This is a genomic window from Aeromonas sp. FDAARGOS 1411 (genome assembly GCF_019047125.1).
Taxonomy (GTDB): Bacteria; Pseudomonadota; Gammaproteobacteria; order Enterobacterales; family Aeromonadaceae; genus Aeromonas; species Aeromonas veronii.
Window position 1 is genome coordinate 3,475,001 of the sequence record NZ_CP077214.1, and the last position, 47,500, is coordinate 3,522,500.

At 60.4% G+C, this 47,500-nt stretch carries 46 protein-coding genes, 1 tRNA gene and 2 rRNA genes (2 of these 49 cut by a window edge); 20 read left to right on the forward strand and 29 right to left on the reverse strand.

Features of this window, described 5'->3' with window-relative positions; translation table 11 throughout:
* Positions 1–2,379, reverse strand: the 5' portion of a protein-coding gene (gene polA / locus I6L41_RS15685; protein ID WP_216959915.1) for a DNA polymerase I. The gene continues 387 nt to the left of window position 1, outside the view; the window shows 2,379 of its 2,766 coding nt (coding positions 1–2,379); its start codon is at positions 2,377–2,379; the stop codon falls past the left edge of the window.
* 400 nt (positions 2,380–2,779) lie between these two features.
* Here polA and elbB point away from each other — a divergent pair, with 400 nt between their 5' ends.
* Complete coding sequence (gene elbB, locus I6L41_RS15690) at positions 2,780–3,430, forward strand: isoprenoid biosynthesis glyoxalase ElbB (RefSeq protein ID WP_216959917.1); 651 nt, start codon at positions 2,780–2,782, stop codon at positions 3,428–3,430.
* A 72-nt stretch (positions 3,431–3,502) separates the two neighbouring features.
* On the opposite strand, the gene I6L41_RS15695 is transcribed toward elbB, so the two are convergent.
* The 4 genes from I6L41_RS15695 to I6L41_RS15710 form a co-directional block, all read right to left on the reverse strand.
* Positions 3,503–3,712 (reverse strand): cell division protein ZapB, encoded by a 210-nt coding sequence (locus I6L41_RS15695; RefSeq protein ID WP_005339554.1) that lies wholly within the window; start codon positions 3,710–3,712, stop codon positions 3,503–3,505.
* A gap of 246 nt (positions 3,713–3,958) precedes the next feature.
* Complete coding sequence (locus I6L41_RS15700; RefSeq protein WP_216959920.1) at positions 3,959–5,239, reverse strand: hypothetical protein; 1,281 nt, start codon at positions 5,237–5,239, stop codon at positions 3,959–3,961.
* A 20-nt stretch (positions 5,240–5,259) separates the two neighbouring features.
* Entirely contained in the window at positions 5,260–6,039 is a 780-nt protein-coding gene (gene cysE, locus I6L41_RS15705; protein WP_005339552.1) for a serine O-acetyltransferase, read from the reverse strand.
* Between the two features lie 8 nt (positions 6,040–6,047).
* Positions 6,048–6,959, reverse strand: coding sequence for a cation diffusion facilitator family transporter (locus tag I6L41_RS15710; protein WP_005339551.1), 912 nt, complete (start codon positions 6,957–6,959; stop codon positions 6,048–6,050).
* Between the two features lie 85 nt (positions 6,960–7,044).
* On the opposite strand from I6L41_RS15710, the gene I6L41_RS15715 reads away from it, so the two are divergent.
* From I6L41_RS15715 to trmL, 3 genes are all read left to right on the forward strand, one after another.
* Positions 7,045–7,740 carry a response regulator gene (locus I6L41_RS15715; protein ID WP_005339549.1) on the forward strand — a complete coding sequence of 232 codons (696 nt, stop codon included), beginning with the start codon at positions 7,045–7,047 and terminating at the stop codon, positions 7,738–7,740.
* Positions 7,722–9,092: an ATP-binding protein gene (locus tag I6L41_RS15720; protein WP_005356054.1), complete on the forward strand. Its 1,371-nt coding sequence runs from the start codon at positions 7,722–7,724 to the stop codon at positions 9,090–9,092. Before I6L41_RS15715 ends, I6L41_RS15720 begins: the two co-directional genes overlap by 19 nt.
* 74 nt (positions 9,093–9,166) lie before the next feature.
* The gene (trmL, locus tag I6L41_RS15725) at positions 9,167–9,631 is read left to right on the forward strand and encodes a tRNA (uridine(34)/cytosine(34)/5-carboxymethylaminomethyluridine(34)-2'-O)-methyltransferase TrmL (RefSeq protein ID WP_064339004.1); all 465 of its coding nucleotides are present in this window, start codon (positions 9,167–9,169) and stop codon (positions 9,629–9,631) included.
* A gap of 13 nt (positions 9,632–9,644) precedes the next feature.
* Here the strand turns inward: trmL and I6L41_RS15730 are convergent, their stop codons facing one another.
* The 4 genes from I6L41_RS15730 to lexA form a co-directional block, all read right to left on the reverse strand.
* The gene (locus tag I6L41_RS15730; RefSeq protein ID WP_254203428.1) at positions 9,645–10,934 is read right to left on the reverse strand and encodes an MATE family efflux transporter; all 1,290 of its coding nucleotides are present in this window, start codon (positions 10,932–10,934) and stop codon (positions 9,645–9,647) included.
* A gap of 74 nt (positions 10,935–11,008) precedes the next feature.
* Entirely contained in the window at positions 11,009–11,635 is a 627-nt protein-coding gene (locus tag I6L41_RS15735) for an SCO family protein (RefSeq protein ID WP_005357419.1), read from the reverse strand.
* Between the two features lie 209 nt (positions 11,636–11,844).
* A complete protein-coding gene (locus I6L41_RS15740; RefSeq protein WP_019446524.1) occupies positions 11,845–12,060 on the reverse strand; it encodes a hypothetical protein in 216 nt (71 codons plus the stop codon).
* A 484-nt stretch (positions 12,061–12,544) separates the two neighbouring features.
* Entirely contained in the window at positions 12,545–13,168 is a 624-nt protein-coding gene (lexA, locus tag I6L41_RS15745; protein WP_005339540.1) for a transcriptional repressor LexA, read from the reverse strand.
* A gap of 204 nt (positions 13,169–13,372) precedes the next feature.
* Here lexA and plsB point away from each other — a divergent pair, with 204 nt between their 5' ends.
* A complete protein-coding gene (plsB, locus tag I6L41_RS15750; protein ID WP_019446525.1) occupies positions 13,373–15,796 on the forward strand; it encodes a glycerol-3-phosphate 1-O-acyltransferase PlsB in 2,424 nt (807 codons plus the stop codon).
* Between the two features lie 69 nt (positions 15,797–15,865).
* Here the strand turns inward: plsB and ubiA are convergent, their stop codons facing one another.
* Positions 15,866–16,735 (reverse strand): 4-hydroxybenzoate octaprenyltransferase, encoded by an 870-nt coding sequence (ubiA, locus tag I6L41_RS15755; protein WP_005356031.1) that lies wholly within the window; start codon positions 16,733–16,735, stop codon positions 15,866–15,868.
* Positions 16,732–17,268 (reverse strand): chorismate lyase, encoded by a 537-nt coding sequence (locus I6L41_RS15760; protein WP_005339534.1) that lies wholly within the window; start codon positions 17,266–17,268, stop codon positions 16,732–16,734. The genes ubiA and I6L41_RS15760 overlap by 4 nt, the downstream gene beginning before the upstream one ends.
* A gap of 145 nt (positions 17,269–17,413) precedes the next feature.
* On the opposite strand from I6L41_RS15760, the gene I6L41_RS15765 reads away from it, so the two are divergent.
* Both I6L41_RS15765 and I6L41_RS15770 read left to right on the forward strand, forming a co-directional pair.
* Positions 17,414–17,848 (forward strand): flagellar basal body-associated protein FliL, encoded by a 435-nt coding sequence (locus tag I6L41_RS15765; protein WP_005339527.1) that lies wholly within the window; start codon positions 17,414–17,416, stop codon positions 17,846–17,848.
* 112 nt (positions 17,849–17,960) lie between these two features.
* On the forward strand, positions 17,961–18,125 hold the full coding sequence (locus I6L41_RS15770) for a hypothetical protein (RefSeq protein WP_005339525.1): 165 nt from the start codon (positions 17,961–17,963) through the stop codon (positions 18,123–18,125).
* 20 nt (positions 18,126–18,145) lie between these two features.
* Here I6L41_RS15770 and I6L41_RS15775 read toward each other — a convergent pair whose 3' ends face one another.
* The 4 genes from I6L41_RS15775 to I6L41_RS15785 all read right to left on the reverse strand — a co-directional run bounded on the left by I6L41_RS15775 (position 18,146) and on the right by I6L41_RS15785 (position 20,850).
* A complete protein-coding gene (locus I6L41_RS15775) occupies positions 18,146–18,478 on the reverse strand; it encodes a DUF2799 domain-containing protein (RefSeq protein WP_040069401.1) in 333 nt (110 codons plus the stop codon).
* A 137-nt stretch (positions 18,479–18,615) separates the two neighbouring features.
* On the reverse strand, positions 18,616–18,741 hold the full coding sequence (locus tag I6L41_RS20845; protein WP_005339521.1) for a hypothetical protein: 126 nt from the start codon (positions 18,739–18,741) through the stop codon (positions 18,616–18,618).
* A 74-nt stretch (positions 18,742–18,815) separates the two neighbouring features.
* Entirely contained in the window at positions 18,816–19,796 is a 981-nt protein-coding gene (locus I6L41_RS15780; RefSeq protein ID WP_216959927.1) for an MDR family oxidoreductase, read from the reverse strand.
* Between the two features lie 34 nt (positions 19,797–19,830).
* Positions 19,831–20,850, reverse strand: coding sequence for a LacI family DNA-binding transcriptional regulator (locus I6L41_RS15785; RefSeq protein ID WP_216959930.1), 1,020 nt, complete (start codon positions 20,848–20,850; stop codon positions 19,831–19,833).
* A 251-nt stretch (positions 20,851–21,101) separates the two neighbouring features.
* On the opposite strand from I6L41_RS15785, the gene I6L41_RS15790 reads away from it, so the two are divergent.
* The 3 genes from I6L41_RS15790 to I6L41_RS15800 are packed head-to-tail and all read left to right on the forward strand — an operon-like array spanning position 21,102 to position 23,179.
* Positions 21,102–21,545, forward strand: a complete 444-nt coding sequence (locus tag I6L41_RS15790; protein ID WP_216959933.1) for a PTS sugar transporter subunit IIA — start codon at positions 21,102–21,104, stop codon at positions 21,543–21,545.
* A gap of 35 nt (positions 21,546–21,580) precedes the next feature.
* On the forward strand, positions 21,581–21,868 hold the full coding sequence (locus I6L41_RS15795; RefSeq protein ID WP_005356014.1) for a PTS sugar transporter subunit IIB: 288 nt from the start codon (positions 21,581–21,583) through the stop codon (positions 21,866–21,868).
* Between the two features lie 51 nt (positions 21,869–21,919).
* Positions 21,920–23,179, forward strand: coding sequence for a PTS ascorbate transporter subunit IIC (locus I6L41_RS15800; protein ID WP_005357405.1), 1,260 nt, complete (start codon positions 21,920–21,922; stop codon positions 23,177–23,179).
* Positions 23,180–23,277: 98 nt separating this feature from the next.
* On the opposite strand, the gene waaA is transcribed toward I6L41_RS15800, so the two are convergent.
* Positions 23,278–24,543, reverse strand: coding sequence for a lipid IV(A) 3-deoxy-D-manno-octulosonic acid transferase (waaA, locus tag I6L41_RS15805; RefSeq protein WP_216959936.1), 1,266 nt, complete (start codon positions 24,541–24,543; stop codon positions 23,278–23,280).
* A gap of 1 nt (position 24,544) precedes the next feature.
* Complete coding sequence (gene waaF / locus I6L41_RS15810; RefSeq protein WP_064335094.1) at positions 24,545–25,579, reverse strand: lipopolysaccharide heptosyltransferase II; 1,035 nt, start codon at positions 25,577–25,579, stop codon at positions 24,545–24,547.
* Positions 25,580–25,787: 208 nt separating this feature from the next.
* On the opposite strand from waaF, the gene I6L41_RS15815 reads away from it, so the two are divergent.
* The gene (locus I6L41_RS15815) at positions 25,788–26,564 is read left to right on the forward strand and encodes a glycosyltransferase family 2 protein (protein WP_031227896.1); all 777 of its coding nucleotides are present in this window, start codon (positions 25,788–25,790) and stop codon (positions 26,562–26,564) included.
* A gap of 51 nt (positions 26,565–26,615) precedes the next feature.
* Here I6L41_RS15815 and I6L41_RS15820 read toward each other — a convergent pair whose 3' ends face one another.
* Positions 26,616–27,653 (reverse strand): glycosyltransferase family 9 protein, encoded by a 1,038-nt coding sequence (locus tag I6L41_RS15820; protein ID WP_216959939.1) that lies wholly within the window; start codon positions 27,651–27,653, stop codon positions 26,616–26,618.
* Positions 27,654–27,787: 134 nt separating this feature from the next.
* On the opposite strand from I6L41_RS15820, the gene coaD reads away from it, so the two are divergent.
* A complete protein-coding gene (coaD, locus tag I6L41_RS15825) occupies positions 27,788–28,273 on the forward strand; it encodes a pantetheine-phosphate adenylyltransferase (protein WP_058059077.1) in 486 nt (161 codons plus the stop codon).
* Positions 28,274–28,365: 92 nt separating this feature from the next.
* Here the strand turns inward: coaD and I6L41_RS15830 are convergent, their stop codons facing one another.
* The 6 genes from I6L41_RS15830 to radC all read right to left on the reverse strand — a co-directional run bounded on the left by I6L41_RS15830 (position 28,366) and on the right by radC (position 32,028).
* Positions 28,366–29,301 (reverse strand): VirK/YbjX family protein, encoded by a 936-nt coding sequence (locus tag I6L41_RS15830; protein ID WP_080771402.1) that lies wholly within the window; start codon positions 29,299–29,301, stop codon positions 28,366–28,368.
* A 114-nt stretch (positions 29,302–29,415) separates the two neighbouring features.
* Positions 29,416–30,228, reverse strand: a complete 813-nt coding sequence (gene mutM, locus I6L41_RS15835) for a bifunctional DNA-formamidopyrimidine glycosylase/DNA-(apurinic or apyrimidinic site) lyase (protein WP_216959943.1) — start codon at positions 30,226–30,228, stop codon at positions 29,416–29,418.
* Positions 30,229–30,252: 24 nt separating this feature from the next.
* Positions 30,253–30,708 (reverse strand): hypothetical protein, encoded by a 456-nt coding sequence (locus I6L41_RS15840; RefSeq protein WP_150997296.1) that lies wholly within the window; start codon positions 30,706–30,708, stop codon positions 30,253–30,255.
* A 93-nt stretch (positions 30,709–30,801) separates the two neighbouring features.
* Complete coding sequence (gene rpmG / locus I6L41_RS15845) at positions 30,802–30,969, reverse strand: 50S ribosomal protein L33 (protein WP_005307500.1); 168 nt, start codon at positions 30,967–30,969, stop codon at positions 30,802–30,804.
* Positions 30,970–30,980: 11 nt separating this feature from the next.
* Positions 30,981–31,217, reverse strand: coding sequence for a 50S ribosomal protein L28 (gene rpmB, locus I6L41_RS15850; protein ID WP_005307492.1), 237 nt, complete (start codon positions 31,215–31,217; stop codon positions 30,981–30,983).
* 136 nt (positions 31,218–31,353) lie between these two features.
* The gene (radC, locus tag I6L41_RS15855) at positions 31,354–32,028 is read right to left on the reverse strand and encodes a DNA repair protein RadC (RefSeq protein WP_204385296.1); all 675 of its coding nucleotides are present in this window, start codon (positions 32,026–32,028) and stop codon (positions 31,354–31,356) included.
* A 147-nt stretch (positions 32,029–32,175) separates the two neighbouring features.
* Between radC and coaBC the strand changes: the two genes are divergently transcribed.
* From coaBC to pgi, 5 genes are all read left to right on the forward strand, one after another.
* Positions 32,176–33,378, forward strand: coding sequence for a bifunctional phosphopantothenoylcysteine decarboxylase/phosphopantothenate--cysteine ligase CoaBC (coaBC, locus tag I6L41_RS15860; protein WP_204384749.1), 1,203 nt, complete (start codon positions 32,176–32,178; stop codon positions 33,376–33,378).
* A gap of 80 nt (positions 33,379–33,458) precedes the next feature.
* Positions 33,459–33,917, forward strand: a complete 459-nt coding sequence (gene dut / locus I6L41_RS15865) for a dUTP diphosphatase (protein ID WP_005339498.1) — start codon at positions 33,459–33,461, stop codon at positions 33,915–33,917.
* Between the two features lie 68 nt (positions 33,918–33,985).
* Entirely contained in the window at positions 33,986–34,582 is a 597-nt protein-coding gene (gene slmA / locus I6L41_RS15870) for a nucleoid occlusion factor SlmA (RefSeq protein ID WP_005339495.1), read from the forward strand.
* A 165-nt stretch (positions 34,583–34,747) separates the two neighbouring features.
* Positions 34,748–35,584: a mechanosensitive ion channel domain-containing protein gene (locus I6L41_RS15875; protein WP_216954722.1), complete on the forward strand. Its 837-nt coding sequence runs from the start codon at positions 34,748–34,750 to the stop codon at positions 35,582–35,584.
* Positions 35,585–35,932: 348 nt separating this feature from the next.
* Complete coding sequence (gene pgi, locus I6L41_RS15880; RefSeq protein WP_216959948.1) at positions 35,933–37,582, forward strand: glucose-6-phosphate isomerase; 1,650 nt, start codon at positions 35,933–35,935, stop codon at positions 37,580–37,582.
* A 252-nt stretch (positions 37,583–37,834) separates the two neighbouring features.
* Here pgi and ilvC read toward each other — a convergent pair whose 3' ends face one another.
* Entirely contained in the window at positions 37,835–39,316 is a 1,482-nt protein-coding gene (gene ilvC, locus I6L41_RS15885) for a ketol-acid reductoisomerase (RefSeq protein ID WP_216959951.1), read from the reverse strand.
* 221 nt (positions 39,317–39,537) lie between these two features.
* On the opposite strand from ilvC, the gene ilvY reads away from it, so the two are divergent.
* Positions 39,538–40,431: an HTH-type transcriptional activator IlvY gene (ilvY, locus tag I6L41_RS15890; RefSeq protein ID WP_139474481.1), complete on the forward strand. Its 894-nt coding sequence runs from the start codon at positions 39,538–39,540 to the stop codon at positions 40,429–40,431.
* Here the strand turns inward: ilvY and I6L41_RS15895 are convergent.
* Positions 40,420–41,280 carry a transporter substrate-binding domain-containing protein gene (locus I6L41_RS15895; protein WP_216959955.1) on the reverse strand — a complete coding sequence of 287 codons (861 nt, stop codon included), beginning with the start codon at positions 41,278–41,280 and terminating at the stop codon, positions 40,420–40,422. The genes ilvY and I6L41_RS15895 overlap by 12 nt on opposite strands.
* Positions 41,281–41,472: 192 nt before the next feature.
* Between I6L41_RS15895 and I6L41_RS15900 the strand changes: the two genes are divergently transcribed.
* Positions 41,473–41,664, forward strand: a complete 192-nt coding sequence (locus tag I6L41_RS15900; protein ID WP_005339486.1) for a hypothetical protein — start codon at positions 41,473–41,475, stop codon at positions 41,662–41,664.
* 73 nt (positions 41,665–41,737) lie between these two features.
* Positions 41,738–44,320 (forward strand): bifunctional acetate--CoA ligase family protein/GNAT family N-acetyltransferase, encoded by a 2,583-nt coding sequence (locus I6L41_RS15905; protein WP_216959959.1) that lies wholly within the window; start codon positions 41,738–41,740, stop codon positions 44,318–44,320.
* Positions 44,321–44,586: 266 nt separating this feature from the next.
* Here the strand turns inward: I6L41_RS15905 and I6L41_RS15910 are convergent.
* From I6L41_RS15910 to I6L41_RS15920, 3 genes are all read right to left on the reverse strand, one after another.
* Positions 44,587–44,663 (reverse strand) — tRNA-Asp (locus tag I6L41_RS15910).
* 97 nt (positions 44,664–44,760) lie between these two features.
* Positions 44,761–44,875 (reverse strand): 5S ribosomal RNA (gene rrf / locus I6L41_RS15915).
* Between the two features lie 81 nt (positions 44,876–44,956).
* Positions 44,957–47,500, reverse strand: a 23S ribosomal RNA gene (locus I6L41_RS15920) (it continues 346 nt past the right edge of the window).

Sequence of the window (47,500 nt, forward strand, 5' to 3'; positions counted from 1 at the left end):
ATACTCCAGCACGCCCGGGTAGCGTTCGAAGTAGAGATCCATGTACTTCTGCGCTTCGGCACGACCGATCCCCAGCTGCTTGGCCAGACCGAAGGCACTCATGCCGTAGATAAGGCCGAAGTTGATCGCCTTGGCGCTGCGGCGCATGTCGGTGGTGACAGCATCGAGCGCCACGCCGAACACCTCGGCGGCAGTCGCCTTGTGGATGTCCTTGCCCTCGGCAAAGGCGGTCAGCAGCCCCTTGTCACCGGAAAGGTGCGCCATGATGCGCAGCTCGATCTGGGAGTAGTCCGCCGCCACCAGCTTGTAACCGGCGCTCGGAATAAAGGCCTGACGGATCCGGCGCCCCTGCTCGTTGCGCACCGGGATGTTCTGCAGGTTGGGATCAGATGATGACAAACGGCCCGTAGCCGCTACCGCCTGATGATAGGAGGTGTGCACCCGCCCGGTCCGGGGCTTGATCATCAGCGGCAACTTGTCGGTGTAAGTGGACTTGAGCTTGGCCAGACCGCGATGTTCCATCAGCAGTTGCGGCAGCTCGTAGGTCTCCGCCAGCTCGGCCAGCACCTCTTCTGCGGTGGACGGCGCCCCCTTGGGGGTCTTTTTGATGATCGGCAGCCCCAGCTTGGTGAAGAGGATCTCCCCCAGCTGCTTGGGCGAGGAGAGGTTGAACTCCTGCCCGGCCAGCTCATGGGCCTGCTTCTCCAACTCCGCCAACCGCAGCTCGATCTCCTGGCTCTGCTGGTGCAGCAGCTTGGGATCGATGGTGGTGCCGAGCAACTCCATCCGCGCCAATACCGGCAGCAGGGGCAGTTCGATCTCGCTGAATACCTTGGCAAGGCCCGGCACGGCCTCCAACTGACCCCACAGGGTCTGATGCAAGCGCAAAGTGATATCGGCATCTTCCGCCGCATAGGGAGCGGCCTGCTCCAGCTCGATCTGGTTGAAGGTGAGCTGTTTCACTCCTTTGCCCGCAATATCTTCAAAGGAGGTGGTCTCGACCCCGAGGTAACGCTTGGCCAGCGAATCCATGTCGTGGCGGCTGGCGGTGGAGTTGAGCACGTAGGACTCGAGCATGGTGTCGTAGGCAATGCCCTGCAGGTCGATATCATGGTTAAGCAGCACGTTGCGATCGTACTTGAGATTCTGCCCCACCTTGAGACGGGTCGGATCTTCCAGCAGCGGCTTGAGCTTGCCCAACACCACGGCCTCGCTCAGCTGTACCGGTGCCCCGAGATAGTCGTGGCCAAACGGCACATAAGCAGCCTTGCCCGGTTCGACGGCGAAGGAGACCCCGACGATCCGCGCCTCCATATAGTCGAGACTGGTGGTTTCGGTATCGAAGGCAAACAGCGGTGCCGCTTTTAGCTGTTCCAGCCAGCCGTCAAACTCGGCTTCGTCCAGAATGCAGCGGTAGTCGGTTTCGATGGCGGCAACCGGAGCGGCGCTCTCATCGCCAGCCTCGCCCTGTCCGGAGCTCTCGCTGCCCTCTTCACCACCGGATTCCAGCTCCCTGATCAGGTTGCGCAGCTCGTATTCGCGATAGACCGCCAGCAGGGACTCCTTGTCGACCGGCTTGAGCAACAGCTCTTCCAGACTCTGCTCCAGCTCGACATCGGTCTTGATGGTCGCCAGTCGATAGGAGAGACGAACCTGCTCCTCCTGCTCGCGGAACTTGTCGGCGAACGCCTTGGAGCCTCGGAAACCGAGCGCGGCAACCTTGTCCAGATTGGCGGCAATCTCGTCGATACTGCCAATCCCCTGCAGCAGGGCCAGTGCGGTCTTTTCACCGACGCCGGTCATGCCGGGAATGTTGTCGACCTTGTCACCCATCAGGGCCAGATAGTCGATGATGAGCTCGGGCGGTACGCCAAACTTCTCGATCACCCCTTCCCGATCGGTCTTCACATCTTTCATGGTGTCGATCAGGGTGACATGGTCGGAGACCAGCTGTGCCATATCCTTGTCACCGGTGCTGATCAGGACCGGCAGCTGCTTCTCGGTCGCCTGGCGGGCCAGGGTGCCGATCACGTCGTCGGCCTCCACCCCCTCCACCATCAGGAAGGGGAAACCCATCGCCTTGATCATCTGGTGGATAGGGGCAACCTGGCTGCGCAGATCGTCCGGCATGCTGGCGCGGGTCGCCTTGTACTCGGGATAGATGTCGTCGCGGAAGGTCTTGCCCTTGGCATCAAACACCACGGCCACATGACAGTCAGGATATTGCTTGCGCAGGCTGCGCATCATGTTGGCCATGACACGGACGGCGCCGCTCGGCAAACCGGTCGATGTGCGCAGATCGGCCTGCTGGGAGGCGAAGAAGGCACGGTAAAGATAAGAGGAGCCGTCGACCAGAATAAGGGGGTTGCTAGGGGCCATGAAATCGTCCTGCCAGAGATAAACAGCCGCTAGGATGCCACAGGGCCCCCCTCACACCAAGGGGCGCAGCAACAGCACACAGCGCCTGATAAAGGGACTCAATCTGTGGATAACTCTGTGTTCAAAAATGGTGCGCATCAGAGTGCACAGTGATAAAACTGTGCATAAGAATATAAAAGTCCATTAAAAACAATATATTGAGATCGCAAAAACCGATCGCGAGACAGTTAGAATGATCTCGATCAATGTGGAAAAAGATTTAAGGGAGTAGGTACGGCAGGATCCAAAACGAAACAATCCTAGCACAGCAAGATGACTTGACCAGCGGAGGGCGAGCGATAACCATACAAAAATACAACAATCCATCCTGGCTCACATTTTCAACAACGAGGAGTTTGCCATGAAAAAAGTGGCCGTGATTTTGAGTGGCTGCGGTGTCTTTGACGGGGCCGAAATCCACGAGGCCGTCATCAGCCTGCTGGCGCTGGCCCGTCAGGGAGCCGCCGTCCAGTGCTTCGCCCCGAACGTGGCACAGCTCCATGTCATCAACCACCTGACCGGTGAAGTGGGCGAGGGAGAGAGCCGCAATGTGTTGGTCGAAGCGGCCCGTATCTGCCGTGGCCAGATAAAGGATGTGGCCGAGCTGGATGCGGCCGATTACGACGCGCTGCTGGTGCCCGGCGGCTTTGGCGCGGCCAAGAACCTGTGTGACTTCGCTGTCAAAGGGGCCGAGTGCCAGATCCAGCCCGATGTGCTGAAAGCGTGCCAGAGCTTTGCCAACGCCAACAAACCGGCCGCCTATATCTGCATCGCGCCCGCCATGATCCCGCTGATCTATGGTGCCGGGACGCTGGCGACCATCGGCCATGACGAGGGTACCGCCAACGCCATCGAGGCGATGGGTGGCAGCCATCTCAACTGCCCGGTCAACGAATTCGTGGTGGATCAGGAGCGCAAGGTAATCTCCACCCCCGCCTACATGCTGGCCAACAACATAGTCGAAGCGGCGGACGGCATCGAGAAGACGGTCAAGCAGCTGCTGGCGCTATAATCCTCACCCTGCCAAAAACAGACGGGCCGCTCATGGAGCGGCCCGTTATCAATTCTGCCTGAAGGCGATGAATTAGATGGTTTCGCCCATCTGATCCATCTTGCCCAGCAGAGCACGCAGACGCTCCTGCCATGCAGTGTGCTCGTTGCGCAGCTGATGGTTCTCGTCTTGCAGCTTGCTGTTCTGCTCTTTCAGCTCGTCCAGCTCCATCTTCAGCAGGGAGATGTTGTCGACGGCGGATTGTACTTTGGATTCGAGTTGCTCAAGGACTTCTAGTGACATATGCATACCTGTTTGTTCAATTGCGATGCCCCACAGAGGGCGATTCAAGCGCGTGAAGCCAGCATACCCCGAGCGCATCGGCACAAACAAGCCAGTGCGCTGTAAAATGCGCCTTCCATAGATGTATTGTCTAAATATGCGTCTATTTTTCTCGCATCCTGCGCCCGAGCCGCGACAACACACTGAAGCGTGCGTAAAAGGCCCCGCCGCCCGCGCATCATTTGCACCCTCTCGACGGAATCGCCGTTATCCATGCAAGGCGATATAAGCCCCCAGCAACAGACAGGCGACCACATACATCAGCAGGCCGTAGAGCAGGTTCCAGCGCAGGATCAGCCCGGCACTGAGGTTGTAGCGGGAAGCCAGCGCCAGATTGGAGCCGGAGAGCGGACTGGTGCCGGTGGCAAGCCCCCACCCCAGCAGGAAACACATGCCGAGCAGGCTGGGATCCGGCGCCAGCGGCCAAAGCAGCGGCGCCAGCCCGGAGATACTGATAAGCGGATGCACCCCGACGATGGCCACCAGCAAAATCAATAGCAGAGTGAGGGATGCCTCAAGCCAGCCAAAGTGGTTGAACAGTGGCAGGCCATGACCGGCACCGAGATCGATGACCGACAACGCACTGTTGATGCCTGCCGCCAGCAAACCGGCCCCCAGAAACAGCACCAGCTGGCCACCGATGGCGGGGAAGCGCTCCACCACCTGCCGCTTGAGGGCCGCCTTGCGCCCGACCCTCGGCATAAAGAGCAGCGCCAGCAGCGGGGCCACCAGCGCGATCACCGCCAGAATGCCGAGCTGGGGCCAGATCTGCTTGATGAGGAGAACCAGCAACGCCAGCGTGACCGGCAACCCCAGGGTCTGCAGCCGCAGCGGATAACCGGCAAAGTCGGCCACCCCGATCCGCTCCACCTGCCAGGCGGTCAGCCCCATCGCCAGCAAGGCGGCGAGGATCCCGAACGGCAGAATATGGGAGAGTTGCAAACCCGGCGCATAGGTCAGTGCTACCGCCATGGCGACAAAGAAGGGCGACCAGAAGGCAGCGGCACAGAAGATCCGGCTCAGTAGCATCACCTGACGCCGCTCCAGGGTGCCATTGCGCTCCAGCCGATCGCCGATGATAAACAGCACCGAGAGGTTGATGACCGCCCCCAGCAGATTGAGGCTGGCCATGGTGCTCCACAGCCCCTTGCGCCCGGTCCAGGAGGTGGTGCCGGTCAAGAGACCTGAGGTGGCGAGGTTGAGAGTGCTCACCGCGGCAAACATGGTGAGCATATTGATGTTGGGCAGCAGCCAGTCACCGGCGGTGAGGGTCGCTCCCTGCCACCAGGAGAAGAAGAGCAGCAACAGCGCCGCGCCATACAGGGCCAGCGCCTGCCGCTTGGCGGCCCCCACCAGCCAGGGCCAGGTGAGCAGTGATGCCCCCCAGGCCGCAATGGCCGCTGGCCAGGGGGAGAGCCCCAGATAGAGATGCAGCATGTTGAGCAGCCACATCCCCAAAATCAGATAACCCGACCAGCGTTTGGCCATCGACTACTCCGGCCGGGAGATCAGAGACACTGATCCATATCCAGTGAAGGCTTGTCGCACTCCGGACGGCCGACGATCTTGGCGGGTACGCCAGCGACCGTGGTATGAGGCGGCACCGGGTTGATCACCACGCTGCCCGCGCCAATTTTGGCGCCCACGCCCACTTCGATATTGCCGAGCACCTTGGCGCCCGCCCCTATCATCACCCCTTCGCGGATCTTGGGATGGCGATCGCCGCTCTCCTTGCCGGTACCACCGAGGGTCACGCTCTGCAGGATGGAGACATCATCTTCAATCACCGCCGTCTCGCCCACCACTATGCCGGTGGCGTGGTCGAACATGATCCCCTTGCCGATGCGGGCGGCCGGGTGCACATCCACCCCGAACACCACCGAGATCTGGTTTTGCAGATAGAGGGCCAGCGAGCGGCGCCCCTGACGCCACAGCCAGTTGGCGACCCGATACCCCTGCAGGGCATGGAACCCCTTGAGATAGAGCAGCGGGGTGGAGAAGAGGTCGACCGCCGGATCCCGCTCCTGCACGGCGCAGATGTCGGCCGCCACTACCGTCAGCAGCTCGGGCTCGCTGCGCAGGGCCAGCTCGATCACCTCGCGCAGGGCGATGGCGGGCATGGTGGCGCTGTCGAGTTTGTTGGCCAGCTGGAAGCTCAGCGCCGAACGCAGATTCTTGTGATTTAGAATGGTGGAGTGGAAGAAGCTGGCCAGCATCGGCTCCTGGGCCGCCATGCACTCCGCTTCTTGCTGAATTTTGTGCCAGGTTTTGGCAACCAGTTCATCCATGTTGCAGCCTACTGTTGTTCTGGGTGAGGGCTCTGTTGTTCTTTTGTCAGCACCGAGATGGGGTCCATGTGGATGATGACATCCATCCGCTCGAATGCTTGGCGTACCGCCAGTTCGGCTTCATCGGCGATCTGATGGGCCTTGACCAGGGGGATCTGATCATCCAGTTCCAGATGCAACTGTACGAATCGGGTCGGCCCGGATTGACGGGTGCGCAGGTCATGTACGCCGTGTACACCTTCTACGGCACAGCAGAGCGCCATTATTCTCGCTTGTTCTTCCGCTGGCAACTGACGATCGAGCAGGGCCTGCACCGACTCGTAACCGATGTGTCCCGCCCCCCACAACAGGAATAGCCCGATCAGGATGGCAAACAGGCCGTCGGCCCAGTACCACCCCTGCCCCGCCAGCACCAGCGCCAGCAAGACACCGGCATTGAGCAGCAGATCGGAACGGTAGTGCAGCATGTCAGCCTTGATCGCCACACTGTTGGTCTTGCGAATGACAAAGCTCTGGAAGCTGACCAGCAGCAGGGTCAGCACGATGGAGCCACCGCTGACCCAGAGACCCGCCTCCAGCCGCAAAATAGGCGCCTGATTGAGCAGGGATGAAATTCCGTGCATCACCAGCAGCAGGGCGGAGCCGGAGATAAAGGCCGACTGGATGAGGCCCGCCAGCGACTCCGCCTTGCCGTGACCAAAGCGGTGTTCGTCATCGGCGGGGGCCAGCGCATAGCGAATGGCCAGCAGGTTGATGATGGAGGCACTCACATCCATGAAGGAGTCGGTGAGCGACGCCAGCAGAGTCGACGAGTCGGTCATCAGCCAGGCGATCAGTTTGCCGATGATCAGCAAGGTAGCGGTGGTGACCGCCGCTATGCTGGCAAAGGTCACCCAACGGGAATATTGTTGATGGCTCAAAACCGGCTTTCCTCTGGCGATGAAAAACTTATTATACCCTGACCCCGGCGTCAGTTTGGCGCGAAAATCTGCGGAATAACACCAGATGAACAGAATACTCCTGGTCGACGACGATCTTGAATTGACCCAACTGCTCACCGAAATTCTGACCCTGGAGGGATTTCAGGTCACGGTCGCCGAGGATGGTGAAGAGGGGCTGCAACGGCTGGCGGAGCAGAGCTTCGATCTGGTGTTGCTGGACGTGATGATGCCCAAGCTCAACGGCTTTGCCATGCTGACCAAGCTGCGCAAGACCCACGATACCCCGGTACTGATGCTGACCGCCCGCGGTGACAGCCAGGATCGGGTCAACGGTCTGGAAGCGGGCGCCGACGACTATCTGGCCAAGCCATTCGATGACAGGGAGCTGCTGGCCCGGGTACGCGCCATCCTGCGCCGCACCCAGAGCGCCCCGCCCCAGCGCGGCAACTCCTCCGATGAAGTGCACTTCATGGATATCGTGCTGCAACCCGGCCTGCAGCAGGCCCGCTGCGGCGAACAGCTGCTGGAGCTGACCGCTACCGAATTCGGGCTGCTGGAGTGCCTGCTGCGCAATCCCGGCCAGATCGTCAGCAAGAGCCACCTCTCCGAGCAGGTGCTGGGCAAGAAGCTGGAACCCTTCGATCGGGCCATCGACATGCACCTGAGCAACCTGCGCAAGAAGCTGCCGGACCGCACCGATGGCCAGCCCCGCTTCAAAACCGTACGGGGGCGCGGGTACCTGTGGCTAGAGCAAGAATAGAGCGCATCAACTCCCTCAACGGGATCTCGACCCACATCTTCCTCTGGTTCTGGTTCATGCTGCTGGTGATGCTGGCCGCCGTGATCAGCCTGCCGACCCTGGATCCCCGCAACCAGATCCCGCTGCCGACCCACGAAGTCGCGCGGATGCAGAACAACGTGCAGGCCCTGCTCAACGCCGCCGAGCCGGATCAGGATTTCGATCTGGCCAAGGCGATGGACAAGATCGCCATGCTGCCGGTGGACAACGTCTACCTGCGCGACGAGAAGGGGCAGATCCAGTCCACCACCCATCCGCGCAAGTTCGTGGTGCGCTTTATGGTGGATGCCGATGACCCGGCCAATCCCATGCTGGGCAACGAGGATCGCAAGGCGATCGCCGGCCCCTTCCTGATGGAGCACCACGGCCATCGCTATCACGTCTATTTCGGCCTCAATGCCGAGAACCCCTATCTGTTCCTGTTCATTCAGGTGCTGGATCACCCGATCCGCATTCTGGGCATCTCAATGCTGGTCAGCACCCCGCTCTGCCTGCTGCTCGCCTGGCGGCTGACCCGCCCCATCTTGCAGTTGCAGAAATCGGTCTCCCAACTGGCGGCTGGCAATCTGGAGGTACAGATCCCCAACCTGGGACGGGGCGACGAGATCGGCCAGCTGGCGGACAACGTCAGCCGCATGGTGGAGACGCTCAAGAGCATGATCCAGAAGCAGAAACAGCTGCTTTCCGATATCTCCCACGAGCTGCGCAGCCCCCTCACCCGGATGCAACTGGCGCAGGCGCTGATCCGCCGCAAGCAGGGTGACAGCGCCGAGCTGGCGCGGATCGAATCGGAGATCGGGCGGCTGGACAAGCTGATCGGCGATCTGCTGGATCTGTCGCGGGTGCAGCAGCATGTGGAGGCGCCGGTGGTACACCCGCTGGCCGACCTGCTGGAACCCATCCTCGAAGATGCCATGTTCGAGGCAAACCAGAGCGGCAAACAGCTCAGACTGCCGCCACTGCCTGCCGAGTCGATCCAGATGTGGCCCGAGCTGTTGGCCCGGGCGGTGGAGAACCCCCTGCGCAACGCCCTCAAATATGCCCGCGAGTTCATCAAGGTGGACTGGTATCGGGAGGGACTGGAGTGGGTGATGACCATTCGGGATGATGGCCCCGGGGTGCCTGACGAGCAGCAAGCTCTGCTGTTCCAGCCCTTCTTCCGGGTCGATGATGCCCGCAACGCCAAGACTGGCGGCACCGGGCTGGGGCTGGCCATCGCCTCGGAGGCGATCCAGCGCCACGGCGGCACCATTGCGGCCAGCAACAATCATCCCACCGGGCTGACCATCACCATCCGCTTGCCCATCGCCTGATCCTTTTCATCCGGACGGGCGCTGGGTATGCTGGCGCCCCTTCTTGGCTTTACATCTCTTTGCAGGAGCTCGTCATGCTCGATATCGTCCTCTACCAGCCGGAAATTCCGCCCAACACCGGCAATATCATCCGGCTTTGCGCCAATACCGGTTACCGGCTCCATCTGATCGAGCCGCTGGGATTTGAATGGGATGACAAGCGGGTAAAACGGGCGGGACTCGACTATCACGAATTTGCCGAGGTGAAGCGCTGGCCGAGCTATGAGGCCTTTCTGGCCACAGTGGCGCCCAAGCGGGTGTTTGCCTGCACCACAAAGGGCCGAACCGCGCACTCGGCAGCACAATATGCCCTTGGCGACGCCCTGCTGTTTGGCCCGGAGAGTCGCGGCCTGCCCATCGAGATCATCGAGAGTCTGCCATTCGAGCAGCGGCTGCGCATTCCGATGGTGCCCCAGAGCCGCAGCATGAACCTATCCAACGCGGTGTCTGTCTTTGTCTACGAGAGCTGGCGCCAGCTCGGCTACGACGGTGCCATGTAAGCGCCATCGATGATCAGTGGCGGGCGTCGAGCAGGCGCCCGCTGCGCTCCAGCCGCCAGCAAGTGACCCCCAGCGACAGACCGCGCCCCACCATCAGCGCCGCCATCGCCGCCCATAGCGCGGCCACGCCCCACGACTGACAGAGCCACCAGATCGGGAAGAAGCCGCCAAATGCGGCCAGCAACATGCTGTTGCGCATCTCCCGGGCCCGGGTCGCCCCGATGAATACGCCATCCAGCAGGAAACACCAGACTGCCAGCAACGGCATGGCGATCAGCCAGGGAAGCTGGCGATTTGCCTCCGCCACCACGGCCGGAATGTCGGTGATATAGCCGATAAGGTGGGCACCAAAGAGGGCAAACACCAGGGTAAAACCACTGGCAATGAGGGCGGCCCAGCCCAGATTGAGCACGATGGCCTCCCGCAGTTTCTGCCGATCCCGCTGACCAATGGCTCGTCCTACCATGGCCTCCACCGCATAGGCAAAACCATCGAGTCCGTAGGAGATAAGCATCAGGAAGTTGAGCAGCACCGCATTGGCAGCCACCGCCACATCCCCCAGTCGTGCCCCTTGCAGAGTCATGAAGGCGAAGCAGAGCTGCAAACAGAGGGAGCGCAGGAAGATATCGCGGTTGAGGCCGAGCAACCGCACCATGGGCGCGAACTGCCGCCAGCGCTGCCAGCCATCCTGCCACACCGCCGGCGCCAGTTGCCGCAGCTGACGGCGTACCAGCCAGATGCCGACGGCCAGCGCGCAGAAGTCCGCCATGACCGAGGCCGCCGCCACACCCCGCACCTGCCAGCCGAGCCCCAGCACAAACAGGGTATCAAGCGCCATATTGACCAGATTGGTGAGGATCAACATCACCATGGGGCTGCGGGCATCCTGCATCCCCAACAGCCAGCCCATGACCACCAGATTGCAGAGCGCCGCCGGGGCGCTCCAGATCCGCACCGCCACATATTGGCCCGCATAGAGCTGCACCTCGGGCGAGCCGCCACTCAGGGCGATCAGTCGTGGCAACAGGGGGAAGAGCAACAACAGCAGCGCCAGACCAAGAGCAATGGCCAGCCCCAGCGCCCGCAGCAGGGTATCGAGCTGGGCACGACCATCGGCGGCGCCGTGCGCCTGCGCCGTCAGCCCGGTGGTCGACATCCGCAAAAAGCCGAGCAGCCAGAAGATGAGGTTGATCAGGGTCGCACCGACCGAGACGCCCCCCAGAAACCAGGCCTGACCGAGATGACCGATCACCCAGGTGTCCACCAGCCCCAGCAAGGGGGTGGTGATATTGGAGAAAACCATGGGCAGGGCGAGCGCAAAGACGGCGCGGTGGCGAGAGGGATCTCGCCACCAGGAGGCAACAGCTGGGGTCACGCTCAGTGGCCTGTCAGCTTCAGGATGCGGGCGAAGTCAGAGAGCATGGTGGCCATCTGCACCCGTGGTACCTGACCCGGCGCCACCTGCGGGCGGAATACCGCCTGCAGCTTGCCCTTGGGATTGATGAGCACGATGGAGGCGGAGTGATCGATCAGGTAATCCTTCTCCCCCTGATTGGCGATGGAGTAGATCAGCCCCAGATTGCGCACGAACGGGAACAGCTTGTCGTGGGGGGCGGTGGCCGCCTTAAATTCGGGATTAAAGAAGGCGGTATAGGTCTTGAGACGGGGAATGTCGTCACGCTGGGGATCCGCCGAGATAAACACCACCTGACTGTCGGGCGCCATCTTCTTCAGCTGGTCATAGACGGAGCGCATATCTGCCAGGGTGGTGGGGCAGATATCGGGGCAGAAGGTGTAACCGACAAACAGGAAGGTCCAGTGCCCCTTCAGGTTGGCAGGAGTGAACGGCTGGTTGTCCGCATCGGTAAAGGCGAAATCATTGATGTCCCGCCCCGCCGGATAGTAGTCGGCCTGTTCCGGCTGCTCTGGCTGCGTGGCGTAGAACACCAGGATCAGGCAGGCTGTCAGCAGCAGAAAGAGCAGGGGATAGCGGAGCTTCATCATAACAAGAGACCCTTTCAGTTCGAGGCAGATGGCCAGCAGTGACCGGACAAGAGGGGGCATTGTACCCCAGCGAGCCGCCAAGGTGGTTCAACCTTGTGCAACGCCCTGTCAGGAGTCGACCATTTGGCATAATTAATCGCCAATTTCAGCCATAAAAAAACCGGCCCCCTTGGGTGCCGGTTATGGATGGATTTGTTTGTCTCTTCTGCTCAGGGGCGAGCGTTACGCCCCTGCTGCAACATCTTGCCGATGGCCCGCACGCCGATGGGAATCACGGGGGCCAGCCAGCCCTCTTCCCCCTGGCGATCACCGTGACCCCGTTTGAACAGCAGCACCAGACGCACCACCTTCTCTTTCGGGCATCCCAGCCAGAGCGTCCAGTGCGAACCACGATGGTGCAGCCAGAGACCGTAAAACCAGGTCATCCGGCTACCTTTGACAAAACGGGTGATTGACGATTCCGCTGGCGCAGCCCCAGCCTCTGAATCCCATGGCGATCTTGATGCCATACCAGTCCTCCTTGACCGACAGGTCATGTTGCTTCGTCGGCCTGAACTGGGAACAGGCCCGTCACGACTATCTGCAACCATTACGAGTGGTCCCCTTAGCCTGACAAGGCTCGGGATCTCCCCACTCCCCCTTCATATCCCGTGAAGGTGTACTGCCCGATTCTCGTTGTTACCGGCCCTCCCGTCCCGGCGCATTGCGATGGTCAGAGGGAGGTGCCAAGCCCTGTCTCGGCGACAGGGCACTGATCTGAGCATATATCTGAAATGGATGATTGGTAGCCGGTCGCGCAGGACAAAAATGCCGCCACCGATGATCTGTTTGATATGACAAGGAAAGTGCGCCAGAAACAGCACGGCCTCCCGAAGGAGGCCGTGTGGCAAACGCAGTTGGCGGGGATGATTACATCCAGTCGGCGTTGCGGATCACCCCGACCGCCAGCCCCTCGATGGTGAGCTGCTGGCAAGAGAGATCCACCTCGATGGGGGAGAGCTCTTCATTCTCCGGCAGCAGCCATACCTGACTGCCCTTGCGCTGGAAGCGCTTGACGGTGACATCCTCATCGAGACGGGCGACCACCACCTGACCGTTGCGCACCTCCTGGGTCTTGTGCACCGCCAGCAGATCGCCATCCAGAATGCCGATGTTCTTCATGCTCATCCCCTGCACCCGCAGCAGAAAATCTGCGCGCGGGTGGAACAGGGCGGGATCAACCTGATAGTGGCTCTCGATATGCTCCTGAGCCAAGATGGGTTCACCGGCAGCGACCTTGCCGATGAGCGGCAAGCCGCTCTCTTCCAGCACCTCTTCCTCTTCGAGCAACAGGCGAATGCCGCGGGACGTGCCCGGCATGATCTCGATGACCCCTTTTTTGGCCAGGGCCTTCAGATGTTCTTCGGCCGCATTGGCCGACTTGAAACCAAGCTTCTGGGCAATCTCGGCACGAGTCGGCGGCATACCGGTCTCGCTCATGTTCACCTTGATCAGCTCCAGCACTTCGGCCTGGCGGGGGGTAAGGGGTTTCATAGAATGGGCACCTGTCTTTTTATACAGCACACTGGCAGTATATACAGTGCAGTGGCCAAGGCAAGGCGCAGCTGACATTTGTCGCAACCAACCCCTCATTTACTACTGTTTTGATCCTGCGCAGCCGACTCATCGTACCTCTCGGCGACAAGGGGCTGTCGATTTGCTATGCTCACGCCGCATTTTTTTGGAGAGCAGACGCACATGTCCCTAGGACAGAAGATTTCCAGAGCCATCTTGCAATGGCCGGTCAGCGGCTTGGTCAATCACAAGAGCCTGCCGGAAAATCCCATCACAGAACTCAATCTGGATCCGGCCAGACCCATCGTCTATGCCCTGAAAACCAGTTCGATCACCGACCTGATGACCCTGCAGCAGTGCTGCGAGGATCTCGGTCTGCCCGGCCCCTTCACGCCGCTGGAACTTAACGGCCAGCTGCTGCCGCGCTATGTCTGTCTGGATCGTCCGCCTCCCCTGTTTGGCAAACGCAGCAAACCGCTCCCCTTCCTGCAGGAGTTCCACCAGCTGCTGGATCTGCACAAGCAGGATCCCGAGCTGGATATCCAGGTGGTACCCGTCACCCTGTTCTGGGGCCGAGCTCCGGGTCGGGAAGGGGAAGAAGCCTCCGGCCTCAACATCATCAGCAGCCTGGCGCCGAACCGGCTGAAGAAGGCACTTATCGTGATCCTCAAGGGTCGCGAGAATCTGGTGCGCTTCTCGCCGCCGCTCTCCCTGCGCTACATGGCGGACAAACACGGCACCGACGAGGCCATCGCCCACAAGCTGGCGCGAGTGGCCCGTACCCACTTCAGCCGCCAGCAGCTGGCCGCTACCGGCCCGAAACTGCCGAACCGCAACCTGCTGTTCAAGCAGCTGCTCGACTCCGCGGTGATCCAGCAGGCGATTGAAGAGGAGGCCCAGCGCGAAGGGATCAGCCTCGAGAAGGCGCAAAAGCGTGCCCATGGCTACATGGACGAGATCGCCTCCAACTTCTCCTACCGGCTGATCCGCCTGGGCGAGAGCTTCCTCGGCTGGCTGTGGAACAAGCTCTACCGCGGTTTGTCGGTCAATGGCGCCGAGAAGGTACGCCAGTTGGCGCAGGAAGGGCACGAGATCGTCTACGTTCCCTGCCACCGCAGCCACATGGACTACCTGCTGCTCTCCTACGTCATCTACCACCAGGGGATGGTGCCGCCCCATATCGCGGCAGGCATCAACCTCAACTTCTGGCCGGCGGGCCCGATTTTCCGCCACGGCGGCGCCTTCTTCATTCGCCGCACCTTCAAGGGCAACCCGCTCTACAGCACGGTATTCCGGGAATACCTCAACCTGCTGTTTGCCAAGGGTTACTCGGTGGAGTTCTTCACCGAAGGTGGTCGCTCCCGTACCGGCCGTCTGCTACCGCCCAAGACCGGCATGCTGGCGATGACCCTGCAGGCGATGATGCGCGGGCTGGACAGGCCGGTCACTCTGGTGCCGGTCTATCTGGGTTACGAGCACGTGATGGAGGTGAACACCTACCACAACGAGCTTAAGGGGAGTCGCAAGGAGAAAGAGAGCTTCCTGCAGGTGCTCGGCATCCTGCGCAAGCTGCGCAACTACGGCCGTGGTTTCGTCAACTTCGGCGAGCCGCTGACTCTCAACAGCTACCTGAGCGAACACATCCCCGACTGGAAAAAGCACATCGGGGAAGAGGAGCGTCCGGAGTGGATGGCGGGCACCGTCAACAATCTGGCCGAACTGCTGATGACCCGCATCAACGGAGCGGCCGCGGTCAACGGCCTGACCCTGAGCGCGCTGGCGCTGCTGGCCGCCGAGCGCCACGCCCTGACCCGCGACGAGTTGCAGGCCCAGCTCAACACCTATCTGGATTTGCTCAAAGCGGTTCCTTACAGCCCGCAGAGCACCATTCCGGATGAGGATGCCAAGACCCTGCTGGATCAGGCGATGGAGCTCAACAAGTTCGAGGTGAGCGAGGACAAACTGGGGCAGATCATCAGTCTCGACCGCTATCAGGCGATCCTGCTGACCTACTACCGCAACAACATCCTCCACCTGTTTGCCATGCCCTCTCTGGTGGCGGCATTGATCGAACGGTGCGAGGGGATCTCCCGCAGCGAGATCATGGCCCGTTGCATCGACATCTATCCGCTGCTCAAGACCGAGCTGTTCCTGCGTTATGAAGAGGAGGAGCTGCCGGCGCTGGTCGACAGCCTGCTCGACGCGCTGCAGACCCAGCAACTGATCGAGACCCGCGATGACGGCTACTGGGTCAATCCGGCCAACCAGATGCGCCTGCTGCTGCTGGCTGAGAGCATTCAGGAGACCCTGCAACGCTACGCCATCGTGCTGACCCGGGTGTTGGCCCAGCCCCATATCGAGGCGGAGCAGCTGGAGGCGGACGGCCTGATGATGGCAGAGCGCCTCGGCACCCTGCACGGTATCAACGCCCCCGAGTTCTTCGACCAGAAGCTGTTCAGCACCCTGATCCACACCTTGCGCAAAGAGGGCTACCTCTCTCCCGAGTGCAAGCCGGATCTCGGCCGCTTCCAGGCGCTGGCCGACAACATAGTGCCGCTGCTGAGCAACAAGATCCGCCGTACCATTCAGGCAGGCAATCAGCTCTAATCTGCAACGCAAACAATGAAGGCCGCATCATGCGGCCTTCATTTTTATCGGAGTCTGCGCGGGAACATGTCACGCCAGCAGGTAATCGAGCACCAGACCGGCAAACACCAGCGCCCCCACATAGTTGTTGTTGAGAAACGCCTGGAAGCAGGCTTCCCGCTGCCGCTCGCGAATGAGCCGCTGCTGATAGACAAACAGCACCGCCGCCCCCAGCAATCCCCAGTAATACCAGCCCCCCAGCGTCATCAGTTGCCCGACCGCCAGCAACAGCAGCAGCGTCGAGAGTTGCAGTACGCCGATGATCCGTTTGTCGTAACGACCAAACAGGATGGCGCTGGATTTGAGGCCGATCTTGAGGTCATCATCCCGATCCACCATGGCGTACTGGGTGTCGTAAGCCACGGTCCAGAGCAGGTTGGCGAAGAAGAGCAGCCAGGCCACCAGCGGCAGGGCATCCGCCTGGGCCGCATAGGCCATCGGGATCGACCAGGAGAAGGCCATCCCGAGCACCAGCTGGGGATTCGAGATAAAGCGCTTCATGAAGGGGTAACTCACCGCAAGCAGCAGGGCGACAAACGACAGGCCGATGGTGAGCGGATTCATGGTCAGCACCAGACCAAACGAAATGAGCGCCAGCACGAAGAAGAGCGCCAACACCTCCCACGGTTTGACTCTGCCCGTGGGCAAGGGGCGACCGGCGGTCCGTTTGACGTGGCCATCGAAGTTGCGATCCGCATAGTCGTTGATCACGCACCCTGCCGAGCGCATCAGAAAGACCCCGACCACAAACACGGTCAGCACCCAGAGATTGGGCAGGCCACCAGCGGCCAGCCAGAGCGCCCACAGGGTTGGCCACAGCAGCAGCAGAGTGCCTATGGGTTTGTCGACGCGGGCCAACTGCATATAGGCAAGTCCCCGCTCCTTGGTTAACAGATTCACTCCAGCTCCTTGTCACAGACGAGAGAGGGCAGAAACAGCTCGTGCACCAGCAGTGGCCACTGCCCCAGAAACAGACGGGAACGACGCCCCCAGACAGTGGCGGCCGGGCAACGGGGATTGGCGGCAATATCGAAACGGGCCAGCTGCAGGTGATCGCGGCGGGCAGGCTCATGGCCAAATACCCGCTCACCCAGCGGCTGCTCGCCAAGCTCGGCAATGCCGCTCCCTTGCAGTGCGTCATCGGCAAACAGGGTCCAGCCCAACACGGCGGGCCCACGATCCCCGTGCAGGATCACCTCGCGGCAGGTGCCGGCCGGCGAGGCCGAATCCACCAGCCACTGCTCATCGGCAGTAAGGGCGACCGGGTGATTGCCCAGCCACTCCACCGAAAAGTGGCGATTGTGCTGACGCAGCCGCCGAGTCATGGAGCCGGGCTCCAGCAGCCAGGGGCGCAAGCTGGCGGGCAATTCGCAACATTCGGGAGCCAGCCACCCACTTAACGGCGTGAGGGGAACAGTCAACTCGGACTTCACAGCTTCACCATCCAGAGATTTCCGTGTTCAGGTTAAAATCCGGTTTATTATCCGTAAATCAATAGCGAAATGTAAGAACATCCGTGCTTGACGGCCCCGATGGCAACATCAAAAATGGGTTATCTCTTGCTGATGAGCCATCTATATGAAGATCTTCAAAATTCTGCTGGTGTTGTTACTGAGCTGTGGCGCCCTGCAGCAGCAAGCTCTTGCTGAAGATGAGCCGCCTGCCGAGGGCGCAGAGGGGGCAGCCAAGCCCGGTTTCTCCTACCACGCGCTCGATCCCGACATCATCACCAACTACCTGAGTGATAGCAAAACCCTCGGTTATATCCGGGTCACGGTGGAGCTGATGGCGGAAAACGAAGCCGATCTCAAGCTGCTGGAGCAGCATGACCCGCTGATCCGTGATGCCATCATCCGTCTGATTGGCAGCAAAAATGCCGATCAAGTGAAGTCCCTGACCAACCGAGAAGAGCTGCGCAAGGAGTGCGAGACAACCGTCAACGAACTGCTGGTGAAAGAGACCGGCAAGAAAGCGGTGCGCGAGCTTATCTTCACCAAGTTCCTCTACCAGTAATCCCTCCCGAAACAATCGCTTATTGGCATATCGGCCAATAAGCGAGCTTTGCCGGTTTATTCGAAATGAAAATCGATTACAATACGACCGTCAAGTCGTAGAGGTAGTCGTTATGGGCAGCAAAACCCTGTGTGAATGGCGCCGTCACGAGATCCCCACCGATCTCAAGGCGCTGAGAAAAATCGTGCGCAAACCCAAGTTTGTCTGCAGCAAGTGCGCCCGTAGTGCCAATGACAAGGGTTACCTCTGCCAACCGCTGCGTTTGAAAGAGGAGTAACGCCCCTCCCTGTCAGGGTGTTATTGATCGGTCCACCCCTGACGCCCCTGTTCGAACAATCTGCGCGCCTGGGTATCATTCGGGCAAACACCGCGATACTCCTCGCCTGAACGGCCAGCCAGATAGAGATGCTCGGGGCGGCAATACCATGCCAATCCCTTCTGATGTCCCTGCTTCCACAGTTCGGGATCCACCTTCTTGCCACACTGGCCCTGATGGAACTCGATCCGCTCGGTGGTGAAGCCCAGCTTGCCATCCGCCTCCCCCACCTCACTCCACACCTTCTCGCAGGGATCATCGTTGGAGACACAGCCACCCAGCAGGGCAGCCAACAATATGATGGTGAGTCGCATAGTCATCCTTGAGCGTCATTTGGGCAGTTCATTCTACCGAGCGCCCCGCCCCTGACCAAGGACGAACGCTCAGCCATGTGAGCGCGGCAAAAAAATCAGGCGGGCCCAAAGCCCGCCTGTTCGTTCAATGCCGTGGTTCACTGGTCATCGAAAGTGTCATCATCTTGCCAGCTTTCATCTTCCCACTGATCCAGCTCTTCTTCCCAGGAATCCGGCTCCCAATCATCATCAGAGGAGTCGTAATCCGGCTTGTGTCCACCCATCTTCACTCTCCTTGGATAGTTCACCCGCACTCCAATTTTATCCGGAATTGTCGGGCTCGCCAGTCAGAGAGAGTTCAAAGTTTGACCAGAGTCCGGCCGGCGATCTGACCCAGCGTGATGGCCTCGGCGGCCTCCACTACCTGCTCCAGCCCAATCTCGGTAACCGCCTGTTCAAAGAAGCTGGCGGGCAGATCCCGTGCCAGTCGCTGCCACGCCAGTTGACGACGTTCAAACGGGCACATCACCGAATCGACCCCCTGCAACCGCACATTGCGCAGGATGAAGGGCATCACACTGGTCGGCAGATCGAAGCCGCCCGCCAGCCCGCAGGCCGCCACAGCGCCGCCATAGTTCATCTGAGCCAGCAGCTTGGCCAGCACCTGACTGCCGACGGTATCGATGGCAGCGGCCCACAGCTGTTTTTCCAGCGGTTTGGCAGGCACCAGCAGCTCGCTGCGCGGCACGATGCGGCTGGCACCCAGTGCGGTCAGCATGGCGCCCTGCTCTTCGGGACGACCGGTCAGCGCAGCCACCTGATAGCCAAGGGCTGCCAGCAGGGCAACCGAGGTGGAGCCCACGCCGCCAGCCGCGCCGGTGACCAGCACCTCACCACTTGCGGGAGTAATACCCGCCTCTTCCAGTGCCAGCACGCAGAGCATGGCGGTGAGACCGGCGGTACCGATGCACATGGCCTGCCGTTCATCCAGCCCGGCGGGCAACGGCACCAGCCAGTCCCCCTTGACCCGCGCCTGTTCGGCCATGCCGCCCCAGTGCCCTTCGCCCACGCCCCAACCGGTCAGCACCACCTTGTCTCCCGCCTGATAGCGGCTGTCGGCGGATTCGAGCACGGTACCGGCGAAGTCGATGCCGGGCACCAGCGGCCACTGACGCACAATCTTGCCCTTACCCGTGATGGCCAACCCGTCCTTGTAGTTGATGGAGCTGTAGCTCACCGCGACCCGCACCTCTCCCTCCGGCAACTGGCTCTCGGTCAGTCGGGTCAGGGTCGGAATGGTCTTGCCGTCTTGGTTTTCCAGTAACAGAGCCTTGAACATGGTTGCCTCTTTGATGGGGATTGAAACGGAACGGTTAGCTGCTTTGGCGCTTTTGCAATTCGAACTCGAGGATCCGGGTTGTCTCTTGCACCTCGTCGCCAGCCAGCTTGTGCAGGATCATCTCGGCAGCCATGCTGCCCATTTTGCGATAGGGAACCTGAACCGATGTGAGGGCAGGATAACAACTCTTCGCTACATCGGAATCATCAAAACCGGCGATAGCCAGCTTGCCGGGTACGCTCAGGTGCCGTCGTTGGCACTCGAACAGCACGCCGGCCGCCAGCTCGTCGTTGACGCAGATAAGTGCATCGAGCTCTGGCCAACGCAGCAGAAACTCCCCCAACATGGCAGCACCGGTGCTGAAGCTGGGCGCCTCCGAGGAATTGATCACCATATCGGGCGAGAGATAGTGCTCCAGCATCGCCTGCTGCCAGCCGCGCATGCGCTGCTGCAGCATCCACTGCTCCTGGCGGGCACAGAGAAAACCGATATTGCGGTAACCCCGCTCGATGAGATGACGGGTCAGGCGATAACCGGCCTCCTGATTGGAGCCGCCGACACAGAGATCCATAGGATGGGGCACCAAAGCCCCCACCTCTACCACAGGCAGACGGCTGTTACGCAACAAAGCCTTGTCATCTGGCGACTCAAGGCAACCTAGCACGATCACGGCGGCGGGGTTGTATTGCAACAAATGCTCCAGATGTTCGCTCTGCTGGCGCAGATGCTGGGCGTCGCCCAGTACCAGCTGATAACCGGCCTTCATCAAGATGGGTTGCAACCCGGCCATCAATTCGGCACTGGCGCGATCAAGCAGGCTCGGCACTATCACCAGAATCACATGGGAAGTACCCGATGCCAGCGCACCGGCGGCACGATTGGGGATATAGCCGAGTTCTTCCACCGCGGCTTCGATACGCTCGCGCATCTTGTCAGAGACCAGTTCGGGGGTGCGCAGGGCACGGGAGACCGTCATGGCCCCCACTCCGGCCAGCTGGGCCACATCGTTGAGGGTCACCCGACCCGTGCTACGGCGCTTTTTCGCTTCTGACATCCATCCCTTCCTCGGCTTGCGGCTGCTCACTTTAAGGCAAAAGAGCGCCACTGACTATTTGCTCAGGGCCGATTCTACTCTCTTTCCCCTACCGCAGGGGCAGGATGGCTCCCGTTAATGGGTGAAGTGATAGCGCTATCACAGTTTCATGTTAGCGCTATCTGATAGCGCTAACTTTCGAGATCACCCTCACAGTTTCACCACCGCAAGATCGATAGATTGGCGCCATCTTAACTAGCCGGATCACCACCATGCTGACTCAACTGCTGACCGAGGATGTCATCCGCATCGAACCCGCAGCCCGCGACTGGCGCCACGCCATCGAGCTGGCCACGGCGCCCCTGCTGGCCAATGGCACCATCGAACCCTCCTACGTGGCGGCGCTGTTTCGCTCTCATGAGGAGCTCGGCCCCTACTACGTACTGGGCCCCGGTCTGGCGATGCCCCACGCTCGTCCCGAAGACGGCGTCAACCGGCTGGGTCTGGGGCTGACCGTCATCAAGCAGGGGGTCAATTTCGACTCCGAGGGCAACGACCCGATCCGGCTGCTGATCACCCTGGCCGCCAGCGACAGCAACTCCCACGTGGAGACCATCGCCCAGCTGGCCGAACTGTTTATGAATGAAGAGGACGTGGCGGCCATCATTGCGGGCGACACCAAAGACGACATCCTGCGCATTCTGGCGCGCTACTGATCTGCGCCACGGCGCACCTGACAGAGGAAGAGACAATGAAAATTCTGGTTGTATGCGGTCACGGTCTGGGCACCAGCCTGATGATGGAGATGAGCATCAAGAGCATCCTGAAAGAGCTGGCAGTCACCGCCGAGGTGGATCACCGCGATCTGGCCTCCGCCGGCAGCGAAACCGCCGAGATCTTTGTCGCCACCCGCGACATCGCCGAGCAGCTGCAATCCATGGGGGTCAATGGCCGTCTGGTGGCCCTCGACAACATGGTCGACAAGGCCGCGATGAAAGAGAAGCTCGCCACCGCCCTGCGCGAACTGGGCGCCCTCTAAGGATCCTCCATGCGGCCTGCGGGCCGCATCTTCCATTGCCAGGAGCTGACCATGGAATTTTTCAACTTTCTGATGTTTGACGTGCTGTCCGAGCCCGCCGTGCTGGTCGGCCTGATCGCACTTATCGGCCTGATTGCCCAGAAGAAACCGGTGACCGAGTGCATCAAGGGCACGGTCAAGACCATCATGGGTTTCGTCATTCTGGGGGCCGGTGCCACCCTGGTGATCAACTCGCTGGGTGACTTTGCCGTCATCTTCCAGCACGCCTTCGGCATCAAGGGGGTCGTCCCCAACAACGAAGCCATCGTCTCCATCGCCCAGACCTCGTTTGGCAAGGAGATGGCGATGATCATGTTCTTCGCCATGCTGGTGAACATCCTGATCGCCCGTCTGACTCCGTGGAAATTCATCTTCCTGACCGGTCACCACACCCTGTTCATGTCGATGATGGTGGCGGTGATCCTCTCTGCCGGCGGTATGAGCGGCGTGCCGCTGATCGCGGTGGGCAGTCTGGTGGTCGGTGTCGCCATGGTCTTCTTCCCGGCCATCGCCCACCCCTTCATGAAGCAGATCACCGGCTCCGACGACGTGGCGCTGGGCCACTTCTCCACCTGCTCCTACGTGCTCTCCGCCCTGATCGGCGCCAAGTTCGGCAACAAGGCCCACAGCTGCGAAGATGTGCAGGTACCCAAGAGCCTGCTGTTCCTGCGCGATACCCCGGTGGCCATCTCCTTCACCATGGGCATCATCTTCCTGGTGACCTCCGCCTTCGCCGGCCCCGAGTTTGTCTCCAGCGTCGCCAAGGGCAAGCACTGGTTCATGTTCTCCCTGATGCAGTCCATCACCTTCGCCGCCGGTGTCTACGTCATCCTGCAGGGTGTGCGGATGGTCATCGCCGAGATCGTTCCGGCCTTCAAGGGGATCTCCGACAAGCTGGTACCGAACGCCAAGCCGGCACTCGACTGCCCCATCGTCTTCCCCTACGCCCCCAACGCCGTGCTGATCGGCTTCCTGTCGAGCTTTGCCGCCGGTCTGGTGGGGATGGCGCTGCTCTACGCCATGGGCCTGACCGTCATCATCCCGGGCGTGGTACCGCACTTCTTCGTCGGCGCCGCTGCCGGGGTCTTCGGCAACGCCACCGGTGGTCGTCGTGGCGCGATTTTGGGCTCCTTCGCCAACGGCCTGCTGCTGCTCACCATTCTGCCGGTGTTCCTGCTGCCGGTACTGGGCGACCTAGGCTTCGCCAACACCACCTTCAGCGACTCCGACTTCGGTGTGGTCGGCATCCTGCTGGGGCTGATCGTTCGCTAATCCCGGCCACTGCCAAAAACAAAACGGAGCGCATCGCGCTCCGTTTTTTTATGGCCGGCCATCGATGATGGATGGCGGGCTGTATGAAAGACTGAAACTCAGTCGTTCTCCAACGCTGTGAGGCAGTGCGAGAGGGTGCGCGCCAGGGCTCCCTGATTGCGCAGCACCACGGCGCGGGCCTGCTCGCCCATCTCGCGGCGGGCGCTTGCATCAGCAAACAGCTGGCTCACCTGCTCGCCCAGCTCGGCGGCATCGGCCACGATGGCGGCGCCCCCCTGAGCCACCAGCTGACGAGTGATATCGCTGAAGTTGAAGTAGGCGGGCCCCGTCAGGCAAGGCTTGCCGAGGGCCGCCGGCTCCAGCAGGTTGTGACCGCCGATCTTCACCAGACTGCCGCCGACAAAGGCCACATCGGCTGCCGCCAGCATCAGCGGCAGCTCGCCCATGGTATCGCCGAGATAGACCTTATCCCCGGCACTCACCGCAGCACCATCAGTGCGCCGCACACAGCCATAAGAGGCGCACTGCTCGGCCACCCGGTCGAACCGCTCGGGGTGGCGCGGTACCAGAATGAGCAGCGCATCGGGATGGCGTTTGAGCAGCAGATCGAAGGCGGCCAGCACCTGCTCATCCTCACCCAGATGGGTACTGGCGGCGATCCAGACCGGCCGATCCGCCCCCAGCCGCTGGCGCAGGGCGCGCCCCTTGGCCTGCACCTCGTCACCAAACTGGATGTCGAACTTGATGGAGCCGGTCACCGCCAGCCGCAAACGATCGATGCCGAGGCGGGCGAAGCGGTCGGCGTCATCCTGATGCTGACAGAGCAGATGGGTCAACGGCCGGCTCAGGGCGTCGAAGGCGCCGTGGAAGCGGGCATAACGCTGGCAGGAACGCTCGGAAAGACGGGCGTTGATGATGGTCACCGGCAGGTGGCGCGCCTCGCAAGCGGCCAGCCAGTTGGGCCACAGCTCGGTCTCCATCACCCAGAGCGCGCGCGGCTTGAAGGTGTCGAGAAAGGCGGCAATGGCCCAGGGGTAGTCGAGCGGCGCGTAGCGATGGATCACCTGATCCCCCAGCCTGGCAGCCTGATCGGCGCCGGTGCGGGTGGTGGTGGTGAGCAGGATCGGCAGATCGGGCCGCTCCGCTTTCAGGGCGCGAATGAGTGGCGTGATGGCCAGCGTCTCCCCCACGCTCACCGCATGGATCCAGAGCGGCGCCTCCTGTCCGGTGGCAGGCAACCGCCCGAGATGCTCGGCCCAGCGCTTGCCAAAGCCGGGTTTGCCTTTCTTAGGCTTGTAGAGGGCCAGCAGCGCCAGCGGCAATCCCAGATGGATCAGCAGGTTGTAGAGCAGACGGTAGGGCATCTTACTGACTCTGCTCCAGCTTCTTGCAGGCATCGACCACCTGCTCCGGCGCCAGGTCGATCAGGCACTTGAGATGGCCGAACTTGCAGGTGCGCTTGAAGCAGGGGCGACACTCGATGTCGGTGTGAACGATCTCGACCCGATCCGCCAGCGGCGGGGTATAGAGCGGCGAGGTGGAGCCATAGACGCCCACCAGCGGCCGGTTGAGGGCGGCGGCGATGTGCATCAGGCCGGAGTCGTTGGAGATGACCCGGCTGGCCAGCGCCATCAGATCGATCGCCTCGTGCAGGCTGGTCTTGCCCGCCAGCACGTGGCAGTTGGGGCGGGTCAGCAGGTTGACCCGATCCCGGATGGTGTTGGCCACCGGCACATCCTTGTTGGAACCGAAGATCCACACCTGCCACCCCTCGTCCAGATGCTGTTGGGCCACCACGGCGTAGTGCCCCTCCGGCCAGCGCTTGGCCGGGCCAAACTCGGCACCGGGGCAGAGCACCAGCACCGGGCGGGCGCGATCCAGTCCCAGCCGCTCCAGCGCCTTGCTCTGGTTGATCAGATCGACGTGGAGCGCCGGGTGCGGAATGGTCGGAATATCGGCCCGGCTCTTCATCTGCTCCTTGGGATAGGCGAGCGCCAGATAGCCCTCCACCATCAGCGGGAAGGCGGACTTGTTGCTGCGCAGGTCGTTGAGCAGGCCATAGCGGCTCTCACCCTTCCAACCGGTACGCACCGGAATGCGGGCAAACCAGGGGATCAGCGCCGACTTCATGGAGTTGGGCTGGACGATGGCCTGATCGTACTTCTCGGCGGCCAGCTGCTTGCCGAGGCGGCGGCGCGCCACCAGTTTGAAGTCACCGTGGCCGAGGGGCATGGTGATCGCCTTGTCCACCTCCGGCATCCGCTCCAGCAGGGCGCAGCACCAGGCGGGGGCCATCACGTGCAGCTCGCACTCCGGATGGTTGGCCTTGATCGCCTTGTAGAGACTCTGGGACATCACCATATCGCCGACCCAGGAGGGGCCGATCACCAATATTTTCATCACGCGTCTTCTCTCGGGACTGGCCCGGCTGTTAATCATCACTGGGCGAGATTATGCCCCAAGAATGACTGGATAAATAACAGAAGATCCTTGGTAATCGCCTCGGCCAGCCGCCACCCGGGTCATGCCCCGGCCACGCTTTTAGGCTAGAATGGGCGCCAATTCGAGCATGTCCCGCCAGCCGGGCAATAACCGTGAGCCCCATTTCGTGAAAAAACCGACTCTGGCTGCCGTTCTGATCGTCAAGAATGAAGCCGACAACCTGCGCAAGTGCCTCGCCTCCCTCGACGGACTGGTGGACGAGATCGTCATTCTGGACTCAGGCAGTCAGGACGAGACCCCGGCCATCGCCGCCGAATTTGGGGCCCGTTTCTTCGTCAACGCCAAGTGGCCGGGCTTTGGCAAACAGCGCCGACTGGCCCAGTCTCATGTGCAATCCGACTGGGTGTTGTGGCTGGATGCCGACGAGCGGCTCACCCCCGAGCTGAAAACCGCCATCGCCAACGTGATGGCCAATCCGGCCAGCGACACCATCTACTCGCTGCCGCGCCTCTCTTGGGTGTTTGGCCGCTTTATCCGCCACAGTGGCTGGTATCCGGATCGGGTGCTGCGCCTCTATCCCAAGGCGCTCACCAGCTACAACGAGGCGCTGGTGCACGAGAAGGTGGAGGTGCGCGCCAACATGAAGATCGTCAACCTCTACGGCGACCTGCACCACTTCACCTATCGGGATCTGGAGCACTATCTGGTCAAATCGGCCGGTTATGCCCGCGCCTGGGCCGATCAGCGCACCGCTCGCGGCAAGAAGGGCTCCCTCAGTCAGGGGCTGATGCATGCCGTCGGCTGCTTCATCAAGATGTACCTGCTCAAGGCGGGCTTCCTCGATGGCAAGCAGGGGTTGCTGCTGGCGATCCTCTCCGCCCACTCCACCTTCGTCAAATACGCCGACCTCTGGGTGCGCCAGCAACCGCAGCAGCCGGAATAACCGTCATACGAAACAGGGCCCCGCGGGGCCCTGTTTGCATTGCTGCATACCTTACTTGCGCCAGAAAGGCGCCGCCCAGCGGGCCATCACCGGCACCATGGTCTTGGGATCGAGCTGGCTCATATCCTCAGGATGGTCGCTATCCTCAGGCGGGCTGAAGGCGAGGTGACGCCCTTCACTGTTGAGGGGCTTCCAGCGCAGCGGAGTAGCGGAGCGGCGCATCGGGAAGAAGCCGATGGTCGGCACATCGAGCGCGCCGGCGATATGGAGCGGGCCGGTACTGCCTGCCACGAACAGGGCGGCGTTAGCCAGCACCTGACAGAACATCGGCAGACCATCGCGGGAGCGGTAGATCCAGCCGTTGCCACCGTGGGCCAGCAACTCGGCCGCCAGCTGTTCGGCCATCTTCTCCTCGCCCGGGCCTGCGGTCAGCACACACTGCAGCTCGGGGCAGGCCTGATTGAGCTTGATGATGATACGGGCATACTGCTCGATGGAGAGGTTGTTGGCCGAACCGCCGCTACCAGCATGCACCATCAGCCAGGGGCGGCTGGCATCGAGCTTGAGCTTGAGTGCCAGCTGTTCGCGCACCTGTAGCAGGGTCTCGTCATCGAACCGCAGGAAGGGGGTCTTGGGCTCCACCACGGCGACCTGATGGTCGGTCAGGAAGCGACGGATCAGCTCCAGATTGTACTCGGACTCCGGCTTCTGGGAGCGGGAGCGGCGTTGCACAAGACGTTGGTTGTAGAGCACCTGCGCCAGCTTGGTCGCCGGGGCCAGCCGGTAAGGGATGTGCGCCTTCCACACCAGCATGGCGTTGCGGGAGTTGGAGAAGAGGCAGATGGACGCGTCGAACGCCGTCGCCTTGATCCGCGCCAGCAGCGCTCGCTGTTGCTCCTTGTCGGCCCGCACGCCCGGATCGATGATCACCTCGTCAATCCAGGGGCAGAGCCGGGCCAGCGGCGCCGTGTAGGCCGGAACCAGGGCAGTCACATGACACTCCATGGAGCCTTTGAGCATGGCGAAGCTAGGCCACGCCAGCATGAAGTCACCAATCTTGTCATTGCGAACGACCAGAATACGTTTCATAAAAAATCCCTTTGCTCCCTGTCACCAATGCAAGGAGGCTTGATGCGCGATGGCGTATTCTTGCCTGATGCACTGCTATTCTCAAGCGACGACCTTATAATGCGACCAAATTTCCAGGTTGCAGGACCGCAAAGATGACTACCAGGGTAATTTATCCCGGGACTTTTGATCCCGTTACCAATGGCCACGCCGATCTCATCGGCCGCGCCGCCAAGCTGTTTGACGAGGTGGTGGTCGGGGTCGCCAACAGCCCGAGCAAGCGACCTCTGTTCGATCTGGCAGAACGTGTCCAGCTTGTCCAGCAAGTGACCAGCACGCTTCCCAACGTCAAGGTGGTGGGCTTCTCTGGGCTGCTGGTCGATTTCGCCAAAGAGCATCAGGCCAACGTGCTTATCCGCGGCCTGCGCGCCGTCTCCGACTTCGAGTACGAGTTCCAGCTGGCCAACATGAACCGCCGCCTGATGCCGGATCTGGAAAGCGTCTTCCTCACCCCGGCGGAGGAGAACTCCTTTATCTCCTCCACTCTGGTGAAAGAGGTGGCGCTGCACGGTGGCGACATTCGTCAGTTTGTCGATCCCGTGGTGGCCCAGGCCATCGCAGCCAAACAGCAACAGCGCTAATCCCTCCCCTGATTGGCAGAAACGAACAAGGGCTACCCGCGGGTAGCCCTTGTTGTATCTCTCTCGCATGGAGAGGTCAGCCTGCTTGCTGGTTACTGACGGGCAAACCGCTCATTCATCTCCTGCACCAGCTGATCGAGCCACTCGTAGCGGCGCCGATACATGGCCCGCTTCTTGGAGGCGATCTCCTCCAGCGGCTTGCGCGGCTGGGCTTGCAGAGCGACGAAGTTGGCATCCACATCCCGGGCGTCGAACTCCTGCCACAGCTCGTCATAATCGGCCTGCAAATTGGCTTTCTGCTTGCTGCTGTAGCGCTTGGCCTGAAACACGTGGGCCCGCTTGCGCACCGCCAGCACCTCCGCCGCCCCCATGGCCTGCGCCAGTTGCAGCACCAGCTGCACAAGCAGGGATTTGGGCCGCAGGCCGTGCCCCTCTTTGGTCAGCTCGCGCACCCGATCCTGAGCATTGTCGACCGCAGGCTCCGGCCCCTGCATGGAGCCGATCATCAGAATCAAACGATCCACGCTACCCGCCAGCGAAAAGGCGCAGCTATAGAGGCGCTGTCCCTCGCCATTGACGATGGAGAGCGCCAGCTCGGCCTCGCGGCGGAAGGTGCCATCGTGACGCAGCAGAATGCGGCAGCCGCTCTGGGGATAGTGCCCCAGCGCGATCCCCTCGCCCAGATAGAGCGGGTCGATCAGCTGCGGGTAGCACTCCAGCAGCAACTGATAGTGATTTTCCAGCATCTCGGCCCGCTCACGGGCGCTGGCACAGGCGAAGCGATAGGGTCGCATCGGCTTGTCGAGCAGCTCGGGATAGACCGCCGGCAGCGCCTTGAGCGAGTCGCACTGAAACAGGCTGAAAACCCGACTCAGCGACTTGCGATAGAGCAGGCTGCGCAGCACGAACTTGCCGCGATTGAAGGTTTTCCGGTCACATCCCTCGGGGTAGAGGAAGCGGGCCATGGATTTTGCGCAATAGCGCTCCTGCCGGGATAAATATTCCCAGTCTATTGATTTAACTGTCATTTTTATATTCTCAAACCGCCTGAACGGTCGGGATACTAGTGACAGCTGTGCAAATCTTCAACAGAGTGGAAATACGCTGTTACAACTTCCCCCGTATCGGGGCAAAAAGTGCGCTCAGCGCTGGCAATGACTGCAAAAAACCGTGGTGCGCTGGCCCATTCTTGTCTCGGTCAGCAGGGTGTGGCAGTGGAAACAGGGCTGACCGCCACGGCCATAAACCTGCAACTGCTGCACGAAATAGCCCGGCTTGCCATCGGCGCTGGTGAAATCCTTGAGGGTAGTGCCGCCCTGGCGAATCGCCTCGGCCAACACGCGCTTGATCTCGGCCACTAGGGTTCCCAGCCGCTCGGCACTGATATTGCCCGCCGCCCGTTTGGGGTGAATGCCGGCAGCATAGAGCGCCTCGTTTGCGTAGATGTTGCCCACCCCGACCACCACCTGATTGTCCATCAGGAACTGTTTGATGGCGGTGCTGCGTCCCTTGGCGCGCTCACGCAGGTAATCAGCACTGAAGGCATCGGTGAGCGGTTCGGGCCCCAGCTTGGCGAGCAGCGCATGGGCTTCGGCCGGTTCACGGGTCCAAAGCAGGGCGCCGAAGCGGCGCGGATCGTTGAGCCGCAGCAGCTTGCCATTCTCCATCTCGATATCCACGTGGTCGTGCTTCTCGGCCGGGGTGCCGATATCCAGCACCCGCAGGCTGCCGGACATCCCCAGATGAAGGATGGCGGTGCCGAAATCGGTCTCCAGCAGCAGGTATTTGGCACGGCGACGCACCCGATGGATGGTGAGATCCACCAGCTCCTGAATTTCACCGGGGATCGGCCAGCGCAGGCGGCCATCCCGCACCACTACACGCGTCACCTTGATACCGGTGAGCCAGGGGGAGATCCCCTGACGACTGACTTCAACTTCTGGCAATTCGGGCATTGGCACCTCGCAAGGAAAAGAAACTCAGGGAGCAGGACGCAGCAGATCGCGATACTGCTCGGCAGTGAGGGCGAGCCAGAGACCGGAGGGCAGCTGAGCGCCATATTGGCCGCTGTTCTGATAGAGGCCGATCTCGACCGGATCGTTCTGGCCGGCAATCCACACCTTGATGGTCACCGGGGTGCCGCGCACCACCTCGCCGGGGGGCAGCAACCAGCTCTGCCAGCGCGCCAGACGGGCATCCAGCTGCGCTGTGTCGAGCCCCAAATCCGGCACGCTGCGCCAGCCCTGACCGATCCGCTCAATCTGCCAGCTCGGCCCCTGCCAGGTGAGCACCACGGCCGCATCCGGCAGCAAGGGGCGAGCGCGCTTGGCGCTGTTCTCCTGCTGGGCAGTCTCCATACGATGCAACAGGGTGATCACGATCAGCACCACCACGATGATCACGTTATTCCAGCCTTTGCGGCTCAATTTGAACATGGCAAGCCTCCCTTTGAACCGGCAGTGTACTGAATTCGGCGCATAAAAAAACCCGGCACGAAGCCGGGTTTTTGGGAATGCAGCATCAAGTAATTACTTGATTTTGCCTTCCTTGTAGATCACATGCTGACGAACAACGGGATCAAACTTTTTGATCTCCATTTTTTCGGGCATGGTGCGCTTGTTTTTGGTAGTGGTATAGAAGTGACCAGTACCGGCGCTGGAGTTCAGGCGAATTTTCTCGCGAATACCTTTAGCCATGATCTAATTCCTTATACCTTAACACCGCTGGCGCGCAGTTCAGCCAGAACCACTTCAACGCCACGCTTGTCGATGATACGCATGCCTTTTGCGGATACGCGCAGGCTTACGAAGCGTTTTTCACTCTCAACCCAGAAACGGTGAGTGTGCAGGTTCGGCAGGAAACGACGCTTGGTGGCGTTGTTAGCGTGCGAACGGTTGTTACCAACTGCCGGGCGCTTGCCGGTTACTTGGCATACTCTAGACATGTCAGTCTCTCCAAATCTTACTTCATTGCTCGAGCAAATATCTGCCCCGCTGGCCTTCGATTGCGGGGCAAACAGAAGGCGGCATTTTATACAGCATCCGTGATCAAAGATCAACTAATACGGTGCCAGAGCACAGTTATAGCCAACCGCGCTCGGCAAAAGAAACCGTGATGCCATCACCGATCACCAAGTGATCCAGCACTCTGATATCGATCAGGGCCAAAGCGGCCGTGATCCGATCCGTGATCTGGCGGTCGGCCCTACTGGGCTCGGCGACGCCGGACGGGTGATTATGCGCCAGAATCACCGCGGCTGCATTATGTTTGAGCGCGATCTGCACGATTTCTCTTGGCCAGACGCTCGCCGAATCGATTGTGCCGAAAAAAAGCTCAACAAATTGAATGACTCTGTGCTGATTATCGAGCAACAGCAGGGCAAACACCTCGCGCGGCCGATCCCGTAGCTGGGCCTGCAGATAGTCCCGGGTCAGCTGGGGCGAGGTGAGCGCATCGCCCCGTTGCAACTGCTCGGCCAGATGGCGTCTGGCCATCTCCAGCACCGCCTGCAGCTGGGCATATTTGGCCGGGCCAAGGCCGTGTGCCTCGCAGAATGCCCGTTGTTCCGCCCCCAGCAAGCTGCGCAAAGAGCCGAATTGATTCAACAGGTTGCGTGAAAGATCCACTGCACTCAGGCCATTGACGCCGGTGCGCAGAAAGATGGCGAGCAGCTCGGCATCGGAGAGCGCCGCGGGCCCCTGGCGCAGCAGCTTCTCTCTGGGGCGTTCATCTTCCGGCCACTCTTTGATGCTCATTTGTCTCTCCCTCATCCCTGTTGAGAAAAAACATAGCAAAAAATTGCGCGCGCCCGACCACACCCCTTGATGCCAACCCCTGTCGTCATCCATTGCCTGTGGTATCTTAGCCGACCAGTCAGAATGAGCCGGATAGAGAAACAGCAGATGAGATTGGCCGATAAACGCATCCTGTTGGGTGTCAGTGGCGGGATCGCCGCCTACAAGAGTGCCGAGCTGGTACGCCGCCTGAAAGATCAGGGCGCCGAAGTGCGGGTGGTGATGACCCGCTCCGCCAAGGAGTTCATCACCCCGCTGACCCTGCAGGCGGTCTCCGGTCATCCGGTAGCCTACAGCCTGCTGGATCCCTCTGCCGAAGCGGGCATGGGCCATATCGAGCTGGCCAAGTGGGCCGATCTGGTGCTGATCGCCCCCGCCAGCGCCAACCTGATGGCGCGGATGGCTGCAGGCATGGCCGACGAACTGCTGACCACCCTTTGTCTGGCCACTCCGGCGCCCATCGCGCTGGCACCTGCCATGAACCAGCAGATGTATCTCAACGCCGCGACCCAGGCCAACCTCAAGACCCTGGCCAGCCGCGGCATTCTGCTGTGGGGGCCGGATGCAGGAAGCCAGGCCTGTGGCGATGTGGGCCCGGGCCGGATGCTGGATCCCCTCGAACTGGTGGATCGCTGCTGCCAGCAGCTGGCCGCCGAGCCCTTGCTGGCAGGCGTCAGGCTGCTGCTCACCGCAGGGCCAACCCGCGAGGCGCTGGATCCGGTGCGCTACATCAGCAACCACAGCTCCGGCAAGATGGGTTACGCCATCGCTCGCGCCGCTCGTGAAGCGGGCGCCGAGGTGACGCTGGTGAGCGGCCCGGTAGCACTGGCCACGCCGGCAGGGGTCACCCGCGTCGATGTCGAGAGTGCCGAGCAGATGCATCAGGCGGTGATGAGCCGGGTGGGCGAATGCGACCTCTTCATCGGCTGCGCGGCGGTAGCCGACTATCGTCCTGAGCAGGTGGCCAGCCAGAAGATCAAGAAAACCGGCGACAACGACCAGATGGTGGTGAAGCTGGTGAAAAACCCCGACATCATCGCGGCCGTCGGTGCCCTTTCAGACAAACCCTTCACCGTCGGATTTGCCGCCGAAACCGTGGATGTGGAACAATACGCCCTCGACAAGTTGCAGCGTAAGCGGCTGGACATGATCGCCGCCAACGATGTGTCCCGCGAGGGGCAAGGCTTCAACGCCGATGACAACGCCCTGACCGTGTTCTGGCAAGGGGGCCAGGCCCCGCTGCCGCTGGCCGACAAGCTGACGCTGGCTCGTCACCTGATCGCCCTGATTGCACGCCACTACCGGCACTGAGCGTCCCGAAAGAACAAGACTCACGGCACCCCGCCTGCCAAGAGGGGCGCCAATACAAGATCCAACTGAAAAAGCGATTCATGACTACACAAATTGAACTGAAGATTCTGGATGCCCGTATCGGTACCGAGTACCCGCTGCCCGCCTACGCCACACCGGGCTCTGCCGGCATGGATCTGCGCGCTCTGCTGGATGCACCGCTGACTCTGGCTCCGGGTGATACCACCCTGGTGCCGACCGGTCTGGCCATCCACATCCAGGATCCGGGTCTGTGTGCCACCATTCTGCCCCGCTCTGGTCTCGGCCATAAGCACGGCATCGTGCTGGGCAACCTGGTCGGTCTGATCGATTCCGATTACCAGGGTCAGCTGATGGTCTCGGTCTGGAACCGCGGCAAAGATGAGTTCACCATGCAACCCGGCGAGCGCATCGCCCAGCTGGTGATCATGCCGGTAGTTCAGGCCAGCTTCCAACTGGTCGATGAGTTCAATCAGAGCGAACGGGGTGAAGGCGGTTTTGGTTCTTCTGGTCGCCAATAACAGACCACACCAGCCCGATGGGCGGTGCCTAATAATAGAATCAAGCCATTGTTTTTTTAGGGGAATCCATGGCAAGCAGTAATCAGAAACAGAGTCGGCGCGATCAGATCCTGCAGGCGCTCGCCCATATGCTGGAAACCAGTCCGGGTCAGCGCATCACCACGGCCCGTCTGGCGGCCGAGGTCGGCGTCTCTGAAGCAGCCCTCTATCGACATTTTCCCAGCAAGGCGCGGATGTTCGAGGGGCTGATCGACTTTATCGAGGATTCCCTGCTGTCACGGGTCAATCTGATCATGGCGGAAGAGAAGGACACCATGGCGCGCTGTCACCATATCCTGCAGCTGCTGCTGGTGTTCGCCGAGCGCAATCCCGGCATCACCCGCATCCTCAATGGCGACGCCCTGCTGGGTGAGCACGATCGGCTGCGGGATCGCATCAGCATCCTGTTCGACAAGCTGGAGACCCAGATCAAACAGGTGCTGCGCGAGAAGCGGCTGCGCGAGGGGCAAGGCTTCCAGCTCGACGAAACCATGCTGGCCAATCTGCTGCTGGCCTACACCGAAGGCCGCATCAGCCAGTTCGTGCGCTCCGAGTTCAAGCTCAAGCCGACCGCCGGTTTTGAAGATCAGTGGCAATTTATCCGCAGCCAACTGCTGCAGAGCTGATGGTTTTTTCGCATCATTCAGCAAAAAGAAGGGAGGCTTTAGCCTCCCTTCTTTTTTGTGTCAGGTTTTTATGGCAGAAAAGAAGTACCAGATGCGACCCGTACTGTCGCGCTGCGGTGTTAGATTTATCCACCATAAACCTTTTAGAACCTGACAGGACATCCTATGGAACCCGAAATCATTACCGAAGCGCAGACCTGGCTGGTCAATAATCAGGGACTGCTGATCGAATACGGCGTCAATATCGCCGCCGCCCTGCTGACCCTGCTGGTCGGCTATATCGCCGCCAACCTCATCAGCGGTGGCGTGGTCAAGGTGATGCAGGCCCGCAAGCTGGACACCACAGTCACCCACTTCGTCGGCAGCATCCTCAAATACGCCATTCTGGTGTTCGTAGTGATCGCCGCGCTGGGCCGTGTCGGGGTGCAGACCGCCTCCTTCGTCGCCATCATTGGTGCCGCCGGTCTGGCCATCGGTCTGGCGCTGCAGGGCTCGCTCTCCAACTTTGCCGCCGGCTTCCTGCTGATCATCTTCCGCCCCATCAAGGCGGGTGAGTTTATCGAAGTGGCAGGCACGTCTGGCGTGGTGCAATCCGTTCAGCTGTTCACCACCACCCTCACCTCCGGTGACAACAAGATGGTGGTGGTACCGAACTCCGCCATCCTCAACGGCACCATCGTCAACTACTCGCGCATGGATACCCGCCGCGTCGATATGACCTTCGGTATCGGCTACGGCTCCGACCTGCGCAAGGCCAAGCAGATCCTGGAGCGTCTGGTAAGCGAAGAGCCGCGCATCCTCAAGGAGCCGGCAGCCACCATCGCCGTTGCCGCGCTGGCCGACTCCTCGGTCAATATCGTGGTGCGCCCGTGGGTCAAGACCGCTGACTACTGGGGTGTCTGGTTCGACTTCCACGAGAAGGTGAAACTGACCTTTGATGCTGAAGGCATCGAGATCCCCTTCCCGCAGATGGTGATGCACATGCAAAAAACGCAGGCGTGATCGCGGTTCTGCTGCAACAGACAATGCCAGCCTTCGGGCTGGCATTGTCGTTTCTGGCCCCAGCCCATGGCAATGCCGATGCATAACCACGCCAACCGGATGAAAACAATTTCAGAGCTGCGGGCCAGCCCCAATCATGAGCGAGCGCAAGATCCCCCTTGCTTTCGTGACTCATAATCCCGATGTTCTGGTTGTATACTCCCGACGGTTGCCCCATTGCGGTAAAAGACAATCGGTAAAACTCTGTTACACGGGCCGCTCGGCCGGCTCGCTATAATGCTCGGATAATAAGGTTTGGCGGGACCTTGCCTGCAAGGTTCAAACACAACTTGGCATTTCAGGAATCCTATGAAAAATATCAATCCAACCCAAACCCAGGCCTGGCAGGCACTGGAAGCCCACTTTGCAGCAAACAAAGAGACCCGACTCAAGGATCTGTTCGCGCAGGACCCGAAGCGCTTTGACAAGTTTTCCCTTACCTTCGGCGGCGACATCCTGGTTGATTACTCGAAGAACCTGATCACCGAAGAAACCCTCAAGTTGCTGGTTGATCTGGCCAAAGAGACCGAGCTTCGCAGCGCGATCGATGCCATGTTTAATGGCGACAAGATCAACATGACCGAAGGCCGCTCCGTACTGCACGTGGCCCTGCGCAACCGCTCCGACCGCCCCATCGAGTGCGACGGCAAGGATGTGATGCCGGAAGTAAACGCCGTGCTGGCCAAGATGAAGGGCTTCTGCGAGAAGATCATCTCCGGCGAGTGGAAAGGCTACACCGGCAAAGCGATCCAGCACGTGGTCAACATCGGTATCGGTGGCTCCGATCTGGGCCCTGTGATGATCACCGAGGCACTGCGTCCCTACAAAAACCACCTGCAGATGCACTTCGTCTCCAACGTCGATGGCACCCACATCGCCGAGACCCTGAAGAAGATCGATCCGGAAACCACCCTGTTCCTGGTGGCCTCCAAGACCTTCACCACCCAGGAGACCATGACCAACGCCCTGACCGCCCGCGACTGGTTCATCAAGATCGCCGGTGACAAGGCCCACGTTGCCAAGCACTTCGCCGCCCTCTCCACCAACGGCAAGGCCGTGGCCGAGTTCGGTATCGACACCAATAACATGTTCGAGTTCTGGGACTGGGTTGGCGGCCGCTACTCCTCCTGGTCCGCCATCGGCATGCCCATCGCTCTCTCCGTCGGTTTCGAAAACTTCGAAGCCCTGCTGCAAGGCGCCTTCGAGATGGACATGCACTTCGCCACTGCCTCCTATGAGCAGAACGTGCCGGTGCTACTGGCCCTGATTGGCCTGTGGTACAACAACTTCTACGGTGCCGAGTCCGAAGCCATTCTGCCGTACGACCAGTACATGCACCGCTTCCCTGCCTACTTCCAGCAGGGCAACATGGAGTCCAACGGCAAGTACGTGGATCGCAACGGCAAGCCGGTTGACTACCAGACTGGCCCCATCATCTGGGGTGAGCCGGGCACCAACGGCCAGCACGCCTTCTACCAGCTGATCCATCAGGGCACCAAGCTGATCCCCTGTGACTTCCTGGCGCCGGCCATCAGCCACAACCCGATCGGTGACCACCATCCGAAACTGCTGGCCAACTTCTTCGCCCAGACCGAGGCGCTGGCCTTCGGCAAGAGCAAGGAAGAGGTTGAAGCCGAGTTCCTGGCTGCTGGCAAAACCCTGGAGCAGGTCAAGGATCTGGTGCCGTTCAAGGTGTTCGAAGGCAACCGTCCGACCAACTCCATCCTGTTCAAGAGCCTGACCCCGAAAACCCTGGGTGCCCTGATCGCCATGTACGAGCACAAAATCTTCGTACAGGGTGCAATCTGGAACATCTTCAGCTTCGACCAGTGGGGCGTGGAGCTGGGTAAACAGCTGGCCAACAAGATCCTGCCAGAACTGGGCAACAACGAGGCTGTCACCAGCCACGACTGCTCCACCAACGGTCTGATCAACACCTGGAAAGCGTGGAAAGCCTGATTTATCCAGCCTTTCTGAATGCAAAAGCCCCGCTCGATGAGCGGGGCTTTTTTATGACTGTCAGGCTGGTTTTTCTGGCTGGCCGGTCGGGTGTCCAGTCCGACCGGCGACGGGGATCGTCATCCCCGCCCCTTCATCATCCAGCCCGATGCGGGCTTAACCGCCAACGGCGATGCGTTTCATGTCTTTCATATAACCGCGCAGTACCTGACCGCTCTTCTCGCATCAGGCATGGTTGCGGGTCATACCTGATTAACCGCCAACGGCGATACGTTTCATGTCTTTCATGTAGCCACGCAGTACCTGACCGATCTTCTCGATCGGGTGGTTGCGGGTCGCTTCGTTGGCCGCCAGCAGCGCCAGGTTATCCACGTTCTGCCCTTCCGCCTTGCTGGCACCCAGATCACCCGCTTTCAGGGTCGGCATGAAGTGCTCGCGCAGCAACGGCACGGCAGCGTTGGCAAACAGGTAGTTGCCATACTCGGCGGTATCGGAGATGACCACGTTCATCTCGTACAGGCGCTTGCGGGCAACTGTGTTGGCGATCAGCGGCAGCTCGTGCAGGGATTCGTAGTAGGCGGACTCCTCGTAGATACCGGAAGCCACCATGGTCTCGAACGCCAGCTCGACACCCGCCTTGACCATGGCCACCATCACCACGCCATTGTCGAAGTACTCCTGCTCGGCAATCTTGCCTGCAAACGCCGGGGCGTTTTCGAAGGCGGATTTGCCAGTCTCTTCACGCCAGGTGAACAGTTTGACGTCATCTTCGGCCCAATCGGCCATCATGCCGCGAGAGAACTCACCGGCGATGATGTCGTCCATATGCTTCTCGAACAGCGGGCGCATCAGGGTCTTGAGCTGCTCGGAGAGCTCGAAGGCGCGCAGCTTGGCCGGGTTGGAGAGGCGGTCCATCATCAGGCTGATGCCACCCTGCTTCAGGGCTTCGGTGATGGTCTCCCAGCCAAACTGGATCAGCTTGCCAGCGTAGGCCGGGTCTGTGCCCTCGGCAACCAGCTTGTCGTAGCAGAGCAGAGAACCGGCCTGCAGCATGCCGCAGAGGATGGTCTGCTCGCCCATCAGGTCGGATTTAACTTCCGCCACGAAGGAGGATTCCAGCACCCCGGCACGGTCGCCGCCGGTGGCAGAGGCCCACGCCTTGGCGATGGCCATGCCTTCACCTTTCGGGTCATTTTCCGGGTGAACAGCGATCAGAGTCGGTACGCCGAAACCGCGCTTGTACTCTTCACGCACCTCGGTGCCCGGGCACTTGGGCGCCACCATCACGACTGTGATGTCGGAGCGGATCTGCTGCCCCTCTTCCACCACGTTGAAGCCGTGGGAGTAGCCCAGCGCAGCGCCCTGCTTCATCAGCGGCATCACGGTTTTGACGACGTCGGAGTGCTGTTTGTCCGGAGTCAGGTTGAGCACCAGATCGGCGGTCGGGATCAGCTCTTCATAGGTACCGACCGCGAAGCCGTTGTCGGTGGCTTTCTGCCAGGAGGCACGCTTCTCGGTGATGGCGGCCTTGCGCAGGGCGTAGGAGATATCCAGCCCGGAGTCGCGCATGTTCAGACCCTGGTTCAGCCCCTGGGCACCACAGCCCACAATCACCACCTTCTTGCCCTTCAGCACGTTGCAGCCGTCCGCGAACTCTTCGCGCTGCATGAAACGACACTTGCCCAGCTGGGCCAACTGCTGACGCAGGTTCAAGGTGTTGAAATAGTTAGCCATGGTGATTGCTCCGTTCGATTGATTCCATGCCGGATGGCGGCGTTGTCTGAACCACTATAGCGCGGGACACTTATTGCCTGAACTGATATATTCGAAACAGTACGTTGCAATAATTGAAACATTAATCCTTCATAATTGCCTGCTGAATGTACCGCGAGATGGCAGAAACAAGCCGCCAACCGCTGGATATCGGGCACAGAAGCCGCGCCAGGAGCTGAAAGATGGACCTTCGCAATCTCGAGCTGTTTCTCCACCTCGCCGACTCCCTCCACTTCGGCAAGAGCGCCGATGCCATGGCAGTCAGCCCCTCCACCCTGAGTCGCGCCATCCAGCGGCTGGAGCAGGAGACCGGCTGCATCCTGTTCGAGCGGGACAACCGCTCGGTGCGGCTCACCCCGGCGGGCGAGAAGCTGCGGGAGTTTGGCGGCGGCTTGTTGCAGGAGTGGCGTCAGCTCAAGCAGGAGCTCAAACGCAGCGATGAACCGCTGCAGGGGCGGCTGCGAGTCTTCTGTTCGGTCACCGCCAGTTACTTTCTGCTGCCCGAGGTACTGGAGCGCTTTCGCCGCCGCTACCCCCAGCTGGAGATCAAGCTGGAGACCGGTGACCCGGCGCTGGCGGTGGACAAGATCCTGGCCGATGAAGCCGATCTCGCCATCGCCGCCCGTCCCGATGCCCTGCCCGCCAAGCTGGAGTTCGCCAGCCTGCAGCAGGTGCCGCTGGTCTTTATCGCGCCGCGCAACGCCCCGCAGCTGAACCAGTGGTTCCGTCAGGGAGAACCTGATTGGGAGCAACTGCCGGTCATCCTCTCCGAGCAGGGGCTGGCCCGCAAACGCAGCGATCAGTGGTTTCGCAACAAGGGGATAGCGCCCAACATCTATGCCGAAGTGGCGGGTAACGAGGGGATCGTCGCCATGGTGGCGCTCGGTTGTGGTGTGGGGCTGGTGCCGGCGGCGGTGATCGACCACAGCCCGCTCGGCGACAAGGTGCGGATCATCGACCTCAAGCCCGCCTTCAAGCCATTTGATGTGGGGATCGGGGTGCTCAAGAAGCGACTGGAAGAGCCGCTGATCCGCGCCTTCTGGGATACGGCACAGAACCAGAACTCACTGCGCTGAGACGGGCTGGTAGATGAGCGTAGGGTCGGCCATCATCTTGCGACTCGACAACGGCAGATCAGGGTTGTTCAGCTCGAGGCGCTGCCGCTGGTCGAGCTGCAAACGGCGGATGGTGCTGCCAAACCCCTCCTCGAAGATCCGGGCAAAATCCCCGGTTTGTCGCGCCCGCTGCAGGCCAAGCTCAATGCGCTGCGCCAGCTCCGGATATTTGGGCGAAACAAAGAAGAGCAGCGCCAGCGGATAGCGAAACACCAGATGGGGCTCGATGGCCAGATCCGGGTGCTGTTTCAGCTCATCCTCGACCTCGATGACGGAGCGCAAAAAGCAGTCGAAACGCTGCTTGCGCAACATGTTGAACAGCGCTTCGTAGAGGTTGCCCGCCATCACATTGAGGCCGTTGGCCCTCAGCAACTGGGTGTCAGGCCAGGATCTGTGCTGACCGATGGAGAGCCCGGCGCGATGCCAGTCCGCCAACGATCCGATCGCGGCAAAACGCCCCTCATCCCCCTGCCGAACCAGACACACCCGCCACCCCAGCAGCCCCTTGGCCAGCGGAATGTGGATTGCCAGCAACTCCCGCTCTCGCTCACCATCGGGGGCAAAGACACCGACCTGAACCAGCTCGCCGCTGCGCAGCTCCTTCACTGCCCGCCCCTGCTCCATCTGCGGGCTGGAAACCAGCTGGTAGGGGCCATATTCGGGCACGGTGAGATCGAGGGAGAGGCGCAGCAACTGGACGACGGCGGGGTTGGGATGATCCAGCAGCAGATTCCAGGCGCGGATAGGCTGCTCGGTTGCCGTTGCGCCAACCGTCCACAGTGCCATGCACCACCACCAGACTCTGATCATCCTGCGCACCATCCGTGCCTCATGCTCCTCGCCATACTATAACGCCAGCCAGCACCTCAACGGCGCCCTCTCTGAAAGATGTGTGAGCGCTCTCGTGTCAAATCTCGTGTCAAAAGTGACAATAGGCAAACCCGACAGGTCATCGCAGACTGGGCGTTCATCAACAAACGCCAAGGCGCAGGGAGGAGAGCCATGAAACAGCATCTGGTAGAGATCAAGGGTTCAACCCTGTTTGACGAGTATCTGCAAAGCATGGGCGTACCCAGCACGGCGCTCGACCGGGAGCAGGATATCTATCTGCAGGAACGCCACCTGGGAGCCATTCGCCGGGTGCAAGGCGAACTGCGCTTTTATCTGCGTGCCAATGCCCTCAACAAACGGTGATCAGGATCCGGTCACAGAACCCGCAGCAAAGGCGTATTAGACTGGTATCTTCCCCCTTTTGTCGGGAGTGCCCATGAAAGCAAGCGGTCTGGATCGGCTGTTCAAACCCCACTCAATCGCCGTGATCGGCGCCTCGACCGACCCGCTCAAGGCGGGTCATGTGATCGTGCGCCACCTGCTGGCGGGCCAGTTCAAAGGGCCCATCCTCCCCGTCACCCCGCGCAACAAGGCCATCGCCGGCGTGCTGGCCTATCCCGATATCGCCAGCCTGCCGCTGACCCCGGATCTCGCCATCATCTGCACCAGGCGGGAGCGGGTCTTACCGTTGCTGGAAGCGCTCGGCCAGAAGGGCGCGGGGGCGGCCATCATACTGGCCGCCGACTTTTCCCCCGAGGAGCGACTGGAGCTGAAACGGGTCTGCCAACAATATGGCATTCGCCTGCTCGGCCCCAACAGCATGGGGATGCTGCTGCCCGGCCAGGGGATCAACGCCAGCTTTTCCCCCATTGCCGCCAAGCCGGGGCAGGTCGCCTTTCTCTCGCAATCCGCCGCCGTCAGCACCACCATTCTGGATTGGGCCAAGCAGCATGAGCTGGGCTTCTCCGCCTTCATCTCCCTTGGTGATCACTGCGATATCGACTTCGGCCAGCTGCTGGATCAACTTTCCCGCGACAGCGTCACCCGCGCCATCTTGATCTACATGGACAAGTTGCACGACGCCCGCCACTTTCTCTCGGCTGCGCGGGCAGCCTCGCGCAACAAGCCGATCCTGGTGCTGAAAAGCGGGCGCCACGAACCGGCCCACGGTCTCGACAATGTCTACGATGCGGCCATCCGCCGTGCCGGCATGCTTCGGGTGCGGGATACCCACGAACTGTTTGCCGCGGTGGAAACCCTCAGCCACTCCATGACCCTCAAGGGGGAGCGGCTCGCCATCATCTCCAACGGCCGAGGGCTGGCCAATATGGCGGTGGATGTGCTGCTGGAGCGGGGCGGCAAGCTGGCTCGCCCACCACTCGATATCGGCAGCGATGCCACCATCACCACCTATCAGGAGGCGCTGGACAGCGTGTTGCAGGAAGATGTCATCGACGCCATCCTGATCATCCACGCCCCCTCGCTCACGGCACCGAGCGCGCCACTGGCCAGCCATCTTATCGCCCATCTGAAACAGCATCCCAGAGCGCGCCGTTTCAATATTCTCACCAACTGGGCGGGCGAATACTCGGCGCAGGAGGGGCGAAAACTCTTTACCGAGGCGGGTTTCCCGACCTACCGCACGCCGGAAAGCGCCATGGCCGCCTTCATGCACATGGTGGAATACCGCCGCAACCAGAAGCAGTTGATGGAGACCCCTGCATCCCTGCATGGCAACCAGCTCAATGTCGAGCTGTGCCAGCAACTGATCCATCAGGCGCAGGAGCGCAAGCAACTGAGGCTGGATACCCATCTGGTGCACCCGATTTTACAAGCCGCCGGTCTCTCGACCCTGCCAACATGGATCGTCACCGACGCCATCGAGGCGACCCTCACCGCCGAGCAGATCGGCTATCCAGTAGCGGTAAAACTGCGCTCGCCCGATATCCTGCACAAGTCTGCCGTACACGGGGTGGTCCTCAATCTGCGCACCTCGGCCGAAGTGGCGCAAGCTGCAGATGCTATTCTGGACAGGGTCAAACAGCATGATCCGGGCGCCCGCATCGAAGGCTTGCTGGTGCAGCGGATGGCTCGCCGCAGCGGCGGCCTGGAGCTGCGGGTGCGGATCCAGCAAGACGCCATCTTTGGCCCCGTCATTCTGTTGGGGGAATCAGGCGCAGAACCGCAGGAGATGGTGGCAGCCTTGCCACCACTCAATCAGGCACTGGCTCGTTACCAGATCATAGGAGCCCTCAAGAGCCGCAAGATCCGTGAGCAGGCCACACCGGAACGACTGGATATCGATGCCCTCGGTCAAGTGCTCTGCCAGCTCTCCGAGCTATTGCTCGCCTTTCCTGAGATTCAGGAGCTGGACCTGCACCCGCTGCAAGCATGCGGTGCAGAGATGGTGGTGCTGGATGCCAGCCTCACACTGGCTGACCACGCCATCCCGACCAGCAACCGACTGGCGATCCGCCCCTATCCTACCGAACTGGAGGAGGGTGCCTGGCTTAAAGATCAGCGCCATATCCTGCTGCGCCCAATCCGGCCGGAAGATGAACCTGCTCACAAGCAGTTCGTGCTGCAGGTCTCCGATGAAGACAGGTACAAACGCTTCTTCGCCGATGTAGGCGAGCTGGGCCATGAAGAGCTGGCTCGCATGACCCAGATCGATTACGACCGGGAGATGGCCTTCGTAGCGGTGGGGCAAGATGGCGAGCTGCAGGATCAAATCCTCGGCGTGGTACGCGCTATCTCGACCCCGGACCTGAGCGATGCCGAGTTTGCCATTCTGGTGCGATCGGACTTGAAAGGGGTGGGTCTCGGCAAATTGATGATGGAGAAGATCATCCGCTACGCCAAAGAGCAAGGGATTGGCCAGCTATCCGGCATGACCATGCCCAGCAATCGCGGCATGGTCAACCTCGCCAAACGGCTCGGCTTCAAGATCGACGTGCAAATGGAAGAGGGGGTGGTCAATATGGAGCTGCCCTGTAGTCAGCAGGCAGCAGAAGGCTGATTTGACCACCTGCAGAGTCGTTCAAATTGCTGTGAATGAAACTGATAAGACTCTGATATAGCCAGAAAATGGTAGAAATAACCGGCTATCTGGCACTCTTACTTGGCATAGAAAAGCCAGATATTGGTGGTTTAACACGCTAAAAACACCAAAGCCCGGTCGTGAGAGCGGGCTTTGTGTTGATTCTGGTGTGCAAATCTGTGGGTCTTATGGAAAAAATAGTGCATAGAAAAAGGCCTTCCCAATCGGGAAGGCCTTCAAATTAGTGGCGGAGCGGACGGGACTCGAACCCGCGACCCCCGGCGTGACAGGCCGGTATTCTAACCGACTGAACTACCGCTCCGCATTCGGTTAGCTTGCGCTAAATCATTTGCCGCTTCTTCTGAGGTGTCATCCTCGCAGCCAGTGACATGATTCTTCACATCGCTGTTTAATTGGGTGCCTGGCAGTGTCCTACTCTCGCATGGCGAATGCCACACTACCATCGGCGCTACCGCGTTTCACTTCTGAGTTCGGCATGGGATCAGGTGGTTCCACGGCGCTATTGCCGCCAGGCAAATTCTTCAATCTGAGAAAGCTGACGTAAGTAATTCGTTCGTATTTGCTACAAGCCTTAGAACACTTCTTGGGTGTTGTATGGTTAAGCCTCACGGGTAATTAGTATGGGTTAGCTCAACACGTCGCCGCGCTTACACACCCCACCTATCAACGTTGTGGTCTCCAACGGCCCTTTAGGACCCTCAAGGGGTCAGGGATGACTCATCTCAGGGCTCGCTTCCCGCTTAGATGCTTTCAGCGGTTATCGATTCCGAACTTAGCTACCGGGCAGTGCCACTGGCGTGACAACCCGAACACCAGAGGTTCGTTCACTCCGGTCCTCTCGTACTAGGAGCAACTCCCTTCAATCATCCAACGCCCACGGCAGATAGGGACCGAACTGTCTCACGACGTTCTGAACCCAGCTCGCGTACCACTTTAAATGGCGAACAGCCATACCCTTGGGACCGACTTCAGCCCCAGGATGTGATGAGCCGACATCGAGGTGCCAAACACCGCCGTCGATATGAACTCTTGGGCGGTATCAGCCTGTTATCCCCGGAGTACCTTTTATCCGTTGAGCGATGGCCCTTCCATTCAGAACCACCGGATCACTATGACCTACTTTCGTACCTGCTCGACCTGTCCGTCTCGCAGTTAAGCTGGCTTATGCCATTGCACTAACCTCCTGATGTCCGACCAGGATTAGCCAACCTTCGTGCTCCTCCGTTACTCTTTGGGAGGAGACCGCCCCAGTCAAACTACCCACCAGGCACTGTCCGCGAGCCCGATTCAGGGCCCTGCGTTAGAACATCAAACATACAAGGGTGGTATTTCAAGGACGGCTCCAGCGCAACTGGCGTCACGCCTTCAAAGCCTCCCACCTATCCTACACATGTAGGTTCAATGTTCAGTGCCAAGCTGTAGTAAAGGTTCACGGGGTCTTTCCGTCTAGCCGCGGGTACACCGCATCTTCACGGCGAATTCGATTTCACTGAGTCTCGGGTGGAGACAGCATGGCCATGGTTACACCATTCGTGCAGGTCGGAACTTACCCGACAAGGAATTTCGCTACCTTAGGACCGTTATAGTTACGGCCGCCGTTTACCGGGGCTTCGATCAAGAGCTTCGCTTGCGCTAACCCCATCAATTAACCTTCCGGCACCGGGCAGGTGTCACACCCTATACGTCCACTTTCGTGTTTGCAGAGTGCTGTGTTTTTGATAAACAGTCCCAGCCATCTGGTCACTGCGACTCCCAACTGCTCCATCCGCAAGGGACTTCACTGTCAGGAGCGAACCTTCTCCCGAAGTTACGGTTCTATTTTGCCTAGTTCCTTCACCCGAGTTCTCTCAAGCGCCTTGGTATTCTCTACCCGACCACCTGTGTCGGTTTGGGGTACGATGACTTGTAATCTGAAGCTTAGAGGCTTTTCCTGGAAGCAGGGCATCAATGGCTTCCACACCGTAGTGTGTTCGTCTCGTGTCTCAGTGTTGTGTCTCCGGATTTGCCTAGAAACACCACCTACGCACTTTCACCAGGACAACCGTCGCCTGGCCCACCTAGCCTTCTCCGTCCCCCCATCGCAATTACAAGTCGTGCAGGAATATTAACCTGCTTCCCATCGACTACGCCTTTCGGCCTCGCCTTAGGGGTCGACTCACCCTGCCCCGATTAACGTTGGACAGGAACCCTTGGTCTTCCGGCGAGGAGGCTTTTCACCCCCTTTATCGTTACTTACGTCAGCATTCGCACTTCTGATATCTCCAGCATACCTCTCGATACACCTTCGCAGACTTACAGAACGCTCCCCTACCACTCATACATAAGTATGAATCCGCGGCTTCGGTGCCTGGTTTGAGCCCCGTTACATCTTCCGCGCAGGCCGACTCGACTAGTGAGCTATTACGCTTTCTTTAAATGATGGCTGCTTCTAAGCCAACATCCTAGCTGTCTGAGCCTTCCCACATCGTTTCCCACTTAACCAGAACTTTGGGACCTTAGCCGGCGGTCTGGGTTGTTTCCCTCTTCACGACGGACGTTAGCACCCGCCGTGTGTCTCCCGGATATTACTTACTGGTATTCGGAGTTTGCATGGGGTTGGTAAGTCGGGATGACCCCCTAGCCCAAACAGTGCTCTACCCCCAGTAGTATTCGTCCGAGGCGCTACCTAAATAGCTTTCGGGGAGAACCAGCTATCTCCGAGTTTGATTGGCCTTTCACCCCCAGCCACAGGTCATCCCCTAACTTTGCAACGTTAGTGGGTTCGGTCCTCCAGTTGATGTTACTCAACCTTCAACCTGCCCATGGCTAGATCACCCGGTTTCGGGTCTACACCTTGCAACTAGACGCCCAGTTAAGACTCGGTTTCCCTACGGCTCCCCTATACGGTTAACCTCGCTACAAAATGTAAGTCGCTGACCCATTATACAAAAGGTACGCAGTCACCCCGAAGGGCTCCCACTGCTTGTACGTACACGGTTTCAGGTTCTATTTCACTCCCCTCACAGGGGTTCTTTTCGCCTTTCCCTCACGGTACTGGTTCACTATCGGTCAGTCAGGAGTATTTAGCCTTGGAGGATGGTCCCCCCATATTCAGACAGGATGTCACGTGTCCCGCCCTACTCGATTTCACATCAAGGT

Coding starts and splice junctions, on each gene's coding strand:
- I6L41_RS15900 (WP_005339486.1), top strand. CDS start 41,473: ATGAAACAGCATCTGGTAGAGATCAAGGGTTCAACCCTGTTTGACGAG.
- coaBC (WP_204384749.1), top strand. CDS start 32,176: ATGAGATTGGCCGATAAACGCATCCTGTTGGGTGTCAGTGGCGGGATC.
- I6L41_RS15790 (WP_216959933.1), top strand. CDS start 21,102: ATGCTGACTCAACTGCTGACCGAGGATGTCATCCGCATCGAACCCGCA.
- I6L41_RS15785 (WP_216959930.1), bottom strand. CDS start 20,850: ATGTCAGAAGCGAAAAAGCGCCGTAGCACGGGTCGGGTGACCCTCAAC.
- cysE (WP_005339552.1), bottom strand. CDS start 6,039: ATGGATGAACTGGTTGCCAAAACCTGGCACAAAATTCAGCAAGAAGCG.
- I6L41_RS15770 (WP_005339525.1), top strand. CDS start 17,961: ATGGGCAGCAAAACCCTGTGTGAATGGCGCCGTCACGAGATCCCCACC.
- I6L41_RS15730 (WP_254203428.1), bottom strand. CDS start 10,934: ATGGTTTTCTCCAATATCACCACCCCCTTGCTGGGGCTGGTGGACACC.
- I6L41_RS15740 (WP_019446524.1), bottom strand. CDS start 12,060: ATGACCTGGTTTTACGGTCTCTGGCTGCACCATCGTGGTTCGCACTGG.
- dut (WP_005339498.1), top strand. CDS start 33,459: ATGACTACACAAATTGAACTGAAGATTCTGGATGCCCGTATCGGTACC.
- I6L41_RS15830 (WP_080771402.1), bottom strand. CDS start 29,301: ATGACAGTTAAATCAATAGACTGGGAATATTTATCCCGGCAGGAGCGC.
- coaD (WP_058059077.1), top strand. CDS start 27,788: ATGACTACCAGGGTAATTTATCCCGGGACTTTTGATCCCGTTACCAAT.
- radC (WP_204385296.1), bottom strand. CDS start 32,028: ATGAGCATCAAAGAGTGGCCGGAAGATGAACGCCCCAGAGAGAAGCTG.
- I6L41_RS15840 (WP_150997296.1), bottom strand. CDS start 30,708: ATGTTCAAATTGAGCCGCAAAGGCTGGAATAACGTGATCATCGTGGTG.
- I6L41_RS15775 (WP_040069401.1), bottom strand. CDS start 18,478: ATGCGACTCACCATCATATTGTTGGCTGCCCTGCTGGGTGGCTGTGTC.
- I6L41_RS15895 (WP_216959955.1), bottom strand. CDS start 41,280: ATGATCAGAGTCTGGTGGTGGTGCATGGCACTGTGGACGGTTGGCGCA.
- I6L41_RS20845 (WP_005339521.1), bottom strand. CDS start 18,741: ATGGGTGGACACAAGCCGGATTACGACTCCTCTGATGATGATTGGGAG.
- I6L41_RS15765 (WP_005339527.1), top strand. CDS start 17,414: ATGAAGATCTTCAAAATTCTGCTGGTGTTGTTACTGAGCTGTGGCGCC.
- I6L41_RS15735 (WP_005357419.1), bottom strand. CDS start 11,635: ATGATGAAGCTCCGCTATCCCCTGCTCTTTCTGCTGCTGACAGCCTGC.
- rpmB (WP_005307492.1), bottom strand. CDS start 31,217: ATGTCTAGAGTATGCCAAGTAACCGGCAAGCGCCCGGCAGTTGGTAAC.
- waaA (WP_216959936.1), bottom strand. CDS start 24,543: ATGCCCTACCGTCTGCTCTACAACCTGCTGATCCATCTGGGATTGCCG.
- I6L41_RS15905 (WP_216959959.1), top strand. CDS start 41,738: ATGAAAGCAAGCGGTCTGGATCGGCTGTTCAAACCCCACTCAATCGCC.
- I6L41_RS15780 (WP_216959927.1), bottom strand. CDS start 19,796: ATGTTCAAGGCTCTGTTACTGGAAAACCAAGACGGCAAGACCATTCCG.
- pgi (WP_216959948.1), top strand. CDS start 35,933: ATGAAAAATATCAATCCAACCCAAACCCAGGCCTGGCAGGCACTGGAA.
- I6L41_RS15795 (WP_005356014.1), top strand. CDS start 21,581: ATGAAAATTCTGGTTGTATGCGGTCACGGTCTGGGCACCAGCCTGATG.
- rpmG (WP_005307500.1), bottom strand. CDS start 30,969: ATGGCTAAAGGTATTCGCGAGAAAATTCGCCTGAACTCCAGCGCCGGT.
- ilvC (WP_216959951.1), bottom strand. CDS start 39,316: ATGGCTAACTATTTCAACACCTTGAACCTGCGTCAGCAGTTGGCCCAG.
- waaF (WP_064335094.1), bottom strand. CDS start 25,579: ATGAAAATATTGGTGATCGGCCCCTCCTGGGTCGGCGATATGGTGATG.
- trmL (WP_064339004.1), top strand. CDS start 9,167: ATGCTCGATATCGTCCTCTACCAGCCGGAAATTCCGCCCAACACCGGC.
- I6L41_RS15800 (WP_005357405.1), top strand. CDS start 21,920: ATGGAATTTTTCAACTTTCTGATGTTTGACGTGCTGTCCGAGCCCGCC.
- I6L41_RS15695 (WP_005339554.1), bottom strand. CDS start 3,712: ATGTCACTAGAAGTCCTTGAGCAACTCGAATCCAAAGTACAATCCGCC.
- I6L41_RS15820 (WP_216959939.1), bottom strand. CDS start 27,653: ATGAAACGTATTCTGGTCGTTCGCAATGACAAGATTGGTGACTTCATG.
- I6L41_RS15875 (WP_216954722.1), top strand. CDS start 34,748: ATGGAACCCGAAATCATTACCGAAGCGCAGACCTGGCTGGTCAATAAT.
- plsB (WP_019446525.1), top strand. CDS start 13,373: ATGTCCCTAGGACAGAAGATTTCCAGAGCCATCTTGCAATGGCCGGTC.
- I6L41_RS15700 (WP_216959920.1), bottom strand. CDS start 5,239: ATGGCCAAACGCTGGTCGGGTTATCTGATTTTGGGGATGTGGCTGCTC.
- slmA (WP_005339495.1), top strand. CDS start 33,986: ATGGCAAGCAGTAATCAGAAACAGAGTCGGCGCGATCAGATCCTGCAG.
- I6L41_RS15715 (WP_005339549.1), top strand. CDS start 7,045: ATGAACAGAATACTCCTGGTCGACGACGATCTTGAATTGACCCAACTG.
- mutM (WP_216959943.1), bottom strand. CDS start 30,228: ATGCCCGAATTGCCAGAAGTTGAAGTCAGTCGTCAGGGGATCTCCCCC.
- ilvY (WP_139474481.1), top strand. CDS start 39,538: ATGGACCTTCGCAATCTCGAGCTGTTTCTCCACCTCGCCGACTCCCTC.
- elbB (WP_216959917.1), top strand. CDS start 2,780: ATGAAAAAAGTGGCCGTGATTTTGAGTGGCTGCGGTGTCTTTGACGGG.
- lexA (WP_005339540.1), bottom strand. CDS start 13,168: ATGAAACCCCTTACCCCCCGCCAGGCCGAAGTGCTGGAGCTGATCAAG.